Origin of the sequence: Bradyrhizobium sp. IC3195 (assembly GCF_020193585.1) — a bacterium.
Lineage (GTDB): Bacteria > Pseudomonadota > Alphaproteobacteria > Rhizobiales > Xanthobacteraceae > Bradyrhizobium > Bradyrhizobium yuanmingense.
The window spans coordinates 53,836-109,474 of the sequence record NZ_JADYVG010000019.1 but is presented as its reverse complement, the minus strand read 5'-3'; the positions used below and the strand labels follow the sequence as shown (position 1 = coordinate 109,474).

Annotated in this window: 58 protein-coding genes and 1 pseudogene (1 of these 59 cut by a window edge); 30 read left to right on the top strand and 29 right to left on the bottom strand. The window is 65.0% G+C overall.

Annotated elements, in window-relative coordinates:
* Positions 1–82 precede the first annotated feature (82 nt).
* The 4 genes and pseudogenes from I6F09_RS28475 to I6F09_RS37775 form a co-directional block, all read left to right on the top strand.
* Positions 83–847 carry an IclR family transcriptional regulator gene (locus tag I6F09_RS28475; RefSeq protein ID WP_225126857.1) on the top strand — a complete coding sequence of 255 codons (765 nt, stop codon included), beginning with the start codon at positions 83–85 and terminating at the stop codon, positions 845–847.
* 425 nt (positions 848–1,272) lie between these two features.
* Complete coding sequence (locus I6F09_RS28470; protein ID WP_225172176.1) at positions 1,273–2,211, top strand: PhnA-like protein; 939 nt, start codon at positions 1,273–1,275, stop codon at positions 2,209–2,211.
* Between the two features lie 454 nt (positions 2,212–2,665).
* On the top strand, positions 2,666–3,439 hold the full coding sequence (locus I6F09_RS28465; RefSeq protein ID WP_157786013.1) for a YsnF/AvaK domain-containing protein: 774 nt from the start codon (positions 2,666–2,668) through the stop codon (positions 3,437–3,439).
* Positions 3,440–3,806: 367 nt separating this feature from the next.
* A pseudogene (locus I6F09_RS37775) lies at positions 3,807–3,992 on the top strand (nuclear transport factor 2 family protein); the annotation flags it as partial.
* 87 nt (positions 3,993–4,079) lie between these two features.
* Here the strand turns inward: I6F09_RS37775 and I6F09_RS28455 are convergent.
* From I6F09_RS28455 to I6F09_RS28445, 3 genes are all read right to left on the bottom strand, one after another.
* Positions 4,080–4,835: an SDR family NAD(P)-dependent oxidoreductase gene (locus tag I6F09_RS28455; protein ID WP_225189574.1), complete on the bottom strand. Its 756-nt coding sequence runs from the start codon at positions 4,833–4,835 to the stop codon at positions 4,080–4,082.
* Entirely contained in the window at positions 4,832–6,007 is a 1,176-nt protein-coding gene (locus I6F09_RS28450) for an ABC transporter substrate-binding protein (protein WP_225189592.1), read from the bottom strand. Before I6F09_RS28450 ends, I6F09_RS28455 begins: the two co-directional genes overlap by 4 nt.
* Before the next feature lie 150 nt (positions 6,008–6,157).
* Positions 6,158–6,961, bottom strand: coding sequence for an acetoacetate decarboxylase family protein (locus I6F09_RS28445; protein ID WP_225189573.1), 804 nt, complete (start codon positions 6,959–6,961; stop codon positions 6,158–6,160).
* Between the two features lie 169 nt (positions 6,962–7,130).
* On the opposite strand from I6F09_RS28445, the gene xseA reads away from it, so the two are divergent.
* Positions 7,131–8,750 (top strand): exodeoxyribonuclease VII large subunit, encoded by a 1,620-nt coding sequence (xseA, locus tag I6F09_RS28440; RefSeq protein ID WP_225189572.1) that lies wholly within the window; start codon positions 7,131–7,133, stop codon positions 8,748–8,750.
* A 145-nt stretch (positions 8,751–8,895) separates the two neighbouring features.
* Here the strand turns inward: xseA and I6F09_RS28435 are convergent, their stop codons facing one another.
* Both I6F09_RS28435 and I6F09_RS28430 read right to left on the bottom strand, forming a co-directional pair.
* Complete coding sequence (locus tag I6F09_RS28435) at positions 8,896–9,054, bottom strand: hypothetical protein (RefSeq protein ID WP_225189571.1); 159 nt, start codon at positions 9,052–9,054, stop codon at positions 8,896–8,898.
* 46 nt (positions 9,055–9,100) lie between these two features.
* Positions 9,101–9,895: a dienelactone hydrolase family protein gene (locus I6F09_RS28430; protein ID WP_225189570.1), complete on the bottom strand. Its 795-nt coding sequence runs from the start codon at positions 9,893–9,895 to the stop codon at positions 9,101–9,103.
* A gap of 192 nt (positions 9,896–10,087) precedes the next feature.
* On the opposite strand from I6F09_RS28430, the gene I6F09_RS28425 reads away from it, so the two are divergent.
* From I6F09_RS28425 to I6F09_RS28405, 5 genes are all read left to right on the top strand, one after another.
* Positions 10,088–10,312, top strand: coding sequence for a DUF2093 domain-containing protein (locus I6F09_RS28425; RefSeq protein ID WP_036009228.1), 225 nt, complete (start codon positions 10,088–10,090; stop codon positions 10,310–10,312).
* Between the two features lie 304 nt (positions 10,313–10,616).
* Positions 10,617–11,852 (top strand): pilus assembly protein TadG-related protein, encoded by a 1,236-nt coding sequence (locus I6F09_RS28420; RefSeq protein WP_225189569.1) that lies wholly within the window; start codon positions 10,617–10,619, stop codon positions 11,850–11,852.
* 74 nt (positions 11,853–11,926) lie between these two features.
* A complete protein-coding gene (locus I6F09_RS28415; protein WP_036027076.1) occupies positions 11,927–12,367 on the top strand; it encodes a TadE/TadG family type IV pilus assembly protein in 441 nt (146 codons plus the stop codon).
* Positions 12,364–12,741, top strand: a complete 378-nt coding sequence (locus I6F09_RS28410; RefSeq protein ID WP_225189568.1) for a TadE/TadG family type IV pilus assembly protein — start codon at positions 12,364–12,366, stop codon at positions 12,739–12,741. The genes I6F09_RS28415 and I6F09_RS28410 overlap by 4 nt, the downstream gene beginning before the upstream one ends.
* Before the next feature lie 352 nt (positions 12,742–13,093).
* Entirely contained in the window at positions 13,094–13,279 is a 186-nt protein-coding gene (locus I6F09_RS28405; protein WP_225124433.1) for a hypothetical protein, read from the top strand.
* A 317-nt stretch (positions 13,280–13,596) separates the two neighbouring features.
* On the opposite strand, the gene lpxK is transcribed toward I6F09_RS28405, so the two are convergent.
* The 6 genes from lpxK to I6F09_RS28375 all read right to left on the bottom strand — a co-directional run bounded on the left by lpxK (position 13,597) and on the right by I6F09_RS28375 (position 19,131).
* Positions 13,597–14,613 carry a tetraacyldisaccharide 4'-kinase gene (gene lpxK, locus I6F09_RS28400; RefSeq protein ID WP_225189567.1) on the bottom strand — a complete coding sequence of 339 codons (1,017 nt, stop codon included), beginning with the start codon at positions 14,611–14,613 and terminating at the stop codon, positions 13,597–13,599.
* Positions 14,606–15,952: a 3-deoxy-D-manno-octulosonic acid transferase gene (locus tag I6F09_RS28395; RefSeq protein WP_225140495.1), complete on the bottom strand. Its 1,347-nt coding sequence runs from the start codon at positions 15,950–15,952 to the stop codon at positions 14,606–14,608. The genes lpxK and I6F09_RS28395 overlap by 8 nt, the downstream gene beginning before the upstream one ends.
* Positions 15,915–16,634 carry a lysophospholipid acyltransferase family protein gene (locus I6F09_RS28390; RefSeq protein WP_036039958.1) on the bottom strand — a complete coding sequence of 240 codons (720 nt, stop codon included), beginning with the start codon at positions 16,632–16,634 and terminating at the stop codon, positions 15,915–15,917. The genes I6F09_RS28395 and I6F09_RS28390 overlap by 38 nt, the downstream gene beginning before the upstream one ends.
* Positions 16,631–16,873 (bottom strand): DUF4170 domain-containing protein, encoded by a 243-nt coding sequence (locus tag I6F09_RS28385; protein ID WP_036039955.1) that lies wholly within the window; start codon positions 16,871–16,873, stop codon positions 16,631–16,633. Before I6F09_RS28385 ends, I6F09_RS28390 begins: the two co-directional genes overlap by 4 nt.
* 61 nt (positions 16,874–16,934) lie before the next feature.
* Complete coding sequence (locus tag I6F09_RS28380; RefSeq protein ID WP_225189566.1) at positions 16,935–17,753, bottom strand: 3'(2'),5'-bisphosphate nucleotidase CysQ; 819 nt, start codon at positions 17,751–17,753, stop codon at positions 16,935–16,937.
* Positions 17,740–19,131 (bottom strand): TldD/PmbA family protein, encoded by a 1,392-nt coding sequence (locus tag I6F09_RS28375; protein ID WP_036027073.1) that lies wholly within the window; start codon positions 19,129–19,131, stop codon positions 17,740–17,742. Before I6F09_RS28375 ends, I6F09_RS28380 begins: the two co-directional genes overlap by 14 nt.
* Before the next feature lie 264 nt (positions 19,132–19,395).
* Here I6F09_RS28375 and I6F09_RS28370 point away from each other — a divergent pair, with 264 nt between their 5' ends.
* Entirely contained in the window at positions 19,396–19,914 is a 519-nt protein-coding gene (locus I6F09_RS28370) for a DUF6101 family protein (RefSeq protein ID WP_225113345.1), read from the top strand.
* Positions 19,915–20,032: 118 nt separating this feature from the next.
* Here I6F09_RS28370 and ubiA read toward each other — a convergent pair whose 3' ends face one another.
* Both ubiA and I6F09_RS28360 read right to left on the bottom strand, forming a co-directional pair.
* Entirely contained in the window at positions 20,033–20,989 is a 957-nt protein-coding gene (gene ubiA / locus I6F09_RS28365; RefSeq protein WP_225189565.1) for a 4-hydroxybenzoate octaprenyltransferase, read from the bottom strand.
* Between the two features lie 140 nt (positions 20,990–21,129).
* Positions 21,130–21,792 (bottom strand): hypothetical protein, encoded by a 663-nt coding sequence (locus I6F09_RS28360; RefSeq protein WP_036027070.1) that lies wholly within the window; start codon positions 21,790–21,792, stop codon positions 21,130–21,132.
* A 208-nt stretch (positions 21,793–22,000) separates the two neighbouring features.
* Here I6F09_RS28360 and I6F09_RS28355 point away from each other — a divergent pair, with 208 nt between their 5' ends.
* From I6F09_RS28355 to I6F09_RS28330, 6 genes are all read left to right on the top strand, one after another.
* On the top strand, positions 22,001–22,756 hold the full coding sequence (locus tag I6F09_RS28355; RefSeq protein ID WP_225189564.1) for a 16S rRNA (uracil(1498)-N(3))-methyltransferase: 756 nt from the start codon (positions 22,001–22,003) through the stop codon (positions 22,754–22,756).
* Between the two features lie 237 nt (positions 22,757–22,993).
* Positions 22,994–24,145 carry an ATP phosphoribosyltransferase regulatory subunit gene (locus tag I6F09_RS28350; protein WP_109145350.1) on the top strand — a complete coding sequence of 384 codons (1,152 nt, stop codon included), beginning with the start codon at positions 22,994–22,996 and terminating at the stop codon, positions 24,143–24,145.
* Between the two features lie 4 nt (positions 24,146–24,149).
* A complete protein-coding gene (gene hisG / locus I6F09_RS28345; protein ID WP_036014272.1) occupies positions 24,150–25,127 on the top strand; it encodes an ATP phosphoribosyltransferase in 978 nt (325 codons plus the stop codon).
* An 86-nt stretch (positions 25,128–25,213) separates the two neighbouring features.
* Positions 25,214–26,251, top strand: a complete 1,038-nt coding sequence (locus I6F09_RS28340) for a glycosyltransferase family 2 protein (protein WP_057027634.1) — start codon at positions 25,214–25,216, stop codon at positions 26,249–26,251.
* On the top strand, positions 26,248–27,093 hold the full coding sequence (locus tag I6F09_RS28335) for a ChbG/HpnK family deacetylase (protein WP_225189563.1): 846 nt from the start codon (positions 26,248–26,250) through the stop codon (positions 27,091–27,093). Before I6F09_RS28340 ends, I6F09_RS28335 begins: the two co-directional genes overlap by 4 nt.
* 124 nt (positions 27,094–27,217) lie before the next feature.
* Positions 27,218–28,033: a DUF2076 domain-containing protein gene (locus I6F09_RS28330; protein WP_036014279.1), complete on the top strand. Its 816-nt coding sequence runs from the start codon at positions 27,218–27,220 to the stop codon at positions 28,031–28,033.
* A gap of 417 nt (positions 28,034–28,450) precedes the next feature.
* Here the strand turns inward: I6F09_RS28330 and I6F09_RS28325 are convergent, their stop codons facing one another.
* Both I6F09_RS28325 and I6F09_RS28320 read right to left on the bottom strand, forming a co-directional pair.
* Complete coding sequence (locus tag I6F09_RS28325; RefSeq protein ID WP_146207773.1) at positions 28,451–28,648, bottom strand: hypothetical protein; 198 nt, start codon at positions 28,646–28,648, stop codon at positions 28,451–28,453.
* A gap of 34 nt (positions 28,649–28,682) precedes the next feature.
* Positions 28,683–29,513: a L,D-transpeptidase gene (locus I6F09_RS28320; protein ID WP_225189562.1), complete on the bottom strand. Its 831-nt coding sequence runs from the start codon at positions 29,511–29,513 to the stop codon at positions 28,683–28,685.
* A gap of 316 nt (positions 29,514–29,829) precedes the next feature.
* On the opposite strand from I6F09_RS28320, the gene I6F09_RS28315 reads away from it, so the two are divergent.
* Positions 29,830–30,615: a protein phosphatase CheZ gene (locus I6F09_RS28315; protein WP_036014285.1), complete on the top strand. Its 786-nt coding sequence runs from the start codon at positions 29,830–29,832 to the stop codon at positions 30,613–30,615.
* 234 nt (positions 30,616–30,849) lie between these two features.
* On the opposite strand, the gene I6F09_RS28310 is transcribed toward I6F09_RS28315, so the two are convergent.
* Positions 30,850–31,371 (bottom strand): hypothetical protein, encoded by a 522-nt coding sequence (locus tag I6F09_RS28310; RefSeq protein ID WP_036014287.1) that lies wholly within the window; start codon positions 31,369–31,371, stop codon positions 30,850–30,852.
* Positions 31,372–31,684: 313 nt separating this feature from the next.
* Between I6F09_RS28310 and I6F09_RS28305 the strand changes: the two genes are divergently transcribed.
* The 3 genes from I6F09_RS28305 (at position 31,685) to I6F09_RS28295 (ending at position 35,134) form a co-directional block, all read left to right on the top strand.
* Complete coding sequence (locus tag I6F09_RS28305; RefSeq protein ID WP_008544107.1) at positions 31,685–31,981, top strand: co-chaperone GroES; 297 nt, start codon at positions 31,685–31,687, stop codon at positions 31,979–31,981.
* 118 nt (positions 31,982–32,099) lie between these two features.
* Positions 32,100–33,731, top strand: coding sequence for a chaperonin GroEL (gene groL / locus I6F09_RS28300; RefSeq protein WP_036014289.1), 1,632 nt, complete (start codon positions 32,100–32,102; stop codon positions 33,729–33,731).
* A gap of 197 nt (positions 33,732–33,928) precedes the next feature.
* Positions 33,929–35,134 carry a hypothetical protein gene (locus tag I6F09_RS28295; protein ID WP_109145354.1) on the top strand — a complete coding sequence of 402 codons (1,206 nt, stop codon included), beginning with the start codon at positions 33,929–33,931 and terminating at the stop codon, positions 35,132–35,134.
* Positions 35,135–35,224: 90 nt separating this feature from the next.
* On the opposite strand, the gene I6F09_RS28290 is transcribed toward I6F09_RS28295, so the two are convergent.
* Positions 35,225–35,623, bottom strand: coding sequence for an META domain-containing protein (locus I6F09_RS28290; RefSeq protein ID WP_036014293.1), 399 nt, complete (start codon positions 35,621–35,623; stop codon positions 35,225–35,227).
* A 387-nt stretch (positions 35,624–36,010) separates the two neighbouring features.
* Here I6F09_RS28290 and I6F09_RS28285 point away from each other — a divergent pair, with 387 nt between their 5' ends.
* Positions 36,011–37,762, top strand: coding sequence for an ABC transporter ATP-binding protein/permease (locus tag I6F09_RS28285; RefSeq protein ID WP_225140499.1), 1,752 nt, complete (start codon positions 36,011–36,013; stop codon positions 37,760–37,762).
* Positions 37,763–37,903: 141 nt separating this feature from the next.
* On the opposite strand, the gene I6F09_RS28280 is transcribed toward I6F09_RS28285, so the two are convergent.
* From I6F09_RS28280 to I6F09_RS28265, 4 genes are all read right to left on the bottom strand, one after another.
* Positions 37,904–38,917: a TorF family putative porin gene (locus tag I6F09_RS28280; protein WP_036027050.1), complete on the bottom strand. Its 1,014-nt coding sequence runs from the start codon at positions 38,915–38,917 to the stop codon at positions 37,904–37,906.
* 432 nt (positions 38,918–39,349) lie between these two features.
* Positions 39,350–39,709: a hypothetical protein gene (locus tag I6F09_RS28275; RefSeq protein ID WP_036039910.1), complete on the bottom strand. Its 360-nt coding sequence runs from the start codon at positions 39,707–39,709 to the stop codon at positions 39,350–39,352.
* A gap of 85 nt (positions 39,710–39,794) precedes the next feature.
* Positions 39,795–41,117 carry a glycolate oxidase subunit GlcF gene (gene glcF, locus I6F09_RS28270; protein WP_225189561.1) on the bottom strand — a complete coding sequence of 441 codons (1,323 nt, stop codon included), beginning with the start codon at positions 41,115–41,117 and terminating at the stop codon, positions 39,795–39,797.
* On the bottom strand, positions 41,117–42,358 hold the full coding sequence (locus I6F09_RS28265) for an FAD-binding protein (protein ID WP_036014306.1): 1,242 nt from the start codon (positions 42,356–42,358) through the stop codon (positions 41,117–41,119). Before I6F09_RS28265 ends, glcF begins: the two co-directional genes overlap by 1 nt.
* Positions 42,359–42,509: 151 nt before the next feature.
* Between I6F09_RS28265 and I6F09_RS28260 the strand changes: the two genes are divergently transcribed.
* Together I6F09_RS28260 and I6F09_RS37620 are read left to right on the top strand one after the other, a co-directional pair.
* A complete protein-coding gene (locus I6F09_RS28260; RefSeq protein WP_225189560.1) occupies positions 42,510–42,719 on the top strand; it encodes an antibiotic biosynthesis monooxygenase in 210 nt (69 codons plus the stop codon).
* 2 nt (positions 42,720–42,721) lie between these two features.
* On the top strand, positions 42,722–42,844 hold the full coding sequence (locus tag I6F09_RS37620; RefSeq protein ID WP_276573876.1) for a hypothetical protein: 123 nt from the start codon (positions 42,722–42,724) through the stop codon (positions 42,842–42,844).
* Positions 42,845–42,920: 76 nt separating this feature from the next.
* On the opposite strand, the gene I6F09_RS28255 is transcribed toward I6F09_RS37620, so the two are convergent.
* The 5 genes from I6F09_RS28255 to I6F09_RS28235 form a co-directional block, all read right to left on the bottom strand.
* Positions 42,921–43,727 (bottom strand): glucose 1-dehydrogenase, encoded by an 807-nt coding sequence (locus I6F09_RS28255; RefSeq protein ID WP_225189559.1) that lies wholly within the window; start codon positions 43,725–43,727, stop codon positions 42,921–42,923.
* Positions 43,728–43,823: 96 nt separating this feature from the next.
* Positions 43,824–44,237 (bottom strand): DUF1850 domain-containing protein, encoded by a 414-nt coding sequence (locus tag I6F09_RS28250; RefSeq protein ID WP_225113356.1) that lies wholly within the window; start codon positions 44,235–44,237, stop codon positions 43,824–43,826.
* Complete coding sequence (locus tag I6F09_RS28245; protein ID WP_036039900.1) at positions 44,198–46,318, bottom strand: TRAP transporter permease; 2,121 nt, start codon at positions 46,316–46,318, stop codon at positions 44,198–44,200. Before I6F09_RS28245 ends, I6F09_RS28250 begins: the two co-directional genes overlap by 40 nt.
* A gap of 162 nt (positions 46,319–46,480) precedes the next feature.
* A complete protein-coding gene (locus tag I6F09_RS28240) occupies positions 46,481–47,428 on the bottom strand; it encodes a TAXI family TRAP transporter solute-binding subunit (protein ID WP_036039897.1) in 948 nt (315 codons plus the stop codon).
* A 344-nt stretch (positions 47,429–47,772) separates the two neighbouring features.
* On the bottom strand, positions 47,773–48,252 hold the full coding sequence (locus I6F09_RS28235) for a hypothetical protein (protein ID WP_036014322.1): 480 nt from the start codon (positions 48,250–48,252) through the stop codon (positions 47,773–47,775).
* Positions 48,253–48,445: 193 nt separating this feature from the next.
* Here I6F09_RS28235 and I6F09_RS28230 point away from each other — a divergent pair, with 193 nt between their 5' ends.
* Positions 48,446–48,751 (top strand): hypothetical protein, encoded by a 306-nt coding sequence (locus I6F09_RS28230; RefSeq protein WP_036014324.1) that lies wholly within the window; start codon positions 48,446–48,448, stop codon positions 48,749–48,751.
* A 61-nt stretch (positions 48,752–48,812) separates the two neighbouring features.
* Here the strand turns inward: I6F09_RS28230 and I6F09_RS28225 are convergent, their stop codons facing one another.
* Both I6F09_RS28225 and I6F09_RS28220 read right to left on the bottom strand, forming a co-directional pair.
* Positions 48,813–50,030: a hypothetical protein gene (locus tag I6F09_RS28225; RefSeq protein ID WP_225189558.1), complete on the bottom strand. Its 1,218-nt coding sequence runs from the start codon at positions 50,028–50,030 to the stop codon at positions 48,813–48,815.
* A 72-nt stretch (positions 50,031–50,102) separates the two neighbouring features.
* A complete protein-coding gene (locus tag I6F09_RS28220; RefSeq protein ID WP_225113358.1) occupies positions 50,103–50,729 on the bottom strand; it encodes a CoA pyrophosphatase in 627 nt (208 codons plus the stop codon).
* 70 nt (positions 50,730–50,799) lie between these two features.
* On the opposite strand from I6F09_RS28220, the gene I6F09_RS28215 reads away from it, so the two are divergent.
* From I6F09_RS28215 to I6F09_RS28195, 5 genes are all read left to right on the top strand, one after another.
* On the top strand, positions 50,800–51,225 hold the full coding sequence (locus I6F09_RS28215) for a PaaI family thioesterase (RefSeq protein ID WP_036014328.1): 426 nt from the start codon (positions 50,800–50,802) through the stop codon (positions 51,223–51,225).
* 297 nt (positions 51,226–51,522) lie between these two features.
* Positions 51,523–52,533 (top strand): aldo/keto reductase, encoded by a 1,011-nt coding sequence (locus tag I6F09_RS28210; RefSeq protein WP_225189557.1) that lies wholly within the window; start codon positions 51,523–51,525, stop codon positions 52,531–52,533.
* 12 nt (positions 52,534–52,545) lie between these two features.
* Positions 52,546–53,859 carry a tetratricopeptide repeat protein gene (locus tag I6F09_RS28205; protein ID WP_225189556.1) on the top strand — a complete coding sequence of 438 codons (1,314 nt, stop codon included), beginning with the start codon at positions 52,546–52,548 and terminating at the stop codon, positions 53,857–53,859.
* 251 nt (positions 53,860–54,110) lie between these two features.
* On the top strand, positions 54,111–54,689 hold the full coding sequence (locus I6F09_RS28200; RefSeq protein WP_225144912.1) for a hypothetical protein: 579 nt from the start codon (positions 54,111–54,113) through the stop codon (positions 54,687–54,689).
* Between the two features lie 413 nt (positions 54,690–55,102).
* The gene (locus tag I6F09_RS28195; RefSeq protein ID WP_225189555.1) at positions 55,103–55,405 is read left to right on the top strand and encodes a hypothetical protein; all 303 of its coding nucleotides are present in this window, start codon (positions 55,103–55,105) and stop codon (positions 55,403–55,405) included.
* 50 nt (positions 55,406–55,455) lie between these two features.
* Here I6F09_RS28195 and I6F09_RS28190 read toward each other — a convergent pair whose 3' ends face one another.
* On the bottom strand, positions 55,456–55,639 hold the 3' end of the coding sequence (locus I6F09_RS28190) for an NAD(P)/FAD-dependent oxidoreductase (protein WP_225189554.1). Its footprint extends 1,088 nt past the window's final position; 184 of the gene's 1,272 nt are visible here — the last part of the coding sequence; its start codon lies off the right edge, out of view — the gene reads right to left on this strand; the stop codon is at positions 55,456–55,458.

Genomic DNA, 55,639 nt, shown 5'->3' with positions numbered 1-55,639 from the left:
TTTCGCCATGCAAGCGATCGGCTACACGGGAATTGCATTTCCCCCGTGTGCTCGCGGGCGCTGATCCAACAAGGCCCAAAGAATGACTGAGAAGCCGCAAGCGGGCGCGCCCGCCCTGGAGAAAGGGCTGGACCTTCTGGAGGCGCTGGCGGGCGCTGCACGCGGGATGAGCCAGAAGCAACTCGCCGAACGCGTCGGGCGCTCCGTCAGCGAGATCTTCCGGATGCTGGTGGCGCTGGAGCGCCGGGGCTATGTCGCGCGCGACCCCGCGACCGGCGAATACACTTTGACGCTGAAGCTGTTCCGGATCGCTTCGCAATTCCCGCCGACCGAGCGGCTGCTGAAGGCGGCGCTGCCGGTGATGGAGCAGCTCGCCTCGCGCGTCCAACTGTCCTGCCACCTGACGGTGCTGCACGGCGAGCAGTTCATGGTGATCGCCCGGATCGAGCCGGAATGGTTGATGGGCTGGTCGGTCAAGGTCGGCGCGGTGTTTCCGCTCACCCAGCAATACGCGTCGGCGAAGGTTCTGGCAGCCTTTCAGCTCGAGGGCCGGCGCCAGGAGCTGGCGCAGGTCATCGCGACCAATGACCGGATCAGCACCAAGAAGGCGCTTGCGGCGCTCGACCGCATTTCCTCGGAGGGTGGAAACTTCTCCAATGACGATGGCTATACGCGCATCCTTGCCTATAGCTGCCCGATCATCGAAGTCTCCGGCCGGGCAGTGGCCGCGATGACCGTCCCGCTGGTGAGGCAGGATCAAATCCCCGCCGCGGAAGCCAGCGCCATCGCCGCGGAGCTGCGTAGCGCCGCCAGGATCGTGTCCGAGAAGATCGGCGGCGTTTCCTAGGACGTTGACGCATAAACGTCGGCTTACCAGTAAAGCGGAAGCTCGGACCTTTGGGCGTGATCGGCAGCTTGTGACCCGATGGCGAAGTTCGGTTTGGTTCAGATATGGTCAGCTGATCGGGGGGACACCGGAAGTGACGCAGGGTCGTTCGAGCCGGCTCTTTTGACCAGAGCGGACATTTGCGCCTGCGTGCTACGGTCGGCTTCGCTCATTGGGAGGTGAATGAAACAGGGCAGTTTTGTGCCTTCACTTCCCCAGTCGGAGAGCCGCTCTGCTCGAACTCGGCGGAGGGACAGTTCGGAGGTGCACGCTAGCGGGCATTTGAGTGGCCGTGCTGCAAGGGCTTGCAGTTGAGGTCTGCGATTTTAGGAACGTCGGACGCAAAAGCAAGTTGCGGCATCAAACAGACTTCAAGGATCAACGTCATGGCCAACTCTCCCGAAATGGTTCATTCAAGCCACCGCACGCCCCCTCAGACGAGCGATGTCGTTCCCGCCGACGAAATTCGCACAATCATGTTGAATCAGGTTGCGTGGGGCGCGGTTTTCGCGGGTGCAGCCATCGCGCTTGTGATGCAGATTATTCTAAACATGATCGGCCTTGGCGTGGGTTTATCCACGGTAGACGTTGGGGAAGGTAGCACGCCCAGCGCAAGCTCGATGTCGGTTGGTGCAGGTATCTGGTTTATAGTTTCCGGCATTCTGGCTGCGGCACTGGGCGGCTACATAGCCGGTCGGCTTTCTGGCAAGGCGTCTGCTTCAACGACGGCTTATCATGGATTAATGTCATGGGCAGTCTCAACGCTGGCGGTGATGTATCTGCTTTCTTCCGCCGCTTCCGGCTTGGCTGGTGGCGCTCTCAGCACAGCATCTTCCGCTTTGGGCGGAGCGGGCAAAGCGCTGGGAGGGTCGGTCCAAACGGCAGTTCAAGCGGCAGCGCCTACGCTGAACAATGTCAGCGACCCGATGGCTGCCATCGAAAGCAAAGTTAAAGGCGCCTCGGGAGGGCAAGATCCCGCCGCGCTTCGTGATGCCGCGGCCACAGCCGTCCGCGCGGCGCTAACGGGTGACGCTTCTCAGCAGGCAGCGGCTAACGACAAGGCGGCCGAGGCTCTAGCCAAGGCTCAGAATATATCTCAAGACGAAGCAAAGGCGCAGATCAGTCAGTACCAACAGCAATATAAGGAAGCGGTAGCCAAGACGAAGGAGCAGGCAAAGCAGGCGGCGGATACAGCTGCCAAGCGCGTCTCACAAGGTGCATTGTTCGCGGCAGTGGCATTGTTACTGGGCGCCTTGGCCGCGTTCTTTGCAGGGCAAGCCGGGGCCGTGAATCCAACAGTGTCGGCGCAAGTCGCCCGTCGATGACAACAACGACCCGAGAAATCGACTTCAGCTCGAACAACCAAGTTCGTCAGCTCACCGAAAGGCGTCGCTTCAGCGCTTTGTCCCTCGTTCGTTGAAGCAGGCGACCTGATCATGCATCATCTCTGGCAGATGATCAGGAAGGTGGTCGCGCGCGGACGAGCGGCTCCAAACGATCGTCTTTGGCGACCGTGGCTTCATTCGCGGCATGGATGGTTACGCAATCGCTCCGGGTTTTGTCGGACTAAGGACGAGGTGAGTGTTCGATAAGCTGATTTGCAGCCTGTCGCGACAGTATGCTCGCATCGCCGCCGGTCCAAATCTAAGAGCGGTAGCTCCAAGCTCGCGTCGTTGCCCGGCAGCCCCGTCTATAGCGAGCGCTTCGCAAACCTTGCGAAAAAAATTAAGAACGATGCGTTGTCTCTGGCGTTGGGCGCATGTCCATAGAGAGGCAAACATGCAAGGACAATGCGTGGTAGCAGTATACAACTCTCGTAACGATGCAGAGGAAGCGTACCGTGCTGTGGTCGGTTCAGGCGTTCCAGCAGATCATGTGAGGCTGAGCAATCAGCCATCACAGTCAAGCAGCGAAAGAGCAAGCGAAAGCTCGGATGGAGGAAGTTTCTGGGACTGGCTGTTTGGAAGCGATGTACCGGCAGACGAGCGCCGCCTGTATGAAAGCCACATGGAACGGGGCGGCACCGCATTGTCGGTGCTAGTGGATGCTCCCACCATGGCCGATCTCGAACGCATCGAAGGTGTGCTGCAGGAGTACAATCCGGTCGAGATCCACGAAGAAAATGGGGGCGGCTCGACAGCGGTCGGAAGCGGAGTGTCAGGACCCTCGGTGAGGCAAGAAGGGTATGACTCTCAAGGCCACGAACCCGAGAAGGTTATCCCTCTCCCGGAAGAAGAATTGAAGGTGGGCAAACGGGCCACCGAAACCGTCAAGCATATAAGAACTTACGTAGTCGAGGAGCCTGTACAAAAGGACGTACAACTGCGCGATGAGCGAACTGTCATCGAGCGCCGTCCAGCTACGGGAGCTGCGACAGGGCAACCAACGGAACGGGAGTACGAGGTGCGAGAGCTGCATGAGGAGCCCGTAGTCCAGAAGGAGACTCGAGCCGGTGAAGAACTGGTGGTACGCAAAGAAGCGGCCGAACGTACTGAGAGAGTTGCTGATACGGTGAAGAAAACCAGGGCCGACATCGACAAGACTGAGCGTTGAGCTAGCTGATCAACCGCCGGCATCAAAGATCGGCAGTGGCGAGTGAGGGCGGCTTTGGGCCGCTCTCACTTGCTCGGATATTAAGATAGTCGTGCGTCAGAGCGAAAGCGCCAGCACTTCATCGGCCTTACAGCTGTTGGCTCACATGCACGGTAGATCGGACGCGGGGGCCGTGCTCACTTCGACCGCCGCTTGTGGCCCTTAGGCGAGGTTCAGGCGGCGTACACGTTGGTTGGGACAGAGCGGGAGCGACCGGCCGAGCTTCCAAACGGCGCTGATGACCCGAAGGCGACATCGACCAAACGTCTAATCGGCCCTTCAACTCACCTGTGTGCCCTTATGTTATTGTATCCCTTCCGAGAACTCGATGGAGGGAAGGATGGACATCCGATGGAAATTGACGGCGCCGGGTGAAGCGTTCAACGCGCACGACTTGGATTCCATCATGGAGTTCTTTGCTGACGATTGTATCTTGGAGATGCCGAGGGGAAGCAAGCCTTGGGGCTCCCGCTTCGAAGGCAAACGCAACGTACGAGACGGGCTCGCGACGCGCTTTGAAGGCTTGCCGGATGTTCACTACGGCGACGCCGAGCACGGATACGATGGCAAACACGGGCACTTCAAAATGGACACTCACGCTCTAGCCGGCGGTCATGCCGGCATCGACGATCCAAGCCGCGCCGTTCACGTGAGCAGCCTCGTCGGATGCGAGGAAGGCAACGATGTTCGCGACGTCCTGCGGTCGTCCGTGCGCGCTCGCAGCATTTCGACGCATTGTGATGGCGCCCTCGCGCGCCTGGCCTTCCAACTCCCGGATCATGCGCGACTCGACCGGCCCTGGCAGAACGGCGTTGACCCTGATCCTCGTCTCCGCGACATCGAGCGCCGCCGTGCGTGTCAGCCCGAGCACGGCGTGCTTGGAGGCGACATAGCCGGCGAGTCCTGCGCGTCCCCGGATTGCGGATGTCGACGCAGTGTTGATGATCGCGCCCGTCCCGCGTTGCATCATCCTGGCGATCACGTGCTTGAGGCCCAGGAAAACGCCCTTGACGTTCACCTGCAGCAATTGATCGAACGTTTCGTCGGGATATTCGTGAAGAGGAGCGACGACGCCCTCGATGCCCGCGTTGTTGGCGAAGATGCCGATCGGCCCCAGACGTGCTTCAGTCGCCTCTACGAATGCGATCGTATCCTGAGCGAGGGAGACATCCGCGCGGATGGCGAGCGCCCTTGCCCCGACCTTCTCGACCAGCTGCGCGGTGGCGCGTGCAGCCGCTTCGTCGCGGTCGACGATCGCGACCGCAGCGCTCATCTGCGCCAACTTCAGCGCAATGGCGCGCCCGATATCGCCCCCGCCGCCCGTGACCAGCGCGACCGGCCGATCAGTGCCACTCACGACTTCAGGAACTCGCAGCCGCCATCCGCCAGCGGCCGCCAGGCCTCGGACGGCGCGATGGTCTTGACCAGCTTGTAATAGTCCCAGGGGTATTTGGACTCACCGGGAGTCTTCACCTCGAACAGATACATGTTGTGCAGCTTGCGACCGTCGGCGCGCACGCTGCCCTTGCCGAACAGGGGATCATCGGTCGGCAGCTTCTTCATCTGTTCGACCACGGCCTTGCCGTCGCTGGAGGCGCCGAGCGCATCGACGGCTTTGAGGTAGTGCAGCGTCGTGGCATAGGCGCCCGCATGCAGCGCGGTCGGATAACGGCCGTTGTTGCGCGGAGCGAAGCGCTTGGTCCAGGCCCGGGTGTCGTCATTCAGATCCCAGTAGAAGGATTCGGTGAACTGCAGCCCTTGCGCAATCTTCAGGCCGAGCGAATGGACGTCGCTGAGATACAGCACCGTCGCCACCACGCGCTGGCCGCCTTGGGGAATGCCGAATTCGACCGCCTGCTTGATGGAGTTGATGGTATCGCCGCCGGCATTGATCAAGGCGATGATCTCCGCCTTCGAAGCTTGCGCCTGCAACAGGAAGGATGAGAAATCCTGCGTGTTGATCGGCGTGCGGACGCCGCCGAGAACCTTGCCGCCGAATTTCTGCACGACGTTCTTGATGTCGCCCTCCATGGCATGGCCGAAGGCATAGTCGGCCGTGAGCAGGAACCAGCTCTTGCCGCCGCTCTCGACGACGGCGCGCGCGACACCCGACGAGAGCGCGTAGGTGTCGTAGGTCCAGTGCACGAGATTGGGCGAGCAGGACTTGCCGGTCAGGTCCGACGACGAGGCGCCGGAGACCAGCAGCGTCTTGTTGTTCTGCTGCACGACGTTGCGCACCGCGAGGGCGACGGCCGAATTCGGCGCATCGACGATGACATCGACGCCTTGCCGGTCGATCCACTCGCGCGCGATGTTGGCGCCGAGATCGGCCTTGTTCATGTGGTCGCCGCTGATGATCTCGACCGGCCGGGTCATCCTGGGAGACGATGCCTGGAAATCCTCGACCGCCATCTTTGCCGCCAGCAGCGAGCCCGGGCCGGTGACATCGGCATAGAGGCTGGACATATCCGTCAGCACGCCGATGCGGAGCGGCTTTGCTTCTTGTGCCCGTGCACCGAGCCCCGTCATGCCCAACGCCAATCCGCCGGCGCCAGCCAGCAGCCGGCGGCGGCTCACTCGAAATCGTGCTGCCATGGGCAGACCCTCCTTTGCCTTGTGCGTGTTTCTTCCCAATTTTCGCCGCCCGCATGTACATCGCACGCAGGCTGATCTTGTCGTTCAGGGCGTGAGGCGCTCGACGAGCCTGCGATCCTCGACCTCGAATCCGCCGCCATAGACGTCCGACACCATGAAATGCGCGCCGAGGATCTCCGGCTCGAGCTCGGCAATCGGATCGTACGCGCTGGCGTGCAGCGTCATCGCGGCGCGACCCGGCACCGGCTTGGAATATTTCAACGGCGTGCGGCGATAGGCGATGTCCGCATAGGCCGTGCCGAGCCGCTCGGGATGCGGCAGACGGCGCACATGGATCTCACCGGCCGGCAGCTTATCGCCGTCGACGATGCGGACGACCGGCGCGGACGGATCCGGCGTGAAGGAGAAATCGGCGAGCGGAATGCCGCGGCGGCGGACCCATCCAGTGATCGATCCATCGGCATGCTCGTCGAACGCGTAATGCGCATCCTTCTTGGTGTAGCCGAACACCTCGCGTCCGGCACAGATCCCCATGGGATCGCTGCAATACATGAAGATATGCGTCTCGGTGAACAGCCCCTTGTAGCGCACGGGCACCGAGATCATCAGATCGAACATCTCGCCCGCATGCACGGCGAGAGAATGGCCAGGCGAACGCATGAAGCGGAACGCCACGCGGTCGCTGGCGATCTCGAACGGCGTCTCTGCGAGCAAGGTCGCGACCTTGCCGGGCGCGACACGGGTCATGATCTCGACGGTCCGCAAGGTGCAGCCCCATTCCACCGGATAAGCCGGCGAATAGGGCGGATTGACCCCACTATTCGGCTTGAGCTGGTACTGCCCGAACATGCGTCCGCGCGGGTCGTCGGGATCAGTAACCGCAGTCATCGGGTCCGCTTCCTCTGAATCCATATATGATTTTACGATTTCATATATGAAAATTCAGGCGGGTCAAGTCGCCTTCCAGGGCGGTTCCCCGGCCCCCCCGAATCGATTGGCGCTTGCCGGCGAAAATCCTTAACGTCGGGCCTGACCCCGAAATGCCGAATCGTTTGCTATGCCGCCTGCGGAACAACTGCTCAACGCGCCCGAATTCACCGTCTCCGAACTGTCCCTGTCCCTGAAGCGGACGGTCGAGGACGCCTTCGGCCATGTCCGCGTCCGCGGCGAGATCTCGGGCTTCCGCGGGGCCCATTCCTCCGGCCATTGCTATTTCGCGCTCAAGGACGAGAGCGCCAAGATCGAGGCGGTGATCTGGAAGGGCGTGCACAGCCGGATGCGCTTCAAGCCCCAGGAGGGGCTCGAGGTCATCGCCACCGGCAAGCTCACGACCTATCCGGGCTCCTCGAAATACCAGATCGTGATCGAGGCGCTGGAGCCGGCCGGCATCGGCGCGCTGATGGCGCTGATGGAGGAGCGCAAGAAGAAGCTCGCCGCCGAGGGCCTGTTCGACGAGGCGCGCAAGCAGCTGCTGCCGTGGCTGCCGGAGGTGATCGGCGTCGTGACCTCGCCGACCGGCGCCGTCATCCGCGACATCCTGCATCGGCTGGAGGACCGCTTTCCCCGCCGCGTGCTGGTGTGGCCGGTCAAGGTGCAGGGCGACGGCTCGGCCGAGCAGGTCGCGGCCGCGATCCGCGGTTTCAACGCGCTGCCCGAAGGCGGCCGGATTCCGCGGCCCGATGTGCTGATCGTCGCGCGCGGCGGCGGCTCGCTGGAGGATCTCTGGTCGTTCAACGAGGAGATCGTGGTGCGCGCCGCGGCCGAGAGCATGATCCCGCTGATCTCGGCGGTGGGGCACGAGACCGACATCACGCTGATCGACTTCGTCGCCGACAAGCGCGCGCCCACGCCGACGGCGGCGGCCGAGATGGCGGTGCCCGTGCGCAGCGACTTGTTCGTCGAGGTGGGCGATCTCGGCCGCCGCACCCGCGCCTGTTGGCAACGCGCCCAGGAGAGCCGCCGCAGCGAGCTGCGTGCCGCCGCGCGCGCGCTGCCGGCAGCCGGCGATCTGCTCGCGATCCCGCGGCAGCGGCTGGATTCGGCGGGCGCATCCCTGCCCCGCTGCCTCAAGGCCAACACGCATGCGCATTTCCGCAGGTTCACCGCGGCCAGCGCGAAGCTGACGCTGCGGGTGCTGCACGGCCAGATATCGCAGGCCGATCATCGCCTCACCGTTTGCGGCGAGCGGCTTGGTCTCTCCGCGCGCTCGCTGCTGCGGCAGCGGCGCGACCGCTTTGCGGGACTGGAGGTGCGGCTGCGGGCCTCAAAGCTTGCGAATGCGCAGGCGCAGCGCAACGCGATTGCCCGCCAGCGCGAGCGCACGCATCGTCTGACTGAGCGGGCGCAGCGCGCGCTGGTCACGCTGCTGCACCGGCTGGAGGCGCGGGTCGAGAACAGCGGCAAGCTGCTCTCCGCGCTGTCCTATCGCAGCGTCCTCGCGCGCGGCTTTGCGCTGGTGCGCGACGAGGCCGGCCATCCCGTGCATGCGGCGGATGCGATCGGTCCTGGCGCGCGCCTCGAGATCGAGTTCGCGGACGGCCGCGTCGGCGCGACGGCGGATGCGGATCGTGCGGCGCCTGCGGAGAGGCGTGCGCCAGCGCAGGCCAAGCCGGCTGCGGAGACGAAGCCGGCACTGAAGCGCCTGGCCAAGCCGGTGGATCAGGGCAGCTTGTTCTGAGGAGGGAGGACGGGCTCTATCCGCGTCATTGCGAGGAGCCCTTGCGACGAAGCAATCCAGACTGCTTCCGCGGAGGGATTCTGGATTGCTTCGCTGCGCTCGCAATGACGATGTGGCGACAGCGCGTCTCCCATTCAAATCTACTTCAGCGACACGACAATCCCGCCTCGATCGTGGTCCAGAAGCCGCAATGGTCCGGCGCGCGATGGGAGGCGTGGGCTTCGAACAGCAGGATCGCGACGGTGAAGACGATCAGGGCGGAGGCGAAGAGCGTGATGCGGCCATGCATGTGAGATGCGTTCAATCGATATCGTGGTCGAACTAAGGCGAGGCCAAGCGCGGTGGCGCCATCACCGCGCCAACCATTGCGCGACGTCCTTCTGCGAGGCGGCGCGGGCCTCGGCATCCCCGTGCTCGGGCGCAGCGGCGGCGTGCAGCGGCGTGCCGGCCCGGTCGAAATCGTGATCGGCGCCGGGATAGACCACGATGCGCGCCAGCGCGCTGCGGCCGCGCGCGCCGTCCACCATCTGGCGGCAGGCCGGGGGCGACGACACCTCGTCATCGGCGCCGATCAAGACCAGCGTCGGCACCCGCGTGCTCCAGCCGAGGCCCGCCGAGATCCGGCAATCCGGATAGAACGCAATCGCGGCGCGGAAATCCGGACCGGGATCGCGCCCCGCGCTCTGCGGACGCACGGCCCAGAGCAGCGCGCTCGCACCATTGGCCCAGCCGATCAGGCTGACACGGTCCCGCGCCACCCAAGCCTGCTGTATCAGCCAGGTGCGCGCGGCCGCGATATCGGCGACGCGTTCGCGCCGCGCCTTGACGTGCATCTCCTTGACGCGGCATTGCGGGCCGAGCTCGCGCGAGCCGTAGCTGTCGGGCAGCAGCACGGCATTGCCGGCCTTAAGCAGGCGTTCGGCCCAATCGCGATAGCGCGGCAGCACGGGATCGGAATGGCTACTCAGCCCGCCGCAGCCGTGCAGCGCGATCACGGCCGGAAACGGCCCCTCGCCCGCGGGCTTGTAGAGCTGCGCATGGAGCACCCCGGAGGCGAGCCGAATCTCGACCGGCTGCGGCGCCGGGGCGGCGTGCGCGGCCGACATCAGCAGCGTCAGGAACAAAGCGGCGAGGCGAAGGCGCATCGGACTCTGCGGCAGGAGCTGCCGGAACCGGCGCCCCTTCGACCGAAGCCTTATCATGCGAAAACGGCGGCAAATCATCACGAACCGGTGGGTTTAACGGGCGGACAAGCCACCCCATCTATGCTACATCCCGTCCAACACATCGTGCCTTCCACGGCTTTCCTGGAGAGGCCCCCACGGAGACTTTCGACCGTGCTGAACAAGTTCGGCCCCTCGGGCCATGGCGAAGCGCAGGTGCAATATCTCGACGGCGATTTCCGCGTGATCTCGCCGGGGACCTTCGTGCGCTGCGCGATCACCGACGTCCGCATCCCGCTTGACGAGCTGAAGTACTGGAGCGTCGATCTGCAGGAGGCCTATGCCACGCCCACCGCGGTGCTGCAGCGGCATTTTCCCGGCGCGCTGAAGCAGCCGTGATCCTTCGGCTCTCGCAACTCTCGTAAGGCGGGTAAAACCGGCAGACCTATAATGCTGGCGGTAACAATTGCAGAGTGCAATTCCATCTGACTTCTCCTGGACGCGGCTTCATTCCATAAGATTGCGGCCATGAATGCCGGCTGAATGTTCGCCGATATTTAAAATTGTCAGGCTTCCATTGGGGCCCATTTAAGCCGGCCCGCACCACATTGCCTCGGGATAAAGTGGCAAGCGGGCAGGAAGCATGGACCTCCGGAGAATTTTCAGCCGTTCGTTCGGTGTACCTTCGAGCGCTAGGGATCATTTGCTCGAACGGTTCATCCGCGACGAGCAGGGCAGCTACGTGCTCATTTCTGCGCTGCTCATGCCGGTCCTGGTCGGCACCGCCGGCCTCGGAACGGAAGTGGGCTGGTGGTACTACAAGCACAAGAACATGCAGAGCGTTGCCGATTCCGGCGCGGTCAGCGCTGCGACGGCTGCCAGTGCAGGCGGCGACCCCCGGTCCGAAGCCAAGGCGGTCGCGGCAAATTATGGCTACACCGACGGCGCGAACGACGTCACTGTCACGGTGAACCAGCCACCGAAAACAGGCAGTCAGGCGTCGAACGCACAGGCCATCGAAGTCATCGTCAGTCAACCGCAGCGTCGGCTGCTGTCCGCCTTGTTCGGCTCGGATCGCGTACCAATCACCGCGCGCTCGGTCGCGCTGCCCAACTCCGGGACGGGCTGCGTCCTTGCGCTCAACAGGAGCGCAAGCCCCGCCGTCAATGTCAGCGGCGGCAACCAGCTCAACCTGATCAAGTGCAATCTCTACAGCAACTCGAGCGCAAGCCCCTCGCTCAACGTCGCCGGCAGCGCCTCGGTCGCGGCGAACCAGGTCGGCGTGGTTGGCGACGTCTCCGGCGCGAGCAGCATCACGGCGGCCAACGGCATCAAGACGCACATCACGCCTGTCGCCGATCCCTATGCCGACGTCTCTCCGCCGACGCGGCCGAGCTGCAGCAATGCCAAGATCACGGTCAACGCCAACGGAAAGACGAACTCGCTCGACCCCGGCTGCTACATGGGCAGCATCACGGTCAACGCCGGCGCAGTCCTGAACCTCAATCCAGGCATCTATTATCTGGATGGCGCCAGCTTGAGCGTCGCCGGAAATGCCACCATCACCGGCAGCGGCGTCACCCTGGTGTTCACGGGCTCCGGCAGCGACTGGGGCACCGCCTCGATCGGCAGCAACGCGACCGTCGACCTGACCGGGCCGACCAGCGGCCCAACAAAGGGCATCGTCATGTACGGCGACCGCAACATGCCGGCCGGGACCAATTTCAATCTCACCGGCGGTGCTACGCAGAATTTCGGCGGTGCCATCTACCTGCCGAAGGCCAATCTCAGCTTCAGCGGCGGCAACGGCACCAGCACATCCTGCACCAAGATCATCGCGGATACGCTGACGTTCAGTGGCACGTCGAACCTGCAGGTCAATTGCACCGCGCTCGGCACCGCGACGATCGGTTCGCAGACCGCGCAGCTCGTCGAATGAGGTTTGGAGCGATGCAGATCCAGAGTTTCTCATTTAAGCTTGGCCGTCGATGGCTCGGTTCTCTGGCGCGGCATGTGCGAATCGCTGCCGGCGATCAACGGGGCGTCGCGGCAGCCGAATTCGCCATCCTGGTTCCCCTGCTGTCCCTGATGGTCGTCTCGGTCACGGACATCGGGCTTGCCCTCTATCGCAAGATGCAGGTCGAAAATGCCGCGCAAGCGGGGGCCCAGTACGCGATTGCGCGCGGCTTCGACACGAGCGGCATCGCGAACGCCGTCGCAAGTGCCACCAGCGCGACGAACATTACCGCTTCACCTCCGCCGGTCCAGTTCTGCGGATGTCCGACGAGTGCGGGCGTGAGCGCCACCAGCTGCGGAACGGTCTGCACCGGCGGTGCGCCGGCCGGGACATATACGACGGTCTCGGCGCAAGCGACGTACTATACGATCATCGACTATCAGATCGTGGCGGCTACCTACACATACACCGCGCAGTCCACCACGAGGCTGCAGTGAAGCTCACCGCATTATGGCAGGACACGCGCGGCACCACAGCGCTGGAATTTGCGCTGACCGCTCCCGTGTTCTTCCTGTTCATATTCGGGATCATCGAATGCGGGCTGCTGTTCTGGACTCAGCTCGGAATCCAGCATGGCAGCGAAATGGCGGCGCGCTGCGCGAGCGTCAACAACACGCTCTGCCCGAGCAGCAGCGCGATCACGACCTACGCTGCCCAGCAGGCCTACGGCCTCACGCTCCCCCCGGGGACATTCACCTTTGCCACGGCCGCATGCGGCAACCAGGTCAGCGCGAGCTATTTATTCGAGCTTCCGCAGATCATCAACCTGTCTCCGATCACGCTGACCGCGCGAGCCTGCTTCCCGAGCTGAGGTCGCCGACAGAAAAATGGATTCTGCCATGCCAATCGCTTGCGTTCTACATTCCTTGCAGCCGTGGGTGAGTCGTTTCGCCCTGTAGTTGGATTCTTTGTTGCAATTCCGCGCCCTAGAGTTGTTTGATGAAGTTCTGCTGAAACAAAGCACTGCTATAGTGCACGTTAGGTAATTGACCCTGTTCTTTTTTATCGCACAGACGATCCGGTCAACCAAACAGCCATCGAGCATTGGAATTGGCGCGGTCTGTGAACGGGCTCATATCGAAGAGCCATCTGACGGGCGACGATCACCTTGAAAATTCGCGGTGGAATATCTGTAAATCGACAATCAAGCGATGGGGGTAATCATGCCCGCCATTTTCGACCTGCTCTATCGTGAATATTGCCGCGCCCGTCTCGCTGAGATGCGCAAACAGCTTCTGATCGCAGCTGAGCGCGCTGAAGCTGTCGCAGCGGATCATTATCCCGCGACGCTGAGTGATGATGAGAGAACGGACCCGCACCGCAAGACCGGTCTCGGCCTGCCGAATTGAAGCGGCTCCAAGACCGGCGATCACTCCCGCGTAGCAGTGACCAAGCAATTGGCAACAGTTTGGGAGACGGCAATGAATACACCCGAATGCTACACCGTCGTCGTCGCCTGCATGTCGTGCCTCACCATCATCGGATTGATGGTCGCCGGCGCGTGGTGAGCATGGCTCGTTGCAGACATGATTCCGACTTCGACATGAGTACAGCCGCCGCGTCGTCCGACGGCGGCGGCTGCGCTTTGGATCCGCAGATCAGCTTCCCGGCGGCGAATACGACACGTTTCGCGACCAGGGCAGAGACGTTGCCTCACGTTGCGCGATCAGCGCGCACTGAACCTTCGCTCGCGCGCTCTGTATAGATGATCGCTGATCAATTGCCGCAGCTTCGCCAGGTCATCGAACTCGAGCTGAACGGCGAACGGCACGATGCCGTCAGGCACGCCTGCGCTGCCGCGCAAGCGTGCAAGATCCTTTTCCGTGGTCACCAGCGTGAGCTGCTCGCGCTGCGCCTCCGCTGCGAGCGCTGCGATCTCGCCTTCCGAAAACATGTGGTGGTCGGCGAAGGCGCGCGTGCGAACGACGTCGATCCCGCTCGCACGCAGGGTACGGAAGAAACGCTCGGGATCGCCGATGCCGGCGAAGGCGAACACCCGCTTGCCGAGCAGCTGCGCGAGCGAGGCCGCATCCGGCATCAGGCGCGCACGCAGCTCGGGCTTGTTCCGCTTCGCGATCTCCGCCGCGACGTCGTTGGCGGCATTGCCGTCGCCGATCAGCACCAGCGCATCGGTGCGCGCGAGCTGCGCCGCGAGCGGTGCGCGCAGGGGCCCTGCGGGAAACACCGCGCCGTTGCCAAGGCCGCGCTCACCGTCGATCAGGATCAGCGAGGCGTCCTTGAACAGGCGCGGATTCTGGAAGCCGTCATCCATCAGGATCACGGTGGCGCCTTGCGACTTCGCCAGCGCGACGCCGTCGAGGCGGTCGCGCGCGACCACGACCGGGACGTCGCGCGCCATCATCATGGGTTCGTCGCCGACGTCGGACGCATCGTGACGCTCGCGGTCGACCATCACCGGCCCCTTCAGGCGCCCGCCATAGCCGCGGCTGAGCACGACCGGCGTCTCGCCGAGCTCGCGCAAGAGCTTGGTCAACACCAGCACCGTCGGCGTCTTGCCGGCACCGCCGACATGGTAGTTGCCGACACAGATCACGGGGATGCCGGCGTCCACGCCCTGGCGCAGCATGCGCCGTGCAGTGATCGCGCCGTAAAGCGCACCGAGCGGCCATAGCGCGTACGATTGAAGGGAGCGTGGCCGGTACCAAAAGGCCGGCTCACGCATTGGCGGCCCCCATCTCGATTCGCAATTGCAGCAGATACGGCTCGAGCGCGGTCATGGTGCGATCGAGCGCACCGCCGAGCTGCTCGACCACGCCGGTGCCTGCGCGCTGCATCTTGTCGCGCATGGTGGGATCGGCCAGCAACTGGCCGAGCTGCTTGACCAGCGCCTCCTGCGTGTCGGCTTGCCGCGCCCCGCCGCTGGTATCGAGCGCTTCATAGACGTCGGCGAAGTTGAACACGTGCGGACCGTGGACGATCGCGGCGCCCAGCTTGATCGCCTCGATCGGGTTCTGCCCGCCATGGTGGATCAGCGATCCGCCCATGAACACGATTCCCGAGAGCCGATAGAACAGGCCGAGCTCGCCCATGGTGTCGGCGACATAGACGTCGGTCGTCGCGGTCGGCAGCTCCTCGCGCGAGCGCAAGCTGGGCTTCAGGCCCGACGCCGTGACGAGGCCTGCGATCGATGAGCCGCGATCCGGGTGCCGCGGCACGATCACGGTGAGAAGCTGCGGGAAGAAGCCGACCAGGCTGCGATGCGCCGCGACCAACATCTCGTCCTCGCCCGGATGGGTCGAGGCCGCGACGATGATCGGACGCCCGCGCGTCATCGCCATCAGCCGTTCGAGCTTGGCGGGGTCGGCCGGCGGCGCGGGCACGTCGAGCTTGAGATTGCCCGTCGTCGCGACGTCGCGGCCGCCGAGCGCGGCAAAGCGCTCGGCATCTTTCTTCGACTGCGCAAGACAGATGTCGAACCGCGACAGCAGCGCCGAGATGGTGCCGTGCATGCGGCGCCAGCGCGGGAAGGAACGCGGCGACATCCGCCCGTTGATCAGCACCATCGGCACCCGGCGCGCCGCGCCGGCGAGGATCAGGTTCGGCCACAAATCGGATTCAATGAACAGCGCCAGCGACGGCTTCCAATGATCGAGGAAGCGCGCGACGTAGCGCGGCGAGTCATACGGCACGTATTGATGGATGACGTCGGGGGGAAAGCGTTTTGCGACGACCGCGGCCGAGGTGACCGTGCCCGAGGTGAGCAGGATGCGCAGATTGAGATCGCGCAGGCGCTCGATCAGGGCGGCCGCCGCCAGGACCTCGCCAACGCTGGCACCATGAATCCAGACCAACGGGCCGTGCGGCCGCACGTCGGCGGACAGGCCGCGCCGCTCGCCGACGCGGGCGGGATCCTCCTTGCCCTGCTTCAGCCGCCGCTTGATCAGCGCAGGCGCGAGTGGCACCAGGCCGGCGGCCAGGCGCCGATACATCCGCAGCGTGATCGGCAGCGCAATGGGCAGCGACTTAGGCATCTTCCGGTCCCGGACGGCCGAGCTGCGCATAGGCGCGACGGGTCGCCTCGTTCAACGTGTCTTCCAGCTCCTGCCGCAACGTCTCCATCATGGCGGCGTCGGCATCTGCGGGAACGTGGATTTCCTTGATGCCGACCAAAGCGCCCCGCCCGAATGGCAAATTGATGGTGGTGCGATCCCAGTTCTTGAGCCGGACGAAGCGGCTGGTCGCCATCGCGAAAGGCATGATCGGCCGTCCCGATTCCCGTGCCAGCATGATAATGCCGAGCCCGACCACGCGCGAGCGCTTGGGGACATCGGCGGTCAACGCGACATTACAACCGGCCTGGAGCGTCCGCACCATTTCCTTGAAGGCGCCGACGCCACCTTTGCGGTGGAACGCGCCGCCATGGTCGCCGGAACCGCGGATCGTGCCGATCCCGAGCCGCTCGGCGGCGATCGCATTGAACTCGCCGTCGCGGTGCCGAGAGATCAGCACCTTGGCCCGATAGGAGGCCTTGTTCTGGTTCTTGATGAAGGGCGTCAGGAAATGCTGGCCGTGCCAGAACGCGAAGATCGCAGGGAGCTGCGGCTCGACGCGCTCGTAGACGTCGGGCGGATCGAAGGTGAAGGTGTTGGTTCGCCAGACCAGACGCAGATACTCGGCCGCCAGGACCCCGACGGCACGCTGAAACCAGCTGCTTCGCAGCGTATTGCGAAGCAGTTTCTTCAACGCGCCGGTTCTTGATTCGGATCGAGCAGCCGATGCAGGTGCACGATGAAGTAGCGCATCTGCGCATTGTCGACCGTGCTCTGCGCCTTGGCCCGCCAGGCGGCGTGGGCGCTGGCATAGTTCGGATACAGACCGACGATGTCGACCTCGTCCAGATTCTTGAACGTGTTGTGCTCGAGATCAACGAGCTCGCCGCCGATGACGAGGTGGAGCAGTTGTTGCGGGGCGCTATCTGGCATGAGTTCTGTTCCTAAGGGGCTGCCCGGCAAAGCAGTGTTCGAGAAGCACCACGAATGCGCCTTAGGCTATCGGACGGTTGCGAAAATGCGCGACAATGCCCGCATGACGTTCGCGTCCCGCTGCCACCAGCACCCCGTGCGCCACTTCCCGGCGGTTATAGAGGATGGGTTCTCCGGAGAGGTCGCTCATCCTACCATCCGCTTCCTGCACGATCAAATCGGCCGCCGCAAGATCCCAATCATGGCTGTTGCCGCCCGCAAATGCCGCATCCAGCGCGCCATCGGCGACCCGGCACAGCCGCAGCGCCAGCGAGCCGATCCGCCGGTGCAGCTTGATCTCGCCGCGTGACGGCTTCAGCCGCTCGACCAGCGGCTTCGGGCCGGCGACGCGGGCGAAGTCGAGTTCGGATCCGCCTGTCGCGCGCACCGGCTTGTCGTTGAGCGTCGTGCCCTTGCCGCGCACCGCGAAGAAGAATTCGTCGCTGGCCGGGGCGAATACGGCGGCGAGCACCGGCGAAGCGTCCGCCACCAGCGCCACGCTGACGCACCATTCGTCATGGCCGCCGAGATAATTGCGCGTGCCGTCGATGGGATCGACGATCCAGGTCAGCCGCCGCGACAGCCGCGCCGCATCGTCGGCGCTCTCCTCGGACAGCCAGCCATATTCGGGCGTTGCAGCACGCAGGCGCGATTCGAGCAGATCGTTGACGGCGATGTCGGCCTCCGACACCGGCGAGGACGCGCCCTTGGTCCACTTCCTCAGCTCGGTGCGGAACATCGACTGCGCCAGCGCGCCCGCCTCCCGCACCGTGTCCTTCAGCAGCGCCGCGTCGCGGGTCAGGAGGGTGTGGTCGAGGGAATGCGCGTCAGCGTCCGCCAAGCGTCAAACCCTCGATGCGCACCGTCGGCGCATTGATGCCGTAGCGGAATTCGAGATTGTTCGCAGGCTGCATCGACCTGAAGATCTCGAACAGATGGCCGGCGATCGTCACCTCGCTGACGGGATAGGTGATCTCGCCGTTCTCGATCCAGAAGCCGGAGGCGCCGCGGCTGTAATCGCCGGTAACGCCGTTGACGCCGGAGCCGATCAGGTCGGTGACGTAGAAGCCCTGCTTGATGTCGGCGATCAGCTCGGCCGGCGTTGCAGAGCCGGGCTCGAGATGCAGATTGTACGGCCCCGGCGAAGGCGAGGAGGACACGCCGCGATGGGCGTGACCGGTGGTGGTGAGGCCGAGCTCGCGCGCGGTGGCACAGTCGAGCAGCCAAGTCGTCAACACGCCGTCGTCGACCAGCGCGGTCCGCTTCACCGCGACGCCTTCGGCATCGAAGGTCTGCGAGCGCAGCCCGCGCTTGCGCAGGGGATCGTCGATGATGCGGATGTTCTTCGCAAACAGCTGCTGGCCGAGCTTGTCCTTCAGGAAGCTGGTCTTGCGCGCGATCGAGGCGCCGTTGATGGCGCCGACGAGATGGCCGACCAGCGAGCCGGCGACGCGCGGATCGAACACCACCGGGACCTTGCAGGTCTCGACCTTGCGCGGATTGTAGCGCGCCACGGTGCGCTCGCCGGCGGAGCGGCCGACGACCTCCGGCGACAGCAGATCGGCGCCATGCGGCGCCGAGGTGAAGTCGTAGTCGCGCTCCATGCCGGTGCCTTCGCCCGATATGGCGGTGGCGGAGATGCCCTGGCTGGAGCGCAGATAGGAGCCGTGGAAGCCGGTCGAGGTGACGAGCACCATGCCGCCGATGCCGGATGAGGCCGAGGCGCCGCCGGACTTGGTCACGCCCTTGACGCCGAGCGCGGCAGCTTCGGCCGCGAGCGCGCGGCGCTCGAGCTCGGTCGTCGTGGGCACGGCGGGATCGAGCAGGTCGAGATCGGGAAAGTCGCGCGCGAGCAGCGCGGGATCGGCAAGGCCGACATATTTGTCGTCGGGCGCGACGCGCGCCATCGCAACCGCACGCTCGGCGAGCTTGGTGACGGCATCGCCGCTGACGTCGTTGGTGGAGACCACCGCCTGACGCTGACCGACCAGCACGCGCAGACCGACATCGTCGCCCTCGGACCGCTCGGATTCCTCGACGCGTCCGTCGCGGACCTCGACGCCCTGCGAGACACCGCGCACCGCGACCGCGTCGGCCGCATCCGCGCCGGCGCGCTTGGCCGCCTCGACCAGCCGCTGCGCGAGATCGGAGAGCGCGGACTGATCGAACAGGTCGCGATTGGCGGAAGGCGAAAGCGTCGGGCTTGGTGAAGAGTTCACGAACGAAATCCTGTTGGGGCGGGGTTCGGGACCGGAACCCACAGATGTGCCCTGATAGCGCGGACTTCAAGCATTTTCAGCCCGCCAAAAGCTCAGATTCGCGACGTCGGCGCAACGTCTCGTCAATCATGCACGCCAAGGTCTTGTCAATCATGAGGAGCGAGTGACGGTGGGTTAACCAGCCTTTTTAAGCGGTTTCGGACCGCCCGGCGCTAAGGTCCTCGCATCGACCGGGAACATAATCCTGGCGGGGAGAACGAAGCCGTGAGGCGTCAAACAGCAACATGCGGGGCCCACCCCGCCGGGTCGAGCCGCTCCCTGCGGCTCGACCCTCTTTCCCTTCCGGTCCGCTTCGATGCGCATGATCCGCGCGCCGACGGACATGTCAGGCAGATCGAGCTTCATCGCGAGCGTGTCGTGCTGCGCCGTGCCGTGCGCGGCATGCAGATGGCGATCAACGTGCGCGTCGCCGACTTCACCGGCGTTGCGCTCCGCGGCAATGACGAGACGCAGACGCTCGTCCTCGTGCATCGCGATCCTTCGCTGTCCATCCCGCTACTGATCAGCGCGGACGCGGACGAGATCGCGCAGGCCTGGGCGATCTGGAGCGAGATCTTTGCGCTGCCGCAGCTCGACGAAGGCGCGCGCAAACCCGCACCGCGCCGCCGCCGCGCCAATGCGATCCGCGCCCGCCGTCCGAAATTCTTGATGCGCCGGCGCACCGCAATGGCGCGCGAGCTGCCGGTTCATCAGGGCGAGCGCGAGATCATCGCGAGGAATTAGGCGGCAATCACAGGTGTCGTAGGGTGGGTTAGCCCGAAGGGCGTAACCCACCTCTTTGCTTTCCGCGCAGATAGGAGTTGGTGGATTACGCTTCGTAATCCACCCTACGCATTTCGCGTCACGCCGCCCGCAGCACCGCGTCGGCGAGCAATCCCGCAAACAACAGCAAGCCGGCATCGCGGTTCGACTTGAACAGGCGCAGGCACAGCTCGGGATCGTTGATGCGCAGCCGCACGATCTGCCACACCAGATGCGCGGCGAAGGCGGCAAGCCCAAGCCAGGCCGGCCAGCGCGCATCGCCGGATGCCAGCGCGACGCCGATCAGCATCACCGCGAGCCCGTAGAACAGGACCAGCGCCTGGCGCGTATGCGCGCCGAACAGGCGCGCGGTCGACTTGATGCCGATCAACGCGTCGTCCTCAGTGTCCTGATGCGCGTAGATGGTGTCATAGCCGATCACCCAGGAGATCGCGCCGGCATAGAGCACGAGCGCGGTGGCGTCGATGCGGCCGAAGGTGACGGCAAACCCCATCAACGCGCCCCAGGAGAAGGCGAGCCCGAGCACGATCTGCGGCCACCAGGTGATGCGCTTCATGAAGGGATAGATCGCGACGATCAGGAGTGAGGCGATGCCCGTTGCAATCGCGAAGCGGTTGAACTGCAGCAGCACCGCAAGACCGACCAGCGCCTGCGCGACCATGAAGACCAGCGCCTGCCTGGTGGTCACCTGCCCCGACGGCAGCGGCCGCGAGCGCGTGCGCTCGACCTTGCCGTCGAGGTCGCGATCGGTGATGTCGTTCCAGGTGCAGCCGGCCCCGCGCATGACGAAAGCGCCGATGAAGAACAGCACGATGGTGAGCGGCAGGCCGCGAACGTCATGCGCCATGCCGGCGGCCAGCGCCGCCGACCACCAGCATGGCATCAGGAGAAGCCAGGAGCCGATCGGGCGATCGAAGCGGGACAGGCGCAGGTAAGGCCGCGCCCAATGCGGCGCGAGCGTATCGACCCAGTTGCCGGTGGAATCGGCAACGCGGGCGGATGTGCTGGTGCCCAGTTTTCGAAGTTCGTATTCCATCGCGGCGTATTCCGGTACGGACTTCGAAAACTACAAGGGCACGAGCAAGAAAACCAATTCATGCGCCGCTTATCGATTTGAAGTTCCTATGAGGATCTCGCGGCAAGCACCGTAGGAACTTCAAATCGGCGGCACGTGTATCATCGGGTCAGGACGTTGCCGTTGAGCGTATCGAAGGTGCTGCCGCCCTTCTTGCCGGCGTTAGCCTCGGGCGCGGAGCCAGAGCCCAGCACCTCGCTCAGCGACGGACCGGCCGGACCGCGCGGCTGGTTCTGCATCTGTTGCGCGACGTTGCAGACCTTCGTCGCCATGGCCTCGGTGTTCTTGTGACCTTCCTTCAGCTGCGCACCGATCTGGGGCGGGATTCCGCATTTGGCGGCATTGGTCTCGATGTACTTGATCATCTTGACTTCAGCCTGGCTGAAATTGCGGATCAGCTTGCAGGCCTCGTCCGGTTGCGCGCGACGATCGCTCGCGGCCTTGATCAGCTTGCCGCGCTTCTCGGCTTCCTCGCGCAGCGGAATGAATGCCTTCATGCAGTCCTCGCCGGGACCGGCCTGCGTCGGGGGAGCCGCGCTGAAGGCGCCGGCGCCACCGATCGGGGCAGCACCGTTCACGGGAAAGGACGATTGCGGCGCCGCACCGAGCGAAGCAGCGGGTGCCGAACCGTTAACCGGAGGAAATGGGGAATTGGCGGCAGGCTGGTTGGGCAGCGGCGCCGGGAACGCGCTTTGCGCAGACGCGCCCGCAGCACCCATGACCACCATGGCGGCAGTGATCGGAACCATCAAATGGCGGATCATCAAGACAGTCTCTCCGGCAGGAGCTTACGGGTTCAGGGCTTCCCAATTGAAGCGCGACCAGCATGTTCGCGTTTTTACGATTCCCGCCGGCGCTTAACAACCCGTGGAATAGGGCGAGAGCGCGGCGCTGGGACGCACCAGTTCGGCAATATTTACCCCCGAAATGGCGCCTTTCGGTTAAGAACGGCCGGTAATCGGATCCCAAGCGATGCCTTCCCACGATTTTCGCGCGCCCCGCCTGTTCGTCGATGCCACCCTGGCCCAGGACGCCAGGGTGCCGCTCGACCGCGACCAGAGCAACTATCTCGGCAATGTGCTGCGGCTGGCGGCCGGGGCCGAGGTCCTGGCCTTCAACGGCAGGGATGGCGAGTGGCAGGCCGCCATCGAGGGCCGCAAGCGGCCGGACGGCCTCGTGATCCTGCAGCAGACCCGGCCCCAGGACCATCTCGCCGACCTCACTTACGTCTTTGCCCCGCTCAAACATGCCCGGCTGGACTACATGGTGCAGAAGGCCATCGAGATGGGCGCCGCCGCCCTGCAGCCGGTGCTGACCCGGTTCACCCAGGCGTCCCGGGTGAACACCGAGCGGATGCGCGCCAATGTGGTCGAGGCGGCCGAGCAATGCGGCATCCTCAGCATCGCCAGCGTGGCCGAGCTGGTGCCGCTGGAGCGCTTCCTGAGCCAGCGGCCCGCCGACCGCCTGCTGATCTTCTGCGACGAGGCGGCGGAGGTCCAGAATCCCGTTCAGAGCCTGCAAGGCGCGCGCGAGGTCGGACGCGGTATCGACGTGCTGATCGGCCCCGAGGGCGGTTTTGCCGAGGAGGAGCGGGCGCTGTTGCTGCGCCAGCCCAAAATCCTGCGGCTGGCGCTCGGCCCCCGCATCATGCGGGCGGACACCGCCGCCGTCGCCGCCCTGGCGCTGGTGCAAGCGGTGCTGGGGGATTGGGGCGGCAAGGCCAGCTAGCTTCGTCAGCGGTGCAAACGCATGGCGTCGTCATGCCCGGGCTTGTCCCGGGCATCCACGTCCTTTGCGCCGGTGGGCAAGGCGTGGACGGCCGGGACAAGCCCGGCCATGACGAATTGCCCACCCGTTAAGCGATTGATCCTTTGGAGGTCGAAACCGCTGTCGGGCCATGCTAAGGGCTGCGCCAATTCGCCTCCCCTTGCCTGCCCGGTTCCGCCGGGACGATGGACCCGTGAGATGACCGCGACTGCCACCTCAAATGCTGCCGGCTCCGCCGCCTGGGCGGATACGCTGCTCTTGTCGTTCGCGCAGGCCGGCTATGTCAGGGCCGAGCCCGCCATCCTGCAGCCAGCCGAGCCGTTCCTGGACCTGTCCGGCGAGGACATCCGCAAGAGCCTCTACCTGACCACCGACCTCTCCGGCGAGGAGCTCTGCCTGCGCCCGGACCTGACCATTCCTGTCGCGCGCGACTATCTGGCCTCGGGGCGCGCCGGCCAGCCGGCGGGGTTCAGCTATCTCGGTCCGGTGTTCCGCTACCGTAGCGGCCAGGCCCGTGAATTCCTCCAGGCCGGCATCGAATCGTTCGCCCGTCAGGATCGCGCCGCGGCCGATGCCGAGATGCTGGCGCTGGGGCTGGAGGCGACGGCCGCCTTCGGCGTCCGCGACGTCGAGATCCGCACCGGCGATGTCGCCTTGTTCAATGCGCTGCTCGACGCCCTCAACCTCTATCCGGTCTGGCGCCGCCGTCTGGTCAAGGATTTCAACCGCAAGATCAGCCTGGAGCAGGATCTGGAGCGGCTGGCGGCCGCGACCACCGCGACGCGCAGCGAGTATGAGGGCGTGCTGGCGGCCCTTGCCGGCTCCGACCGCAAGGCGGCGCTCGCCTTCGTCACCGATCTGATGTCGATCGCCGGTACCACCAACGTCGGCGGCCGCACCACGGCCGAGATCGCCGACCGCTTCCTCGAGCAATCGACGCTGAAGGGCGGCGCGCTGCCGCGCGAGGCCATTGCCGTGCTCAAGCGCTTCCTGTCGATATCGGGCAATCCAGACGACGCCATCGCCGAGCTGCGCGCACTCACGACAGACGCGAAGCTCGATCTCGCATCTGCGATCGATCAGTTCGAGAGCCGGGTCGGCTTCATGGCCGCGCGCGGCATCAACGTGAGGCAGATTCGTTTCTCGACCGCGTTCGGGCGCGGGCTCGATTATTACACCGGCTTCGAGTTCGAGCTGCATCACAGCGGCAACGGCACCGAGCCGCTGGTCGCCGGCGGCCGCTACGACGGGCTGATGACCCAGCTCGGATCAGCTGAGCCGATTCCGGCGGTCGGCTTCTCGGTCTGGGTGGAGGCGCTGAACCGGATCGGCCGCAAGGTGGGAGCGTAAAATCATGAGCGCGCCATTCGTTCTGGCCGTTCCCTCCAAGGGCCGCCTGCAGGAGAACACTGAGGCCTTCTTTGCCCGTGCCGGCCTCAAACTGTCGAAGGCCGGCGGCGCCCGCGACTACCGCGGCACCATCGCAGGCCTCGACAATGTCGAGGTCGCCTATCTCTCGGCGAGCGAGATCGCCGCGCAATTGTCGCGCGGCTTCGCGCATCTCGGCGTCACCGGCGAAGACCTGGTGCGCGAGAACATCGCCGATGCCGACAAGCGCGTGTCGCTGATCGACGGGCTCGGCTTCGGCTATGCCGACGTCGTCGTCGCGGTGCCGCAGGCCTGGATCGACGTCCGCACCATGGCCGACCTTGACGACGTCACCACCGGCTTCCGCGAGCAGCATCACATGCGGATGCGGGTCGCGACCAAGTTCGTCAACCTCACCCGCGGCTTCTTCCAGGCTCACGGCATCAGCGATTACCGCATCGTCGAGAGCGCGGGCGCCACCGAAGGGGCGCCGGCGGCCGGCAGCGCCGAGCTGATCGTCGACATCACCACGACCGGCGCGACGCTTGCGGCCAACGGTCTGCGGGTGCTCGACGACGGCGTGATCCTGCGCAGCCAGGCCAATCTGGTGGCCGCCAAGGAGGCCGACTGGTCGCCGCAGGCGCGCGAGACGGCGCGTGTCATCCTCGATCACATCGCAGCGCGGGCGCGGGCCAACAAGTACCGCGAAGTCCGCACCCGCTTCCGGCAATGCGATGCCGCCCTGCTCGGGGAAGCCCACAGCCGGTTCGGCGTGGAGGCCCCGTTCGGCGGTCCGACCTCGTCAGGCATGCTGACCCTGCACTGCCCACCGGGGCAGCTCTACGCGCTGGCGAGCTTCCTGCGCGAGCATGGCGCCGAGACCGTCTCGGTGGTGTCGCTCGACTACGTGTTCGACCGCGAGAACCCGCTGTTCGCCAGGCTGGAGGCGTTCCTGCGGCGGTGAGCCCAAGGTTTGTTCAGCTTTGCGACAGCAAACGGCAGCTACCATATGCGGTTGAGAAGACCTAAACACCTCTGGAACCTTGATCGATGACGCTGGGCTCTGACGTATCCGGCATGACGACCACCGCAGCCAGCGCAGCCGCGAAGGGGCTGTCGATCGTCGTCCCCGTCTACAACGAGGCAGCTGGCCTTGCCGGCCTGCATCAGCGCATCTGCGAGCTCGCCAAGACCCTGCGGCAGCGCTATCGCCTGTCCTGCGAAGTCGTCTATGTCGACGACGGCAGCAAGGATGCGACGCTGGCGATCGCGCGGTCATTGCCGGCCGACGCCATCGACGTTCAGGTGGTGTCGCTGTCGCGCAATTTCGGCAAGGAGGCCGCGCTGATGGCGGGCCTGGACCATGCCCGCCTCGGCGCGGTGATGTTCATGGACGGCGACGGCCAGCATCCGCCGGCGCTGGTCGAACAGCTGGTGCGGCACTGGATCGATGACGGCTATGACGTCGTCTATACCGCCAAGGCGCATCGCGACAACGAGTCCTTCCTGCGCCGGGTCGCGGTGCACGGCTTCTACGCGCTGATCAATTGGGGCGCCCGTCAGAAGATTCCGGAGGACGCCGGCGATTTCCGCCTGCTGTCGCCGCGCGCGGTCGCGGCGCTGAGGCAGCTGCCGGAACGCAACCGCTTCTTCAAGGGCCTCGCCAGCTGGATCGGTTTCCGCCAGATCCGCGTCGACTACGAGCCCGCAGCGCGTGCCCATGGCGTCACCACCTTCAACGCCGCGAGCCTGCTTGGCCTGTCGATCGAGGGCCTGACGTCCTTTTCAGTGGCGCCCTTGCGCTTCGCCAGCCTGCTCGGCGTCATTCTCGCAGGAGGCGCCTTCCTGTTCGGCCTTTCGATCCTCTGGGAAGTGTTCACGACCGGCAAGCAGGTGCCCGGCTATCCCTCGCTCGTGATCGGACTGATGACGATCGGCGGCGTGCAGCTCATCATGATCGGCATCGTCGGCGAATATATCGGCAAGATCCTCTCCGAGCTGAAGGCGCGCCCGATCTACTTCGTCGCCGAGCACAGCGAGAAGCATTCCGAAGCTGATGATGCCGCGAGCAGGACGGCAGCCGAATGAGCGTGGCCGCGAGCCCGCGGCGGATCTGGCTCTGCGCCGACGATTACGGCATCAGCCCGGGCGTCAACCGCGCCATCCGCGACCTGATCGAACGCGGCCGCCTCAATGCGACCTCGGTGATGATGGTGGGGCCCGCGATCGCGCGCGGCGACGTCGAGGCGCTGCAGGCTTCGGCAAAGCAAAGCCCGCGCTGCGCGATCGGGCTGCATGTGACGCTGTCGGCGCCGTTCCGGCCGCTCACCATGCATTTCCGCCCCTTGGACGGCGACATGTTCTTCGCCTTTCCCAAGCTGCTGCGCGCCGGACTGATGCGCCGGCTCGACCGTGAATTCATCCGCAACGAGGTGAAGGCACAGCTGGCCGCCTTCATGGACGCGTTCGGACGCACCCCCGACTTCGTCGACGGTCACCAGCATGTGCAGCTCTTCCCGCAGGTGCGCGACGGTTTTGTCGATGCGGTCAGCGAAGTCGCGCCAAACGCCTGGGTGCGCCAAGGCGGCCGCGACCTGCCGCTGCGGCAGCGGCTGGCCTCCCCCAAGGCCATGGTGCTCGATATCCTCAGCGCGCAATTCCGCCGCCGCGCCGGCAGCGCCGGCCTCAGCTTCAACCCCGGCTTCGCCGGCGCCTATGATTTCACGCGCGCCGCCGATTTCGGCGCGCTGATGCGGCAATTCCTGGAAGGTCTCCCCGACGGCGGCCTCGTGATGTGCCATCCCGGCTTTGTCGATGATGTCCTTACCGGCCTCGATCCGATGACCGACGTGCGCGAGCGCGAGCACGCCTATCTCGCGGGCGATGCCTTCGCGCGCCTGCTGGCCGACAGCAACGTGACACTGCAGTGAACGGCGAAAAGCGGCCCAGAGGCAGCTTGTCGCATACCGAAATTTAATCCGGCCGGCACTGTTGGGGCCATAATGGAACCCTACATCTCCTCTCGCGCTTGGTTTGGCGCGAAGGAGACAGATCATGACGCCGCAGGAACGCCAGCTCGTCGACGACCTTTTTGACCGGCTTTCTAAGCTGGAGAATGCACAGCGCGATCCCGATGCGATCGCCGCGATCTCCGACGGGCTGCGCAAGGCGCCCGGCGCCATCTACGCGCTGGTGCAGACCACGCTGGTCCAGGACGAAGCGCTGAAGCGCGCCAATGCCCGCATCCAGGAGCTGGAAGCGGCCCACGCGCCCGAGCAGGCGCAGTCTGGCGGCTTCCTCGACACCATGCGCGACACATTGTTTGGCGGCGGCCCGTCCCGCGGCTCGGTGCCGAATGTGCCGCAGCGTGAGCAGCGTCCGGCTTGGAATACCGGACAGGCGATGCCGCAAGGCCAGCCGGGTTACGGCGCGCCGCCTTACGGACAGGCTTACGGCCAAGGTCCGGGTCAGGGCGCTCCGCCGATCGGCGGTGGCGGCGGCTCGTTCCTCGGCACGGCGGCGGCGGCCGCAGCCGGCGTCGTCGGCGGCTCGCTGCTGCTCTCCAGCATCCGCGGCATGATGGGCGGATCGCACCAGCAGGGTTTTGGCGACAGCAACGCGCTCGGCGACCGCAGCGCTGGTGGAAGTCCTTGGGGCGGCGGCGATCAGTCCGGCGGCTCGCTGGCGCGCGAGGCCGGCCTCGATGACATCGGCTCGAACCGGGAATCCCGCCAGGGCTTCTTCGACCAGGCGTCGAACGAGCGCGACAACTACGACCAGAACTACGGCAACGATCACGACGACAGCTTCGACACGGCCGACAACAGCGATTTCGGCGGCGACGACGACGGCGGCAGCGATTACGCGTAGGCCATTCGACCGACAGATGTGGAACGGCCGCCTCCGGGCGGCCGATTTCTGTTCAAGCAGAGCTCAACGCAGTTCTGCTCTGCCACCACACGCCATGATGCCATTCGATATAATATGACTAGTGCGTGCGTTGTCGGACAGCACCGTACAGAACGTCACGAGGCGCGCCTGACTTCACCATGCCGGGCGAAATCGTCCTCCGACACACGCCGCCGTAGACTCCCGGATTTCCAAATTTGGACATGGGTGTTCAATTGGAAGAACACACTGCTTATGCCACACATCGTGGCTGCCTCTCTTGGCTACAGTCGGGGGTTTTAAGAATGAGTTCACTTCAACAGCGCATCGCGACCCTGAGCGACGTCACGACCCATCTCATCACCGAATTGTACGAGTTGGAGGGACTGCACGAGCGCCTCAGGAAGGCAGAGCTGTCGGTGCGGCGGCTGAACCGCTCGGCTCGCGCACCGCATTCGGCTTCATCAGCTCGTCCTCGCCGCGCCGCTGTCCCTCGTCGCGGGTCGAGGCACCGTCAGCGGACGTAGGACTATTCAGGCGGACGTTTGGCGGCGGCAGCGTCCCTTCGACGCCGCGCATTTCGAGCCGACGCGGCACCCGGACTTGATCGCTCCATCGAGCGCATGACGCTTCACATCACCACGACCTTGGTGCCGACATTGACGCGGCCGTAGAGATCGATGACGTCCTCGTTGCGCATGCGGATGCAGCCGGAGGAGACGTTGGTGCCGATGGTCCAGGGCTCGTTGGAGCCGTGGATGCGATAGAGCGTCGATCCCAGATACATCGCACGGGCACCGAGCGGATTTTCCGGGCCGCCTTCCATGTGCCTGGGCAGATCGGGCCGGCGCGCGAGCATTTCCGCCGGCGGCGTCCAGTCCGGCCATTCGCGCTTGGCGGTGATCGATTTCACGCCGGACCAGGTGAAGCCGGGACGGCCGACGCCGATGCCGTAGCGCAATGCCCGGCCGTTGCCCTCGACGAGATAGAGGAACTTGTTCGGCGTATCGACCACGATCGTGCCGGGACTTTCCTTGCCGCTATAGTCAACGAGTTGTTTCTCGAATTTCGGATCGAACGGACGCTGCCGCGGATCGACCGCCTCCTGCTGCAGAGACGCGCCCTGCTGATATCCGCCTTGTTGATACCCACCTTGCATCTGCGGCTCGCCCATCGGCGGCAGGCGCCGCTGGTCGTAATAGCCCGGCTGCTGCTGATACACCGGCTGCTCCGGCGCGTAGGCCGGGCCGCGGCCGGGGCCATCGCCGAACAGGAATTCGATGAAGCCGCCGCCCATGTTGGAATGGGACGCCATGCGCACCGGCGCCGGCGGCACGCGCGGCTGGTACAGCACCGCGGGCGGATCGTTCGGCACGCTGTTGTCGAAGGCGCCCGCGTCGTTCGCGCCGGCCATGAAGGTGCAAGCGCTGCCGAGCAGCGCGACAGACATTTTCTTGAACATCGACGTACTCTGTACTGTTTCGTCTAGATCACATGCGTCGTGGAGAGCCGGTGGCTGATCCGCGCTCTTCGACGTGGTCAATAAAAAGCAAAAGCCGTTTTGTTTGGTAAACGGACAGCGCGTTTGGATTCACCACGTCGCGAGCGCGCCTGCAATTTGGCGATCAGCGTTTATTTTCGATGAACGCCGCGCGGTGATGGTTAATCGCTTCTTTGCGCCGCGTCGCGCGCGGCCGATCAGCAGTTCCTGCTGTGAACTTCGTGTTAAATCGCTTCTGCCTACAAAGACGCGTGAGTGAGGTGGGGGGAGTATCCTGATGGCTGTTCACCGCAAGCGTTTTCGCGTCGAAGATATCGTCGGTGGCGAGATGCCCATTGTAGACGTAACTGAAGAGGCACTCCCGATGCATAGCGAGATCATGGCCGAACTGCGCGCGATCCGCGCCCAGATGGCGAAGGGCATCGTCGCGGCCCCGCTGTCCGGCAGCGCTGCCATGGCGGCGATCGACGCCTCGACCGCGCACGAGCTTGCCGAAGCGCGCACCATGCTCGATACCTACCGGGCGCAGATCGAGCAGTGCGAGAAGCTGAAGGTCGAGCTCGACCTCATCCACGACGCCATCGACCGCACCAAGCGCGAGATCGCGACGCTGCACGGCAAGAGCTTCGACGGCGGCGAGATGGCCAAGGTCAACGGCGAGCTCGGCGCGGTGGTCGGCGGCACCGAGCAGGCGACCCAGCAGATCCTCGAAGCCGCGGAATCGATCGACCAGGCCGCCAGCGCGATGTCGAAGGTGGACTCGATCGATCAGCAGAAGCGCCTTGCCGACGACATCCAGGAACGCGTCATCTCGATCTTCGAAGCCTGCAACTTCCAGGACCTGACCGGCCAGCGCATCAGCAAGGTCATGGGCACGATGAAGTTCATCGAGCAGCACATCAACGCGATGATGGAGATCTGGGGCGGCGTCGACGCGATCAAGTCCCATGTGCCCGCGCAGGTCGACAACCGCAGCGAGGACGAGAAGCTCCTCAACGGCCCCAAGCTCGCCGGCGACGTCGGCCACGCCTCGCAGGACGACATCGACGCGCTGTTCGACTGAGCGGCGACGACATCGGAATAACAAAACGCCGGCCTTGGGCCGGCGTTTTTTGTTTTGGCCGGTGCAGATCGTGAACTCTTCTTCCCTTCTCCCCTTGTGGGAGAAGGTGGCGCGAAGCGCCGGATGAGGGCTCTCTCCACTCGCAAGACCGTTCGTGAGGAGATAGACCCCTCACCCGTCTCGCCGCTACGCGGCGAGCCACCCTCTCCCACAAGGGGAGAGGGTAAGAGACCGTCACGCCCTCGGCGCGCAGCGGACGTAGACCATGTTGCCGTAGCGCGTACCAGCATCCTTGTCGATGAAGCGGGTGATCATGACGCGACCGTCGAAGGAGACGATTTCGCGGTCCTGGTCGCCGGGGGTCGGGCCGGCCGGCCCGATGTAGTTCTTGCCGCTCGGCGAGCCCTTCAGCCGCAGCTCCTGCGGCGTCGCCTGGTCGGCGAGATGCATGATCACGCCACCGGAGGAACCGGCGGTGATCACGTAGGGGTTCCTGCATTGCTCACGCGCCATCTTCTCGGTGCGGGCGCGATCGGCCGGGTTCTGGAACGAGGCGAGGCCCCAGCGGCCGACGATCTCGTCGGCGCGGATGCTGGCGGGCATTTCCGGAGCGACGCCAGGTTCGGCTTCGGGCGGCGGCGGGGACGACGTGAGGGACGGCAGGTTGAAGCCGCCGCCGCAGGCGCCCAGCAGCAGCGCCAGACAAGAGGCGGCCGCCAGATTGGCAACCGTGCGCGCGTGAGCCGAACTGATCATGGCATTCCCCCGAACAAGACCATGGCCGCACCCCTCCCGCAGCCAAGCGCAAAACCGCTGCCGGAGCAATGACGTCGTTCTTTACGGCGAGGCCCCGAGCGAGTTTCCAATGCCACCATCCTATATCCGCCTCAACAATCGCTTAACCACCTTTGCTTGACAGGATCGCGGCCAAGCCATATTTCCGGACCCACTATTAGCACTCGGAAAGCCCGATTGCTAAGCGCGCCGTTCGATCCTCGACGAGAGGGGGACGGAAGCGCCGCCCCACCGACCCCACTACTTCCGAAGCGAGCCTCCAAAGGGAAACGTCATGGCTAAATCCAAATTTCGTCCGCTGCATGACCGTGTCGTGGTCAAACGTATCGACGCCGAGGAAAAGACCAAGGGCGGCATCATCATTCCGGACACGGCCAAGGAAAAGCCGTCCCAGGGCGAGATCGTCGCCGTCGGCCCCGGCGGCCGCGACGAGACCGGCAAGCTGATCCCGATCGACCTCAAGGTCGGCGACCGCGTGCTGTTCGGCAAGTGGTCGGGCACCGAGGTCAAGATCGACAACGAAGAGCTCCTGATCATGAAGGAGTCGGACATCATGGGCGTGCTGGCCTAAGGCCGTCCGCCTGAACAGCCGCTGAATGTCATGCCCGGATCCAGGCGATCCGGGCATCCATCGTTCCGCCGCACGGCACAAGACAACACACATCACATAACACGAGGGATTGCAGACCATGGCTGCCAAAGACGTCAAGTTTTCCGGAGACGCGCGCGATCGCATGCTGCGCGGCGTCGACGTTCTCGCCAACGCCGTCAAGGTGACGCTCGGCCCGAAGGGCCGCAACGTCGTCATCGAGAAGAGCTTCGGCGCCCCCCGCATCACCAAGGACGGCGTCACGGTCGCCAAGGAGATCGAGCTCGAGGACAAGTTCGAGAACATGGGCGCCCAGATGGTGCGTGAGGTCGCCTCCAAGACCAACGACCTCGCCGGCGACGGCACCACCACCGCGACCGTGCTGGCCCAGGCCATCGTGCGCGAAGGCGCCAAGGCGGTCGCCGCCGGCATGAACCCGATGGATCTCAAGCGCGGCATCGACACCGCGGTTGCCGCCGTCATCAAGGACATCGAGAAGCGCGCCAAGCCGGTCGCCGCCTCCTCCGAGGTCGCCCAGGTCGGCACCATCTCGGCCAACGGCGATGCCGCCATCGGCAAGATGATCGCCCAGGCGATGCAGAAGGTCGGCAACGAGGGCGTCATCACCGTCGAGGAGAACAAGTCGCTCGAGACCGAGGTTGATATCGTCGAGGGCATGAAGTTCGACCGCGGCTATCTCAGCCCCTACTTCGTCACCAATGCCGAGAAGATGACTGCCGAGCTCGAGGACGCCTACATCCTCCTGCACGAGAAGAAGCTCTCGGGCCTGCAGGCCATGCTGCCGGTGCTGGAAGCCGTGGTGCAGTCGGGCAAGCCGCTCGTCATCATCGCCGAGGACGTCGAGGGCGAGGCGCTGGCCACCCTGGTCGTCAACCGGCTCCGCGGCGGCCTCAAGGTCGCGGCCGTCAAGGCGCCGGGCTTCGGTGACCGCCGCAAGGCCATGCTGGAGGACATCGCGATCCTGACCGGCGGCCAGCTGATCTCCGAGGAGCTCGGCATCAAGCTCGAGAACGTCACGGTGAAGATGCTCGGCCGCGCCAAGAAGGTGGTGATCGACAAGGAGAACACCACGATCGTCAACGGCGCCGGCAAGAAGCCCGACATCGAGGCCCGCGTCGGCCAGATCAAGGCGCAGATCGAGGAGACCACCTCGGACTACGACCGCGAGAAGCTCCAGGAGCGCCTCGCCAAGCTCGCCGGCGGCGTCGCGGTGATCCGCGTCGGCGGCGCCACCGAGATCGAGGTCAAGGAGAAGAAGGACCGCGTCGAGGACGCGCTCAACGCCACCCGCGCCGCGGTTCAGGAAGGCATCGTCCCGGGCGGCGGCGTCGCGCTGCTCCGCGCCAAGAAGGCGGTCGGCCGTCTCACCAACGCCAATGACGACGTCCAGGCCGGCATCAACATCGTGCTGAAGGCGCTGGAAGCCCCGATCCGCCAGATCTCCGAGAACGCCGGCGTGGAAGGCTCGATCGTGGTCGGCAAGATCCTGGAGAACAAGTCCGAGACCTTCGGCTTCGACGCCCAGAACGAGGACTATGTCGACATGGTCGAGAAGGGCATCATCGATCCCGCCAAGGTGGTGCGCACCGCGCTGCAGGACGCCTCCTCCGTGGCCGGCCTCTTGGTGACTACCGAAGCCATGGTCGCCGAGATGCCGAAGAAGGAAGCTCCGCCCGCGATGCCCCCCGGCGGCGGCATGGGCGGCTTCTAAGCCTTCCGTTCCGTGACAGAGTTGCGAAGGCCGCCTCCGGGCGGCCTTCTTTTTTGCCGACCCTGCCCGTTTTGCTTTCCGATTCAACCAGCGGCCAAAACCCACTACGGTGGCGCGCCGATTCTGATTGTTTGGGCATGATCCTAGAGACCGCTTCACGCTTTCCGGATCATGGCCGTTGCGCGAGGATGTCATCGATGCGTGCGCTTCTGGTTTGCTCCACGGCCGTTCTGGCCCTGCTCGCCGTTCCGCCGCAGGCCTCCGCCCAGATGAAGCTGTCGCCGAAGGCGACCGCGCCGGGGGGAACCGAGACGCGCTATTTCACCGCGATGGACGGGCTGATGGACGGCAATGCCGACGTGATCCTGAAGGAGACGCGCCAGGGCAAGACGCTGACCGCGGCGGTGCTCGACGTCTGCTACCCCATCGCGAAGAACTCCGACCGCAAGGACCGCTTCGTCGTCAACCTCCAGGTCGCCGGCCAGACGCTGACCGGAACGACGCAGAGCATCAGTGAGAAGTCGCCGGTCAGCGTCAAGCTGACGCGCAAGCAGTCCGGCGACATGTTCGAATTCCGCGGCCAGATCGCGGTCGGCCAGGCGGTGACCGACGTGACCTCGCCGGACAATTCCGATCTCAGCGAAAAGGAATTCCTGGACAGTCAGGCCTCCGACGACGGCATCACGCCGCAGCCGAAGGATTTCACCGACGTCTCGCCGGAAGCGATCGCGGTCAAGGTCAAGCTGGATGCGGCGACCGACTTCCTGAAGAGCCTGAAGGGCCAGGAGGTCGAGGTGACGCTGGCGAGCCTCAATGTCGGCTGCGACGCGCTGCGCGCGGGCGAGCAGACCATCACCATGTCGGTCGATCCCGAGCGCGCCGGCGCGCTGCTGGCGAAGTTCAAGGCAATGCCGGGCGTCACCGCCGCAGGCTGGACCGCGGGCATGACCGAGATGGACCGCACCATCCGCTTCCCTGCGGCCGACTGGCGCGAGGGCGACAAGATCAACAAGGGCAAGCTTGCAACGGCGGTGGCGAGCGTGCTGAGCAGGACGCTCGCGGCAAAGCCGGTCACGCAAAACTTCAACCCGGCCACCGGCAGGCTCAAGCTGGTGTTCAAGCGGCCGAACCAGGACTTCCCGGCGCTCGAGCTCACCGACACGATCGAGGTCGCAGGCCTGGTCTCGCCCGACAAGCCGGGCACCACCGACAAGCTCATGCTCTGGATCGGCAGCCCGGCGACCACGACGGCCGACGAGGGCAGCGGTGCCAGGCTCAATCTGTCCGACGATGCGAGCCTCGACGAAGAAGGCGATCTGCCCGACGACAACGGCTCGATCGAGGCGCTCGTCAAGGAGCTGAAGGGGCAGCGCTGGGACGCCGACAAGTCGGTCTGGAAGTAGGCTTGACTTCCAGTACTCCGAGACAGCAGCGATGGAATCGATAGGCTGCGGCGTACTGGATTCCCCGCCTTCGCGGGGAATGACAGAGGCCTAATTCCCCGTCGTCCTGAAGCGCAGCGGCTTCGGGCCGATCAGCGTCAGCACGTCGCCCTGGCGCTTCCAGGTCTCGACGCTGCCGAGGGCTGCGACGAGCTCGTCGTCGGCCTGCGCTCTCGCCGGCGGACAGTTGCGGTTCTGGATCTGGCCGGGCACGAAGATCACGGTGTTGCCGGCGACCGAGAACTGGCCCTTGCCGCCCTTGCACCAGAGCTCCAGCACGACCTCGCCATTGTCGCCGATCTCGATGTTGGGAATCCGCTTCGAGCCTGCCTGCGGCAACGCCTCCAGCGTCATCTCGGTGCCGAACGGAAACCCCTCCTGAGCACGCGCGAGTGTGGACATCGCGAACATTGCAACCGCCGCACACACCAATCGCTGGAACGAAACCATGAGACCTCTCGACCGACCTGACTTGCCGCACCTTCTATGAGACGGCGGGGGCGTTGAGAAGGTTCGCGCATGGTCGATGCAGGCGCACCGGCATGGCGAAGCCCGGGGCGCCTTCGAAGACCACGCCGAACGAGAAAGCGATCGGCAGCCAGTTGCAGCCGCGGCGCGAAGTTCTCGCGCATCCGGCGGTTCCCGTCCGCTCACAAGGTCGCGAAATCCCGGAGCACCCTGCCCCGCACCGGCGGGCACCATGCTAGGGTTGCTGGCTGCGACAATCCAACGCAAATTGCAGAACTTGCGACTTTCGTCTAAGCGCGCCCATTTCCGCCATCGCCTCAGCTATTTGGCTCTGGGCATCGTGCACATCCCCTGAGGAGATCCAGCTCTGTGAACAACATCCGCGCCACGCTCGCGATCGTCTGGCGAATCGCCATCCCTTATTTCCGATCAGAGGACAAATGGGCCGGCCGCGGCCTGCTCGCCGCGGTGATCGTGATCGAACTGCTGCTGGTCGCCATCGATGTGCTCGTGAACCAATGGTACAGCCGCTTCTACAACTATCTCCAGGAGCGCGACTGGAACGGCTTCGTCTGGGAGCTGGGCGTCTTCACATTGCTCGCGAGCGCCAGCGTCGCGCTTTCCGTCTACCAGCTCTATCTCAATCAGTGGCTCCAGATTCGCTGGCGGCAATGGCTGACGCGTCACTATCTGGCCGAATGGCTGAATAGCGCGACCCACTATCGGATGCAGCTCAAGGGCGATGCGGCCGACAACCCGGACCAACGCATCACCGACGACGTCAGGAGTTTCGTCGAGCAGACTCTCAATATCGGCATCGGGCTGCTCTCCTCGATCGTCACGCTGCTCTCGTTCGTGGTCATTCTGTGGGGGCTGTCGAACGCGGCACCGCTGCATATCTCGGGCCTCGACTTTCCCATCCCCGGCTATTTGGTGTGGGCGGCGCTCGTCTACGCGATCTTCGGCACCGCGCTCACGCACTGGATCGGTTCGCCTCTGGTCAATCTCAATTTCGAGCAGCAGCGCTACGAGGCCGACTTCCGCTTCAACCTCGTCCGCGTGCGCGAGAACTCCGAACAGATCGCACTGCTCAAGGGCGAAGGCGCCGAACGCGAACGACTGCTGCACCGCTACGGCTATGTCGTCGGCAATTGGTACGCGATCATGAGCCGGACCAAGCGTCTGACTGCTTTCACGGCGAGCTATTCCCAAGCCGCCGTGATCTTCCCCTTCATCCTCACCGCGCCTGCCTATTTTGCCGGTAAGATTCAACTTGGAGGGATGGTGCAGACCGGCTCCGCCTTCGGCAGCGTGCAGAAGGCCCTGTCCTTCTTCGTGAGCGCCTACCGATCCCTGGCCGAATGGCGTGCGGTGGTTGCCCGTCTCGATGGCTTCGAGATGTCGGTCGCCTCGGCGGTCAATCTGCCGGCACATGAGCCTGCCATCGCGCTGGAGGTCGCCGGCCGCCATATCGACCTCGAGCAGCTCTGCGTGAACCTGCCCAACGGCACGCCGCTGGTGGCCGCCAAGGCCTTCACCATTCAGGCCTCGGAGCGCGTGCTGGTGACCGGACCGTCCGGCTCCGGCAAGTCCACGCTGTTCCGGGCCATCGCCGGCATCTGGCCGTTCGGCACCGGCACGGTTGTGGTCCCGGAAAAGGCAAAGCTGATGATGCTGCCGCAGCGGCCCTATTTCTCGGTCGGTGTGTTGCGCGATGCCGTGGTCTATCCGGCAGCGCCGGGCGCGTTCGACGCCGCGCAGGTCCGCGAGGCCCTGATCGCGGTCGGGCTGCCCGATCTCGCCGAGAGGCTGGACGAGGACGGCCACTGGAACAGGATGCTCTCGCTCGGCGAGCAGCAGCGTCTCGGGCTTGCGCGCGCGCTGCTGCATGCGCCCGACTATCTGTTCCTGGACGAAGCCACCGCCTCGCTCGACGAGCCGTCGGAAGCCCGGCTCTACCGGCTGCTGGCGGAGAGACTGCCGCAGGCCACCATCGTCTCGATCGGCCACCGCTCGACGCTCGATGCCTTCCACACCCGCAAGGTGGCGCTGGTGAAGGACGGTGCGATCCACGTCGTCGGCGGCGAGCGGACTGCGGCGGAGCCGAGCGCCGCGCGCTGAGGCGAGCGCTGGGTAGCCGCTGATCATCAAGTTCGAGTCGTCACTCCATACACGCGTCATGTCCGGCCATGACGGCGTGGAGAAAAGCAAAAGGGCGGCAGGTTGCCCTACCGCCCTTTTGAAGTCGTTTCGGGAAGAAGCTTACTTCAGATTGCTCATCGCCGTCAGGTCGAACGAGAGCTTGGCCACGCCGGCCGCGCTGCACCAGTTGGAGCCGAAACCGCCCGGGTTGATGGGGGTGAAGCTTCCGGTGAACTTCGCGGTGTGATCGCTGGTCAAGGCGTTGCAGTCGCCCTTGTTCAGGTCGGTGTCGTGATAGCGCAGATCGAGCGTGAACACCTTGTAGGTGAAGCCGACGCCGACGTTCCAGGTGTTGTAGCTCGGCTCCTTGATGCCGTTCGCATAAACCGGATCGCCCGCGATGCCGTAGAAGATGTCGGAAGTGCCGAACCACTGCCGGCCGAACTCACCCGACACATACATGCCGACGCCGCTGGCACCGAAGATCGTGCTCGGGGCGGTCCACTTGGCGGTGATCGAGGCGTAATTGCCCCAGGCGCCGAGATTCAGGAAGTTCGGCGAGTAATACTCGTTGAAGCCGACCGTCCACTGGTCGTTGATGACGACGTTCAGCTTGGCATAGGCTTCGAAGAAGCTGGCGTCCTTCTTGGCGAAGTTGCCGTTGATCGGAAGGCCGATTGCGCCCTGCGAGTAATCGATGTCGCCGCCACAATTGCCCTGAGCCAATGTGTACTGCGAGCCGAAGCATTGTCCGCCCGGATAGAGGTAGCCCCAGAGACCGAAGTCGAAGGCGAACATGCCGAAGGTCGGGCGGATACCGCCGTAGAAGTCGACTTCCGCCGCAGCGCGGTTCGGGAAGGAGATGCTCGAGGCGGACGTACCGACGTAGAGCTGCAAGTCCTTGGTGACGTTGTAGCGAGGCTCGAAATAGGCCGTGACGGCCGGCTTATGGTTCGACTGGGTGATGCCGCGGAAGACGTAATCGCTCATGATGCCGCCGCCGAAGGCGATATCCCAAGGATCGAACGCCGGGGGCGGCGGGGCTTTCAATGCCTTCACGCGCAGATCTGCCGCGAACGCCGAACCCGTCGTCACCATTGCCAGCGCCGTTGCCAACAAAGCCACTTTTTTCATTTCGATCCCCATCTACCCGTTCTTACTTAGCAGTCGCCCCCGGAAGCCCCCCGGGGCATGCGGCCTACCTGCAAAATTGCGTCACTGCGGCAATTTGGATCGATGGACAGGAACCGTGAAGCAAAAAGCACGGGCATCTGCCGACTTTTTAGGCGTTTTGACGAATTCACGAAAGGTTGTCAGGCTGTGTGGCTTCTCGATCACATTATTTGCATTCCAAGGTGCAGTGCAGACCCGTGTAAACCCGGGGATCGCCAAGCGGCGTGACACCTTCGCTACGAATCAGGGTGGGCCCGGAGCGCCAGGCGCCAGGGGCGGCTTCCGCGATGCAAAAAGGCCGCAGCACCGGGGTGCCGCGGCCTTCTCGTTACAATCCCAAGTAACAATCCCGAGTAACAGTCGCGAGTGACAGTCCGAAGGCGATGAGCCTTCCTACCCCTGCCCCTCGGCCGGCGCCGCTTCCGCAGAAGACGAAGGCATCGCCCAGCTTGTCTCGGCGGGCGCGGGGGTCTCCGCCGGTGCCGACGGCTTCGGAGCAGGCGCTGCCTTCGCCTTCTTCGGTGCCGCCTTCTTCGCGGCCTTCTTCGGAGCAGCCTTCTTGGCCGCCGACTTCTTTGCGGTCGTCTTGGCAGCCTTCTTCGGGGCGGCCTTCTTGGCAGATTTCTTGGCAGACTTCTTGGCGGTCTTCTTGGCCGCCTTCTTCTTCGTCGCCTTCTTCGCGGATTTCTTCGCCGCTACGGCCTTCTTGGCCTTTTTGGCCTTCTTGCTTTTCTTCTTCTTCGCTTTCGCCATCGTGGTCCTCCTGTTGCCGCCGAACAATGCTTGATCGGGCGTCTTCAGTCGTCACCTCGGGAGGACAGTTCGGGCTCCTGAAAGCTCAAACCTGCGCGTTCAGTGCCGGCCGCGCCCCGCCCGTCGCCCAATCGAGAAGCTCAATCGTGTGTACGACCGGAACTGACGTGCCACTGGCAATCTGCACCATGCAGCCGATATTGCCCGCGGCAATCATGTCCGGCTTGACGCTCGCGATGTTGGCGACCTTGCGATCACGCAACCGACCCGCAAGCTCGGGCTGGAGAATGTTGTAGGTCCCCGCCGAACCGCAACACAAATGGCTCTCGGGCACATCTTTCACCACGAATCCATTCTTGGAAAGCAATTCTTTCGGAAGCCCTGTGATTTTCTGTCCATGCTGCAACGAACACGCGGAGTGATAGGCGATGACGATGTCGTCCGCTCGCGCCGCCGTCGCAAGCTCGAGGCCGGCGACGTATTCGGTGATGTCCTTGGCGAGCGCCGAGACCCTCGCAGCATCGGCCGCGAACGCTGTGTCCTCGCGCAGGAGATAGCCGTAATCCTTGATCACCGTGCCGCAGCCGGAGGTCGTCACCAGGATGGCATCGAGCCCCTCGCCGGCCATTTCCTTCCGCCACGCCGCCACGTTGGCGCGAGCCCGTGCCAGCGCATCCTCGTCGTTGCCGAGGTGATGGGTCAGCGCGCCACAGCACTGCTCGTCCCTGACAAGGACGACCTCGATGCCGTGGCGGGTCAGGAGACTGATGGCGGCCTGGTTGATGCGCGGCGCCAGCACCTGCTGGGCGCAGCCCTGGAGCAGTGCCACACGGCCGCGCTTCTTGCCCAGCGCCGCGAACACGCTGCCGGCGGCGGGCCCTGCGGGCGGCAGCCGGTCCGGCGCCAGCGCCAGCATCGCCTTGATGCGCTGGATCAAGCCCGGCGTCGCCGCAGGCCGGGGTGTCGGCAGCAAGACGCCGAGCGGACGGGCGAGCCGCGCCAGCCACATACTGACGCGAAAGCGCTGCGGGTCCGGCAGGACGAAGGCCAGCACCTGGCGCAGCAGCCGCTCGGTCAGCGGCCGCCGATAGCGCTGCTCGATTTGCACCCGGGCCTGGTCGACCAGGTGCATGTAGTTCACGCCCGAGGGGCAGGTCGTCATGCAGGCAAGGCACGACAGGCAACGGTCGATATGCTTGACCACGTCGGCGGTCGGCGCCTGGTCCTTCTCCAGCATCTCCTTGATCAGATAGATGCGGCCGCGCGGGCTATCGAGCTCGTCGCCGAGCAGCACATAGGTCGGGCAGGTTGCGGTGCAGAAGCCGCAATGGACGCAGGCGCGCAGGATCTTGTCGGCTTCCGCGATATCGGGGTCGGCGAGCTGCGCGAGTGAGAATTCGGTCTTCATCAGCCAGCGCTCCGCGTGAGCCGCCCCCGGTTGAGAATGATCTTCGGATCGAAGCTGGCGCGCACCCGCTCGCTCAGCGCGGCAATCCCCGGCGCCTGCGGATGGAACACGTCGACCTCGCGCCTGACATCATCAGTCGCCCGGATCAGCGTGGCATGCCCGCCGGCCGCGTTCGCGTGCGCACGCACCGCCGGGGCATGCGCGTCCGGCTTCGGCGGGAGCGCCGCCCAGATCAGGCCGCCGCCCCAATCGTAGATCACATCGCCCCCCGTCTCGCGCGCCAGCTGCGTGCCCAGCGCCGCGCCCGAGGCCGGCGGGCAGACGATCCGCCAGACCGGCCAGGCGCCGAGCGCGCCGCTCGCCGCGAACGGCAGCACGTCGCGGATCGCGCTCCACAGGGCCGCGGATGCCACGTCCTCGATCAGCGTCGCGGTTCCAAACGGCGCCAGCAATTGGCGCAGCGAGCCGGCGCGGTGCGCAGCGGACGCGGTGATGCCCTCGAGCCGCAGCACGGTCAGCGCCTCGGCCTCGCCTTGGCCCGCAATGTCGCCCAGCCCCTCGGTCCCGGCCCGGAGTGCGGATTTCGGCAGATGCGCGGCGGCGGAGACGTCGAAGGGCGAGCCCAGCGCCGCAGTCATGGCCTTGTTGGCGGCGGCATCATCTAACCCGCGCAGCAACAGCGTCCGCTCGGCCTCGGGCTTGGGCATCACCTTGAGCGTGACCTCGGTCATCACCGACAGCGTGCCCCAGGACCCCGCCAGCAGCTTGCAGAGGTCGTAGCCGGTGACGTTCTTCACCACCTTGCCGCCGGTCTTGAAGCTGTCGCCGAAACCCGAGACGGCATGCGCGCCGAGCAGGTGGTCGCGCGCTCCGCCCGCCCGGATCCGCCGCGGCCCGGCGAGCCCTGCCGCGATCATGCCGCCGATGGTGCCTGTTGCCGTCGTGCCGAGCAGCGGGGCGGTGTTTACAGGCTCGAAGGCGAATTGCTGGTTCTTGGCGTCGATCAGCGCCAACACGTCGGCCAGCGGCGCGCCGGCCTGGAGCGTGATGATGAGCTCGTTCGGCTCGTAGGCGGTGACGGCATTGAGTGCGGAGACGTCGAGCACGGCGTTGGTCGCCATGGCGTGGCCGATGCCGCGCTTGCCGCCATGGCCGATGATCTCGAGCGGCTGCTCGCTCGCGATCGCCGCGCGCACCACCTCTTCGACGTCTTTGGCGTCTCTGACCTTGAGCGTATCCACGGGAAAAGGCGGTAGCGAAATTCGCGCAGGAAATCAATTCGACCCGCGACGGAACGTCGGGCCGTTCGGCGACATCCGCACTACGATCTTCATCGAACCATTGTCGCCCAGAGCCGCGCTATCGAATGGAGCATTCTCAGGGAGCTCCATCATGACCGAACAGGCAATGAATCAACAGACCGGCCACCCGGCCATCGGCGGCGGACTTCTCGTCGTGGCGCAATGGGAAGCAAAGGCCGAAGAGGTCGACCGCATTGCTGAAATCCTGCGCGGCTTCCTCCCTCAGGCGCAGCGCGAGCCAGGCGTCAAGCTGTTCCTGATCTCGCGCGCCAAGGACAATCCGGCCCAGTTCCTGTTCTAGAGTTGTTCCGCGACGAAGCCGCCTTTAGGGCGCACCAGGAGAGCGCGCATTTCAAGAGCTACATCGCGGAACAGGCGCTGCCGCTGCTGGCCAGGCGCGAACGCGCGCAATACGCCTTGCTGTGAATGATCTGCTCCTTCTTGCAAGACAGGGCTATCGACTATGACTCGCAGCGGCGGGCTGCGTGCAAGCTGGGGCTGATCAAGCCCCGGCCTTGCACGTGATTCCGCCGTCGACAACGAGCTCGATGCCCGTCACGTATTTCGACTCGTCCGAGGCCAGGAACAGCGCGGCGTTGGCGACGTCGAATGCATCGCCCATATGGCCCATCGGCACCTGGGCGTCCCGCGCGCGCCACATCGCCTCGACATCGCCCTTGGCGTAGCTGGCGGCGAGGCCGGCGGAGTGCTCGACCATCGGCGTCTTCATCAGGCCGGGCAGGATCGCGTTGACCCGGACGTGATGGCGCGCGAACTCGATCGCTGTGGTGCGCGTCATCTGGTTCATCGCCGCTTTCGAGGCGCCGTAGGTAACGTAGGAGATGCCCATGTGGCGGATCGAGGCGATCGAGGAGATGTTGATGATCGAGCCGCCGCCCTGCTTCACCATAACAGGGATCACGTGCTTCATGGCGAGATAGGCGCTCTTGAGGTTGACGCTGAAGACGCGGTCCCAGCTGTCTTCGCTCACCTCCACCACGCTTCCCATCTCGGCGATGCCGACATTGTTGTCGAGCACGTCGATGCGGCCATAGGCCTTGAGGCACGCCGCGACCATCGCCTCGATCTCGCTCGCGCGCGACACGTCGGCCGTGAACGCCGTCGCCTTGCCGCCCTCGCCGCTGATGATCTTCGCGGTCTCCTCGGCCGCGGCACCGTTGCGATCGACGCAGAACACCTGCGCGCCCTCGCGCGCAAAGGTCACCGCGGTCGCCTTGCCGTTGCCCCAGCCTGGACCGATCGAGCCGGCCCCCACCACCATCGCAACCTTGCCCTTGAGCCGATCCATCGCGTGTCTCCCGTGTTGTTGTTCTTCTTGTAGCCCGGATGGAGCGCAGCGCAATCCGGGGCAGTGGTCCCGGATTACGCTTCCGCTCCATCCGGGCTACGGTTCTTTGCAGACGCTCAACGTGGTCACGTTAGCACCAATGGGATGCCCGACAATCTCCGACAATGTCCGGCACGTCCCGTCATGGCAGAGTCGCCATTCTCCGGCCGCGCCGGAATCGCCGAGCACCAATTCCGGCATCGGCGCACGCTGCGGCCGCCATTGAAACCAGCCGTCGACCAGCCGCGCCTCGGCCGGCGGCTCCATGCCGGGGCCGGTGCCCTTGACGCGGGCTTGCACCAGCTCGAGGCCGGCGGGCGTGAGGCGCCAGTCTTCCTGCCATTCGACCTTCGCGATCGAATGCGTCCAGACAAGCGTGAACGCGGACAGCGTCAGCGCTTTCACGCCGCCCGCTGTCGCAAGACAGAGGCTCACACCGCCTCGACCGGCGCCGGCGGACGCTGCCGCCATTGCCACAGCACCAGCGCGGCGGCGAGCACGAAGCCCGCAGTATCGCTGAAGGGGAATTCGCCGAGCAGGCAGAACGCGGCGCCGAGCGCGACCAGGCGCTCGATCAGCGTCAGCCGCGTGAACAGGAAGCCGATCGCGGCCATGCCGAACAGGCCGATCGCCACCAGCGCCTTCAAGCTCGCCAGCGCCACCGCGCCGTAGAAGCCGAGCTTGGCCGCCATGGGATCGCCGGCCTGCAGCATCAAGGCCGGCGAATAGACGAAGATGAAGGGAATGACGTAGCCGGCGAGCGCGATGCGCATCGCCTCCCAGCCGATCTTGTCCGGGTTCTCCTTGGCGATTGGCGCGGCCGCAAGCGCGGCGAGCGCCACCGGCGGCGAGAGGTCGGCCATGATGCCGTAATAGAATGCGAACATGTGGCTCGCGATCAAGGGCACGCCGAGCTTGGCCAGCGCGGGAGCTGCGAGCGCGGCAGTGATGATGTAGGTCGGGATGGTCGGGATGCCGGTGCCGAGCAGGATCGACAGCAGCATGGTCATGACCAGCGCCAGGAACAGGCTCTTCTCGCCGAGCCCGATCACCCAGCCGCCGAAAATGGTGCCGACGCCGGTCTGCGACATCATGCCGATGATGACGCCGACGATCGCGCAGGCCATGCCGACGGTGATGGCGGATTTCGCGCTCTCGGCCAGCGCATCGCGGCAGGCGCGCAAGGCGGCAAAGCCGCCGCGCACGAACGCCGTGATCACGATCAGGCCGACCACGACGGTCGCGACCGGCACGATCTGGAGGCCGTCGCGCGACAATGCCGCGACGACGAGCGCGAGCCCGACCCAGAAGATGGTCCGGATCACGTTCGAGGAGGCGCCCGTCGTGATGGCGGTACCGAGGATCAGCGTCACGGTGAGCGCAAGGCCCATGCTGCCGGCATAGAGCGGCGTAAAACCTTCGAACAGCATGTAGACCAGCGCCGCGAGCGGCAGCACGAGGTACCAGCGCGTCACCAGCGCCTTCCAGGCGCTCGGGATCTCCGAGCGCTTCATGCCGACCAGGCCGTGCTTGCCGGCTTCCAAATGCACCATCCAGAACGCGGAGGCGAAATAGAGGATCGCGGGGATCGCGGCGGCCTTGACGATCTCCGAATATTGCACGCCGAGCGTCTCGGCCATGATGAAGGCGACCGCGCCCATCACCGGCGGCATGATCTGGCCGCCCATCGAGGCCGTCGCCTCGACGCCGGCCGCGAAGGCGCGGCGGTAGCCGAACCTGATCATCAAGGGAATCGTGAACTGGCCGACGGTGACGACGTTGGCGACGCCCGAGCCGGAGATGGTCCCCATCATGCCCGAGGCGAACACCGCGACCTTGGCAGGTCCACCGCGGGTGCGGCCGAACAGGCCGAGCGAGACGTCGGTGAACAGCTGGATCATGCCGGCGCGCTCCAGGAACGAGCCGAACAGGATGAACAGGAAGATGTAGGTCGCGGAGACGTAGACCGGCACGCCGTAAAAGCCTTCGGTGCCGAACGACAAATGCGTGACGATCTGGTCGAAATCATAGCCGCGATGGTTGAGCGGCGACGGCAGGTACTGACCGAAGAACCAATAGACGAGACACGCACCGCACATCAGCGGCAGCGCCGCGCCCATCAGCCGCCGCGTGCCCTCGAAGATCAGCACCGCGAGTAGGGTGCCGACGGCGAGATCGAGCCTGGTCGGATCCCCGTCGCGCGCGATCAGGTCGGCATAGAAGATCCATTGGTAGAGACCGCAGTAGAAGCCGGCGGCGCCGATCGCCCAGCCCAGCGCACGGCCGAAATTGCTCTTCGCGGTGAAGTTGGCGATGAGGCCGAAGGTGAGCAGGAGCAGGAAGCCGACATGGACGCCGCGCACCACCTGACTCGGCAGATAGTTGAAGGCGGCGACGTAGAGCTGGAAGATCGCGAACGCGATGCCGATCCAGTAGGCGAGCCGGCCCCACCAGCCCGGGCCGAAGCCTTCTGGGAAGCCATGCTCGAAATTGTCGAACTCGACCTTGACCTTGTCGGGCGCGATCTCAGTCCCCTCTGCCTTTTCCAGCATCTCAGCCCATCCCCAATCGTCGAGCGCTTGTAGCATTGGCACGGTATGTCCCGAGCCGTCATGCCCGGGCTTGTCCCGGGCATCCACGAAACTTCCATGCACAGCCGCAGAACGTGGATGGCCGGGACAAGCCCGGCCATGACGTCCGACGACAGGAGCTGATTATTTGATCAGCCCCTTTTCCTTGTAATAGCGGATCGCGCCGGGGTGCAGCGGGACCGGGCTGCCGGTGGCGGCGGTCTCGAGCTTGATCTCCTTGCCGGCCGCGTGCGCAGTGACGAGTTCGGGCAGCGATTCATAGACCAGCTTGGTCATCTGATAGGCGAGATCGTCCGAGACGGCGGAGCTGGTGACCAGATAATTGATCACGGCCGCAGTCGGCACGTCCTTGTCCTGGCCGGTATAGGTGTTGGCCGGAATGGTCGCCGCCACGAAGGGCGGGCCGATCTTGTCGACGGTCTCCTTCGGCACCGACACCACCGTGATCGGGCTCGAGGTCGAGAGGTCCTTCAGCGAGGCGACACCGAGCCCGGCCGATTGCAGCGTGGCGTTGAGCTGCCGGTTCTTCATGAGATCGACGGATTCGGCAAAGGGCAGATATTCGACCTTGCCGAGCTCCTTGTAGCTCATGCCGGCAGCGGCCAGGATCGCGCGGGAGTTCAGCTCGGTGCCCGACTTCGGTGCACCGACCGACAGGCTCTTGCCCTTGAGATCGGCGAGCGTCTTGATGCCGCTGTCGGCAGTCGCGACGATCTGGATGTAGTTCGGGTAGATCGCGCCGATGGTGCGGAGCTTGTCGAGCTTGGTCTTGAAGCCCGCCTCCTCCTCGCCCTCCCAGGCGGCTTTCAGCGAGTCGCCCAGCGTGAACGCCAGCTCGCCGCGGCCCTGCTGCAGCAGGATCAGGTTCTCGACCGACGCCTTGGTGGCCTGCACCTGCGTCTTCACGTTCGGAATCTTGTCGCCGTAGATCTTTCCGATCGCGACCCCGAGCGGATAGTAGACGCCGGAGGTGCCGCCGGTCAGCACGTTGATGAAGGATTGCGCCTGCGCGCAAGGTGCCGACGCCGCCAGAGCCAGAGCCGCGGCTGCGCCGAAAATCGTCCGTTTCATGGTTGTTGTACTCCCCAAACCGGCGGCGAAATTGGCCGGATGAGGGATGCGGGTCAACCCATCCAAAAGGCAAAACAGGACTGCGGCAAAGGGCCGTTCCCGCTGGGTTCTTGGGAACCGGACGGTGCGGCGAGGTGGCGCAGCGGGACTGGAGTCGCGTTAGGTTCGAGTCGGAGCGGCTTGCTCGGTCACCTCTCCCGCTTGCGGGAGAGGTCGCGCCGAAGGCGCGGGTGAGGGTTTTCTCCTCTAGGAGATTGTCCCGATGCGGAGACACCTCTCCCCAGCCCTCCCCCGTAGGCGGGGCAGGGAGCGCACCGTCTACGCAGTGGCTATCGAGCGCTCGCTCACTGGAACGTCATGTCCAGGCATTTGGAGATGTCCGAGCCGAGGCCGGAGGAAATGGTGATGCAGCCGCGCACCTTCTGCGCGCCGACGTCGGCGGCCCAGACCGAATAGCCGCCGGGGCCGAAGAACGAATTGGTGTTCGGCGGCTCGGTCTCGGTGGCGTCGAAATCGTACTTGCCGTCGGTCTCGAAAATGCGCGGTTTCTTGGTGCAGCCGCCGTCGGTCTGGACGTTGATGACTTCCTTGTTGTCGCGGGTCAGCGCCAGGGAGACCTGGCAGCGGAAATATTCCGAGGTCCTGGTATTGAAGAGATAGGTGTAGGACTTGCAGGTCGCCGTGTTCAGCTTGCCCGGGGCAAGGCCGCGGCTGCACGAAATCCGCTGGTTGTGGCTGAGCCGGTAGTCATCGGCTTGGGCGGCCGGCGCCAGCGCCGTGAGCAACAGCGCGGCAGCCGAGCAGGCTTTGACGACTAGGTTCATTCGAATCATCCCCACCAATATTTTTGTCGAGTTGCGTTCTAAACGGAAAGCGGAACATAGTCGCGAGGGGACGGAGGGAAAATCACAAACTGCTGGGCAAGACGTGATGCGCTGCGGCGCTATCGCAAGTTGACCGGGACGCATCGTTCGTGATTTGTTCAATCATGGAATGTCCCGATCTTGGGAGGATGGGATGACGGCATTTTCAATCAAGACATTTGCACTCGCAGCCGCGCTCGGCGCATTGGTAGCGCCCGCATTGGCGCAAACCGCAGCGACGCCCTGGGAGCTGAAGACCGACACCGGCTACGCCTACGACAGGGAGGGCAAGACCTATTCCTACAAGATGGGCACCAGCAACGCCGGCGAGCTCTTGAAGGGCGCCAAGAAGGTGCCCAAGGGCACACTGTTCTTCATCGGCCAGAACGGCCAGCTCTACATGCGCACCGGCCCGTATCTGGAGGGTGACGGCAAGTTCAAGTTCGGGCCGGATCAGTAAGCACTGGATGCCCCGCCTTCGCGTGGCATGACAGCGGAAAATGCGGCAAGAGCGAGCGCTCCTAAAACGCCCCTGCCAATTCCCTTGCGCCGGGTTTGCCGCTGTTCACGTCCATGCGCTCGTCGGTTACGGCCAGCAGCTTCGCCACCGTGTTGTGGCGGATCGCGACTGGGTTGCGCTCATAGCCGCCGCGCTGGAAGAAGTTCGAGGTCGGCACCCGCTCGCGCAGCGCCTGCGGCATCGTCACCATGTCGAGGCCGGTGCCGTCGCCGGTGAGGTTCATCATCTCGAGCTCGGCCGCCGACAGCGGGCGCGAGTGTCCCTTGGCGCGGGCGAAATGCACCGAAGTCAGCAGCTTGTGGGTCTGCAGCATCGGTCCGATGTCGACGTCGAGCACCATCGCATGCATGGCCCAGCCCTGCGGGGTGGCGCCCATCTTCTCGTGCTCCGACCAGGTATCGGGCACCGACTTCGCGTGCGCCACCATCTTCTTCAGGACAGTGAGCTTGTGCTCGAGCGCATGCCGCGCCGGTCCAGATGTGCGCGTCACCTTCTCGGACAGCGCGCGGATCAGTTCATGGCCCTGCTCGGCGAGCAGCTCGACGCTGTTGGTGGTGAGCAGCTGGTTGTAGCCCATCGCGGTCGAGATCGCGCGCTTGCCGCCATGCTCGATGCCCGCCTGCACGTCGTAACTGCCGGTGCCGCCGGTCTCGAACGAATAGACCCGCACCGCCTGCTCGCGCGTCAGGCCATGGGCCAGAGCGTAGCGCGCATAGGCGCGCTTGAACTCGAGCTCGCTGGACGGGCGTTGCGGCGTGAACTGGTAGAGTTCCTGCGCCGCACGCAGGAAATCGGCGACCACGGGGATCGGTCTTCTCGCGGGGCGATCCGGCGTTTCCTCCGGCTCCGGATTCACCGGCTTCTTCGGCCCGGTATAGAGCGGCGGATGCTCCAGCACGTAATCATCGAGCGTGATCTGCTGCCCATTGCGCCGCTTGGCGTTGCGGGCCTTCCGCTTCTCCGAGATCTGGCTCCAATAGGCGCCGGCCTCGGCATCGAAGGCGGCGCGCGCGGCCTGATATTCCGCGAGCTTGCGGCGATATTCGAGCACGGCCGGCGAAGCCCCCCCGCCTTGCGCGAAAAACTGCGACAGCAGCTGGGCGTTGGCATTGCGAACGGCGGGCGACAGCGCGTCGGCCTCGGCGCCGCGCGCCGCGGGCGAGATCAGGACGAGCGCGAGCGGAACCAGCGCCAATTTGTTTCGAATCGAGTGATGCATGCTGCCTTCTTAGCAGGCATCCGGTAACCGTCGCGTTAACGCGCCGTTTACCTCTTTTTTTAAGCTCTTGCGTCACGTCCAGGCGAATACAGGCTGTTCCAGGTCGGTGACGCGGGTGTGCCGCCCCGCCAGCACCTCGCGGAACTGGTAGATCAGCGCCGCGGTCGGGGCATGGATCAGGCTCATCTGATGATGGAAGCGGATCACGCGGCGGCTGCTCTCGGGGATCTCAGTGAAATCGAAGGCATCGTCGCGCTCGATCGTGGCCAGCGCGATGCGATGGACGGAGGCGACCTCGTCCGGGTTCGGGCGGATCGCAGCACTGTCGGCCGCCCAGACCACGACCGGCGTGATCAGATAGCCCGAGCGCGTCGGATAATCGTCGAGCAGGCCGAGCACCGCATCGGCTGACAGCGCGAGTGCGAGCTCCTCGTCGAGCTCGCGCAGCGCCGCCTCGACCGGCGTCTCGCCGGCATCGCAGCGTCCGCCGGGCAGCGCCCATTGGCCGCGATGGGCGCGCAGGTGCGAGGCGCGCCTGGTGAGCAGGAAGGCGGTGTCGCCACCGTCGTCGGATTCGGTTAGCGCCAGCACCACCGCGGCGCGCTTCAGCGCCGACGGCTCGGCTGTGTCGGGCAGCCGCGCGAAGGCCGCGCAGACCTCTGCGATATTCCGTCTGGTGGCATCGTCGAACGTTCTCATGATGCTTGACTACACCAGGACTGCATCTGATGAAACGAGGAGACATCGCGTTGCAAGGACGAACGACGACATGACCAGCAAGGCCGCCGCAAGGTTGAAATCAGAGGGCTGGAGCATCCTGGAGACCACGGGCTTCCTGCATCTGATCGGCCCGTTGTGGGAGCGCAAGGTCGACGGCCATTACGAGTTCGCGCTCGCGACCGAGGACAAGCACCACAACCGCCGCGGCATGGTCCAGGGCGGCGTGATGATGACGTTCGCCGATCGCACCTGCGGCATGACGGCCCGTTACGTCTCCGGCAAGGAGTACTTGGCGACGGTGCAGCTCGACACCCATTTCGTCGAGGCCGGCCAGATCGGCGACACCCTGATCTCCCGCCCGCGCGTGGTGCGCTCGACCCGCAGCCTGATCTTCATGAGCACCGAGGTGACCGTGGACGACCGCTGCATCGTGATGGCGAACGGCGTGTTCAAGATCTTGAAGGGGCCGGGGTAGCGGGCGATCAGGCCGGCGCTGCTGCGCGCCACACCCGCAGCCGTCATTCCCCGCGAAGGCGGGGAATCCAGTACGTCGCGGCCCCTCGATCGATCACGACTGTCTCGGCGTACTGGATCGCCCGCCTTCGCGGGCGATGACACTGAATGTGAGGCGCAAACGTGCCCCACCGTCATTGCGAGCGCAGCGAAGCAATCCAGCATCCCTCCGCGGACACATCTCTGGATTGCTTCGCTGCGCTCGCAATGACGGACTTTGCTGGCTATGCTGCCGCCCACCAACATCGAGGACTCGCCCATGCAATACCGCCAGCTCGGCCGCAGCGGCCTCAAGGTCTCGCCGATTTGCCTGGGCACCATGATGTTCGGCGGGCCGACCGATGAGGCCACGTCGAAGCGGATCATCGACAAGGCACGCGATTCCGGGATCAATTTCATCGACACAGCGGACGCTTATTCCAAAGGTGCCTCCGAGGAGGTCGTCGGCCGCGCCATCGCGCGCAATCGTGGTGCCTGGGTGCTTGCCACAAAGCTCGCAAACCCCATGGGGGACGATCCCAATCGCGGCGGGCTGTCGCGGCGCTGGGTGTTGCAGGCGGCGGACGAGAGCTTGATGCGGCTCGGCACCGATCACATCGACATCTACTATCTGCACAAGGAAGACCATGCCTCGCCGTTGGAGGAGACGGTGCGCGCCATGAGCGACCTGATCCACGCCGGCAAGGTGCGCTATTTCGGCGTCTCCAACTACCGCGCCTGGCGCGTCGCCGAGATCTGCAACATCTGCGACCGACTCGGCATCGACCGGCCCGCGGTGAGCCAGCCTTATTACAACGCCATGAACCGCATGCCGGAGGTCGAGCACTTTCCGGCTTGCGCTTATTACGGCCTCGGCATCGTGCCCTATAGCCCGCTTGCGCGCGGCGTGCTCACCGGCAAGTACAGGGTGGATGCAGCGCCCGACAAGGAGACGCGCGCGGGGCGCAACGACACCCGCATGATGCAGACCGAATGGCGGCCGGAATCGCTCCAGCTTGCGCAGGAGATCAAGGCTCACGCCGAGAAGAAAGGCATCACCGCCGGCCAGTTCGCGGTCGGCTGGGTGCTCAACTCCGCCTTCGTCTCGTCGGTGATCGCCGGTCCCCGCACCGAGGAGCAATGGGACGGCTACATCAGCGCGCTCGATTATCGTTTCACCGCGGAGGACGAGGCGCTGATCGACCGCCTGGTGACACCAGGCCATCCCTCGACGCCGGGCTATAACGACCCGGCCTATCCGATCGAAGGCCGCCGCGCGCGGACGGCGTGAGGGGGGCCTTCGATGGCGCTTCAAGACCGCTACGGCCTGCCGCTCTCCACCACCTCGCACGAGGCAGCATCCGCCTATCGCGACGGCGTCGACCTCATGCTCGCGGGCTGGACCGGCACGGTGGAGATGCTGGAGCGCGCGATCGCGGCCGACCCTGATTTCGCGCTGGCCCACATCGCCCGCGGCCGCGTTCATGCCTTCTACCAGCAGGGCGATCTCGCGCGGCAAAAGGCGGCACGCGCGCGCGAGCTCGTGGCCAAGCGCGGCAGCGAGCGCGAGCGCTCGCATGTCGAGACGCTGGCGCTCGCGATCGAGGGCCGGCTGCCGGAGGCGATCGCATCGACGCTGAAGCATATCGACGCATGGCCGCGCGACGCCGTCGTGCTGTCGCTGCCGCTCGGCGCGTTCGGCCTGTTCGCCTTCTCCGGCATGGCCGATCACGACCGCGCCCGGCACGAGCTCTGCGAGAACGTCGCGCAGCATTACGGCGAGGACTGGTGGTTCCTCACGATGTCCGGCTGGGCGATGACGGAGAATGGCGACGTCGCGCGCGGCCGCGCCGTCACCGAGCGCGGCTTCAATCTGCGCCGGGAAAATGCCCACGCCGCGCACGCGGTGCTGCATGCGATGTTCGAGGATGGATCGACCGAGGACGCCGATCGTCTCGTCGACGAATGGCTGCCGGCTTATGACCGATCCGGAATCCTCCACGGCCATATCCGTTGGCATCAGGCGCTCGGCGCGCTCGAGCATGGCGATGCGGCGCGGGCGCTCGCGATCTATGCCGACGTGCTTCGGCCCACTGCCACGCAGGCGCCGCCGCTCAACGTCATCACCGACAGCGCTTCGCTGCTGTGGCGCCTGTCGATGTACGGTCATGCGGTACCGAAGGCGCTGTGGCAGGAAGCCGACGCCGCCGCGCAAAAACTGTTTCCGAAATCGAGTCTGTCCTTTGCCGACGTCCACATGGCGCTATTCGCAGCCGCGACGCAGAATCGCGAAGCGCTCGCCGCCCGCCTTGCGGCGATCGAGCAGCGGCTTGCCGACGGCAAGCTGCCGGCGGGCCCTGTGGTGCCGGCGATCTTCCGGGCGCTCGCGGCTTTCACTGATGAGGATTACCGGACTTGCGTGCAGATGCTCGCGCCCATGCTAGGCGAGGTGGTGCGCATCGGCGGCAGCCACGCCCAGCGCGAGCTGATCGAGGACACCTATATCGTCGCGCTCATGCGCAGCGGTGAGCTGCCCCGCGCCCGCGCCGTGCTGGACGCCCGCCTCCACCGCCGCCCCTCCTTCCGCGACAGGCGCTGGCAGGCGGCGATGGGTTAGGTTATTGTTTGAGCATGGGCCTTTCGGAAAATCGCTACGCACTTTTCCGGATCATGCCACGAAAAAAACACCGCCCTGATGGCATGTGCCCGCCGGGATGGATCGGGCGATTTGAACGAATCGCCGTCGGGGTGGCCGTGGTGGTATTCCAGACGGGATTTGCAGCACAAACGGGATCGCAACCAATTTGCGGCTCGATGGCTATGGTGCGGAACTCTTCCGCCATAGCCCTCTGGCTCATGAGCCCGACGATGCGCCTTCGCCGATTGGTCCTCGCCGCGCTGCTCGTGCTTGCGGCAAGTCCTTGTTTTGCCGAGACTTCCAAACCGATTCCGGTCAACAATCCGCCGGCGCGGCCGAACGCCTTCATCGATCTCCTGGCGCTGATGTCCGGCCACTGCAAGACGTTCAGGGTCGCAGGCCGCACCTTCCCGTGCAAGACGGTGGCCTACGCCCATGGCGACACGGGACGGGTCAATTTCGCCGTCGCGGTCGACGATCCCTCCGATGACAGCCACGTGGTGTCGTTCTCCGGCGAGAACGGCAAGCGCGCCGACGACAATTCCTACGAGCTGCGGATCGACCGCGTGCTGCTCAACTCCAAGAACCGCCCCAAGGTCGACGGCCTGCCCGTGCCCGCCGAGCAGACCTCGACCGGCATCTGCCGGCAGACCGGCAACTTCGCCGCCAGAAAGGTGAACGACGTCACCTGCTCGGCGACCGATAGCGAGGGCCGCAAATACGAGCTGCTGTTCGTCTCCGACGGCACGCCGGTCAGCGTGCGCCGCATCCGCCAGTCGGCCCCGTCGATCCAGGACCCGTTCAAGTAGGTCCGTGTCCGCTGGCGTCAACGTGTACGATCGCGCTGATGCCACGGAGCCCTGGCACTGCGCTCAGCTATCACGGTCGTACATTCATCGCAGACAAGGACGCGATCCTCGCTGCGCTCTCCGAGCGACACCGCTTTCCTAATCCGCATCCGTGACAGTTGCGAAACTACATGCGCCACTCTCGTGTCCCGGACTCGCACCGCGTCGTCGAAGAGACGCTGCGCCGCGTTCGGGGCGCGAGTCGCAGGCCATGCCTCTTCATGCGACGATAGATCGCGCGGCCTTCGCTCGTTCACAAACGTTAACGTGCGTTCATCGGGGAACTGAAAATCTGCGTCGTTTCGACGCCCGCAGTGGCTGGAACGCGCGGGATACTCATGTGTTGTCACACGACCTTCAACTGGAGTGATGACATGAAATATCTCATTGCCGCGATCGCCCTTGGTGCTGCGGCGTTGGCCGGTGGATCGGCGAGCGCGGCCGGCAATACAAGTGCCAAGCAGACCACGCAGGAAAGCCAGACCACCGACATCAGCGCGCACCGCAGGCATTACCGCCACCATCATCATTGGCGGCATCATCACGGCTATTACCGGCCGTATTACAGGAGCTACGGCTATTACCCGCGGCACCACGGCTATTACGGCGGCGGGCCCTACGGCTATTACGGCGGAGGCCCCGGCGTGACGTTCAGCTTCGGCGGCGGACGCTGGTAAGATCTGGAGACACACGCGACGAGAGGCCCGCATCAGATGCGGGCCTCTTTTCATTGTCCCCGAAGGATCATGTTCGCCGTCTCCAGGCCGCTCGCCAGTGCCGCCTCGACCGTGCCCGTGTCGCGGCCGCGATAGAGCGCTTCGCCGGAAAACAGCACCAAGCCGTCGCCACGCGCGAGGATCGCCTGTGCCGCTCGGGTGCGCGGCGTCGCCCACGAATAGGCGCCGCGCGCG

Coding starts and splice junctions, on each gene's coding strand:
- I6F09_RS28330 (WP_036014279.1), top strand. CDS start 27,218: ATGACGCCGCAGGAACGCCAGCTCGTCGACGACCTTTTTGACCGGCTT.
- I6F09_RS28250 (WP_225113356.1), bottom strand. CDS start 44,237: ATGGCGGCAGCGTCCGCCGGCGCCGGTCGAGGCGGTGTGAGCCTCTGT.
- I6F09_RS28255 (WP_225189559.1), bottom strand. CDS start 43,727: ATGGATCGGCTCAAGGGCAAGGTTGCGATGGTGGTGGGGGCCGGCTCG.
- I6F09_RS28295 (WP_109145354.1), top strand. CDS start 33,929: ATGCGTGCGCTTCTGGTTTGCTCCACGGCCGTTCTGGCCCTGCTCGCC.
- I6F09_RS28340 (WP_057027634.1), top strand. CDS start 25,214: ATGACGCTGGGCTCTGACGTATCCGGCATGACGACCACCGCAGCCAGC.
- I6F09_RS28360 (WP_036027070.1), bottom strand. CDS start 21,792: ATGATCCGCCATTTGATGGTTCCGATCACTGCCGCCATGGTGGTCATG.
- I6F09_RS28355 (WP_225189564.1), top strand. CDS start 22,001: ATGCCTTCCCACGATTTTCGCGCGCCCCGCCTGTTCGTCGATGCCACC.
- xseA (WP_225189572.1), top strand. CDS start 7,131: ATGCCGCCTGCGGAACAACTGCTCAACGCGCCCGAATTCACCGTCTCC.
- I6F09_RS28445 (WP_225189573.1), bottom strand. CDS start 6,961: ATGACTGCGGTTACTGATCCCGACGACCCGCGCGGACGCATGTTCGGG.
- I6F09_RS28205 (WP_225189556.1), top strand. CDS start 52,546: ATGGCGCTTCAAGACCGCTACGGCCTGCCGCTCTCCACCACCTCGCAC.
- I6F09_RS28475 (WP_225126857.1), top strand. CDS start 83: ATGACTGAGAAGCCGCAAGCGGGCGCGCCCGCCCTGGAGAAAGGGCTG.
- groL (WP_036014289.1), top strand. CDS start 32,100: ATGGCTGCCAAAGACGTCAAGTTTTCCGGAGACGCGCGCGATCGCATG.
- I6F09_RS28215 (WP_036014328.1), top strand. CDS start 50,800: ATGACCAGCAAGGCCGCCGCAAGGTTGAAATCAGAGGGCTGGAGCATC.
- I6F09_RS28290 (WP_036014293.1), bottom strand. CDS start 35,623: ATGGTTTCGTTCCAGCGATTGGTGTGTGCGGCGGTTGCAATGTTCGCG.
- I6F09_RS28350 (WP_109145350.1), top strand. CDS start 22,994: ATGACCGCGACTGCCACCTCAAATGCTGCCGGCTCCGCCGCCTGGGCG.
- I6F09_RS28405 (WP_225124433.1), top strand. CDS start 13,094: ATGCCCGCCATTTTCGACCTGCTCTATCGTGAATATTGCCGCGCCCGT.
- I6F09_RS28275 (WP_036039910.1), bottom strand. CDS start 39,709: ATGGCGAAAGCGAAGAAGAAGAAAAGCAAGAAGGCCAAAAAGGCCAAG.
- I6F09_RS28465 (WP_157786013.1), top strand. CDS start 2,666: ATGCAAGGACAATGCGTGGTAGCAGTATACAACTCTCGTAACGATGCA.
- I6F09_RS28280 (WP_036027050.1), bottom strand. CDS start 38,917: ATGAAAAAAGTGGCTTTGTTGGCAACGGCGCTGGCAATGGTGACGACG.
- I6F09_RS28385 (WP_036039955.1), bottom strand. CDS start 16,873: ATGCCAGATAGCGCCCCGCAACAACTGCTCCACCTCGTCATCGGCGGC.
- I6F09_RS28335 (WP_225189563.1), top strand. CDS start 26,248: ATGAGCGTGGCCGCGAGCCCGCGGCGGATCTGGCTCTGCGCCGACGAT.
- I6F09_RS28230 (WP_036014324.1), top strand. CDS start 48,446: ATGACGGCATTTTCAATCAAGACATTTGCACTCGCAGCCGCGCTCGGC.
- I6F09_RS28395 (WP_225140495.1), bottom strand. CDS start 15,952: ATGCGCAGCTCGGCCGTCCGGGACCGGAAGATGCCTAAGTCGCTGCCC.
- I6F09_RS28430 (WP_225189570.1), bottom strand. CDS start 9,895: ATGCGCCTTCGCCTCGCCGCTTTGTTCCTGACGCTGCTGATGTCGGCC.
- I6F09_RS28315 (WP_036014285.1), top strand. CDS start 29,830: ATGGCTGTTCACCGCAAGCGTTTTCGCGTCGAAGATATCGTCGGTGGC.
- I6F09_RS28305 (WP_008544107.1), top strand. CDS start 31,685: ATGGCTAAATCCAAATTTCGTCCGCTGCATGACCGTGTCGTGGTCAAA.
- I6F09_RS28245 (WP_036039900.1), bottom strand. CDS start 46,318: ATGCTGGAAAAGGCAGAGGGGACTGAGATCGCGCCCGACAAGGTCAAG.
- I6F09_RS28260 (WP_225189560.1), top strand. CDS start 42,510: ATGACCGAACAGGCAATGAATCAACAGACCGGCCACCCGGCCATCGGC.
- I6F09_RS28235 (WP_036014322.1), bottom strand. CDS start 48,252: ATGAACCTAGTCGTCAAAGCCTGCTCGGCTGCCGCGCTGTTGCTCACG.
- lpxK (WP_225189567.1), bottom strand. CDS start 14,613: ATGCGTGAGCCGGCCTTTTGGTACCGGCCACGCTCCCTTCAATCGTAC.
- ubiA (WP_225189565.1), bottom strand. CDS start 20,989: ATGGAATACGAACTTCGAAAACTGGGCACCAGCACATCCGCCCGCGTT.
- I6F09_RS28225 (WP_225189558.1), bottom strand. CDS start 50,030: ATGCATCACTCGATTCGAAACAAATTGGCGCTGGTTCCGCTCGCGCTC.
- I6F09_RS28200 (WP_225144912.1), top strand. CDS start 54,111: ATGCGCCTTCGCCGATTGGTCCTCGCCGCGCTGCTCGTGCTTGCGGCA.
- I6F09_RS28450 (WP_225189592.1), bottom strand. CDS start 6,007: ATGACGGGGCTCGGTGCACGGGCACAAGAAGCAAAGCCGCTCCGCATC.
- glcF (WP_225189561.1), bottom strand. CDS start 41,117: ATGAAGACCGAATTCTCACTCGCGCAGCTCGCCGACCCCGATATCGCG.
- I6F09_RS28220 (WP_225113358.1), bottom strand. CDS start 50,729: ATGAGAACGTTCGACGATGCCACCAGACGGAATATCGCAGAGGTCTGC.
- I6F09_RS28320 (WP_225189562.1), bottom strand. CDS start 29,513: ATGTTCAAGAAAATGTCTGTCGCGCTGCTCGGCAGCGCTTGCACCTTC.
- hisG (WP_036014272.1), top strand. CDS start 24,150: ATGAGCGCGCCATTCGTTCTGGCCGTTCCCTCCAAGGGCCGCCTGCAG.
- I6F09_RS28195 (WP_225189555.1), top strand. CDS start 55,103: ATGAAATATCTCATTGCCGCGATCGCCCTTGGTGCTGCGGCGTTGGCC.
- I6F09_RS28470 (WP_225172176.1), top strand. CDS start 1,273: ATGGCCAACTCTCCCGAAATGGTTCATTCAAGCCACCGCACGCCCCCT.
- I6F09_RS28240 (WP_036039897.1), bottom strand. CDS start 47,428: ATGAAACGGACGATTTTCGGCGCAGCCGCGGCTCTGGCTCTGGCGGCG.
- I6F09_RS28210 (WP_225189557.1), top strand. CDS start 51,523: ATGCAATACCGCCAGCTCGGCCGCAGCGGCCTCAAGGTCTCGCCGATT.
- I6F09_RS28310 (WP_036014287.1), bottom strand. CDS start 31,371: ATGATCAGTTCGGCTCACGCGCGCACGGTTGCCAATCTGGCGGCCGCC.